The sequence below is a fragment of the Aeromonas sp. EU05-FHT14A05 genome (assembly GCF_058791175.1).
Map to the genome: position 1 here is coordinate 1 of NZ_JBYTDH010000017.1, position 56,367 is coordinate 56,367.

The window sequence follows — 56,367 nt, forward strand, 5'->3', positions numbered from 1 at the left end:
ATTCAAATTGTTAAAGAGCGTCACGCTTATCGCGTTGAGGAGGCGCATCTTACGCTCCTCACTTCGAAAGTCAAGCGATTGTTTTCGCTTTTCTTTCTGCGCCCACCTCGCAAGGAAGCTGGCTCATCAGTTTGGCGTGTTCCGCCGTGCTGGTAGGGGCGCATTATAGGGAGCCGCGCCGGGATGACAAGGGTAAAACAGCAAAAAATGGCACTTTTTGCTGTTTGGTGGTTCAAACGCCTATTTATCAAACAAAACGCCCCGCATAAGCGGGGCGTCAACGAGCAAGGGTTCGGATTTGCTACCTTTTTGACCAGAACTCCCGGGCAAAGGCGCGTACCTTTTCCCAGTCGGTGAATTCGATGTCCTGGCTGGTATCCGTACTGCCACCGGTGATCGTCATGATCAGCTGGATGATGCGGGTCTGCCACCAGTTGTAGCGGGAGTATCGCAGCGCACCGGCAAACACCCCCAGCGTTTTCGGCTTCCACGGCGAGAGACGCAGAAACTTCTTCATATAGGCATTGGTCTGTGGTGTCTGCTTCTCGGGCTTGCGCGCCGTCAGGTTGACACAGAAGAAGGCGGCGTTGGCCACTTCCAGCTGTTCATGGTGAGCATGAATAAAGCTGAGCAGACTGGGGTGGAAGTTGCCATAGCGGATGGAGGCACCGATCAATACCTTGGCATATTTGCTAAGGTTGCACATCGGCAGGGTGTGCAGATCCTGCATCACCACTTCACATCCTGATATCTCCTCCAGCATGACATCCACAATTTTCCGCGTTTGCCCGTCCCGGGAAGAATAAAGCACCAAAATCTTGTCCATACCAACCTCAACTACGCCAGAATGCAGGAGTAAACAGTACCAGAAGTGTGAATATTTCCAATCGGCCAAACAGCATGGCGACCACCAGGATCCACTGTGCCGTCGCCGAGATATTGCCAAAGTTGCTGGAGACCTCACCCAACCCGGGCCCCACGTTGGTGAAGGCGGCCGCCACAGCCGTAAACGCGGTCACCTCGTTCAACCCTGTCATCAGCAACAGCAGCATGAAGATGAAGAACAGGATGATGTAGGTGGCGAAGTAGCCCCACACCGCCTCGACGATCCGCTCCGGCACCGCGCGCCGCCCCAGCTTCAGGGTATAGATGGCCCGCGGGTGCACCAGCCGCTTGAGCTCGCGCATCCCCTGCAGGAAGAGGATCATGAAGCGCATCACCTTGATGCCCCCCCCCGTGCTGCCGGCACAGCAGCCAATAAAGGCCGAGAACATCAGCAACATCGGCAGGAAGGAGGGCCAGTCGGCATAGCTGGTCGTGCTGTAGCCCGTGGTCGTGCCAAGGGAGACCGCCTGGAACAGGCCGTGGTTGAGCGCCTCCTGCCAGGTGGCGTAGTGACCGTGGAACAGCAGGGAGACGAAACAGATCAGCACCAGCACACCCTGGATCCCCAGGAACACCTTCAATTCGGAGTCCCGAAGATAGCTGCTCAATCGCACTGGCTTGTGGGCGAACACCATGAAATGCAGGGCGAAGTTGACGCTGGCCAGCAGCAAGAACAGCACAGTGATCAGGTTGATGGCCGGGCTGTTGAAGAAACCTATGCTGGCATCGTGGGTCGAGAAGCCGCCCACCGACAGGGTGGAGAAGGAGTGGCAGATGGCATCGAACAGCGTCATTCCCGCCATCCAGTAAGCCAGGGCACAGAGGGTGGTCAGCAACAGGTAGATGAACCAGAGCGCCTTGGCCGTCTCGGCGATGCGTGGGGTCACCTTGTTGTCCTTGACCGGCCCCGGGATCTCGGCGCGATAGAGCTGCATTCCCCCGATGCCCAGCAAGGGCAGCACGGCCACCGCCAGCACTATGATCCCCATGCCCCCCAGCCATTGCAGCAGCTGGCGGTAGAACAAAAAGGCCTTGGGCAGGCTGTCCAGCCCGGTCAGCACTGTCGCCCCCGTGGTCGTCAGGCCGGAGAATGATTCGAAGAAGGCCTCGGAGACCGACATGTTCGGCACGTCGCTGATGATGAAGGGGACGGCCCCCACACTGCCCAGCACCACCCAGAACAGCACCACTATGAGGAAACCCTCCTTGGATCTGAGGTCTTTCTTATGATGGCGATTGGGGAACCAGAGCAGGGTGCCGAGCAGGAGGGCGATGAAGAAGGAGTTCACAAACTCGGCACCGCCCCCATCGCGATACCCAAAAGCAACCATCGCTGGCAGCAGCATGGTCGAGCTGAACAGCGCGACCAAGAGACCGACGATACGAATGATGCTCAGAATCTGCATTCCGGCTCCCCCTTCAGGCTAAAAGAGCGATGGATTCTAGCCATCTAAGGGGCGAAGAGATACCCGGCCATGGGTTCGGTCTGTCATTTCCTGATCCACCTGACTCCAGATGACCGCATCCCAGGCCACCTGCAGACGAACCTGCTGACCATAATCGGCGGCCAGCAACTGGCCCTGATGGGTCGAGATCAGGGCTTCCACCACCCCCATGTCGCCATAGTCGCAGCAGATAAGGGAAGGAGTTTGCTGGCGCTTGATGCGGGTCTCGAGCCGCTTGAGCGCCGCCCCTACCCCGCCGCCATAGGCCCTGACCAGGCCGCCGGTCCCGAGCAGGACGCCACCGTAGTAGCGCACCACCACGGCCACGACCTCGCCGATACCGGCCCCCATCAGCTGGGCCAGCATGGGCTTGCCGGCTGTGCCCGAGGGTTCGCCGTCATCGCTGAAGCCATAGACCTGGCTGTCTTGCGGCGCCCCGGCGACGAAGGCCCAGCAATGGTGCCGGGCCGTCGGGTGCTGCCGCTTCACCTCGGCGATCCAGGCCTTGGCGGCCTCGACCGTCGGCGCATGGGCAATCAGGGTGATGAAGCGACTCTTCTTGATCTCCTCGCAAAGCTCCAGCGGCGCAGCCGGTATGGCATAGTCTGCGGCCATCAGAGCCCTGCTTGCCTGGTGAGGTTCTCCACCCCGTCCCCATGCAGAACCACGTTGTCCTCGATCCGGATGCCACCGAAGGGGCGCAGCGCCTCGACCTTGTTCCAGTTGACCCGTTTGCCCTGCTCGCCGCGGCGTAGCGGCTCCAGCAGGCTGTCGATGAAGTAGAGGCCGGGTTCTATGGTGAACACCTGCCCCACCTCCATCACCCGGGTACAGCGCAGGTAGGGGAACTGCTCGGGCGCCGCCAGATGGGTACCCCGCTCGTCCTGCATGAAGCCACCGGCATCGTGCACCTGCAGGCCGAGGAAGTGGCCGAGGCCATGGGGGAAGAACACATTGGTCACCCCGGTGTGGATCATCTCGTCCACCGACATGTCCACCAGCTCGGTGGCCTGCAGCAAGCGCGCCAGTCTGTGGTGCATCTGCAGGTGCAGCTCGCTGTAACGGCGGCCGGGTTTGATCTCCGCGATGATCTCCTGCTGCTGCGCATCCAGCGCCGCGATGAGATCGGCAAACTCGCCCCGACGCCAGGCCCAGGTGCGGGTGATGTCGGAGGCATAGCCGTGATAATCCGCCCCGGCATCGATGAGGAAGGAGTGGCGCTCCGCATCCGGCACCCGCTGGGTCGACAGATGGGTGTAATGAAGGATGGCCGCGTTGCGGTTGATGGCGACTATGTTGCCGTAAGGCCCCTCATTGGCCCCCTGCCCGACCGCCTTCATGTAGGCGAGGTTGATCTCGAACTCGCTCGCCCCCGCCATGAAGGAGTCCTTGGCCGCGATGTGGCCACGCACCCCGAGTCGATTCGCCGCCCGCAGACACTCCAGCTCATAGGGCGTCTTGTAGGCACGGTGGTAGTGCAGGTAATTGAGCACAGCCTCCGGATTGGGCTGCCCCAATCCCACCAGCTGGGCCACCTCGAGATGACCACCCAGATAGGCCCACTCCTGCTTGTCGGCTGGCAAGTGCTCCGCCACCTGTTCCGGCCTGGTCAGGAAGCGGATGTCGAAGAAATCGACCCAGAAGGCATTGGGCAGATCCGCCACCTTGTGCCAGAAGTCCACCGGCCGGTAGAACAGCAGCACCGGCTTGCTCACCCCGTCCACCAGCAACCAGCAGTGGGGATTGTCCAGTACCGGCAACCAGGCCTTGAAGTGAGGATTGACCTTGAAGGGGTAATCCTGGTCGTCGAGGAAGATGCGGTGAGTCTGGCCTGAATGAATGGCCAGTCCGCTGAGCCCCTGCTGTTGCAGTATGTCGCGGGTGCGCTGCTGCAGGGTGTCGAGATGCTGGGCAAAAAGTTGACTGTAACTGCTCATGGCGTCCTGCTCCGGGCAAATGTGACTTCAGCATAACATCAAGCGAATCAGGGCTCGAGCCGTCAGGCTGCCGCTTCGTGAGGTAACGCATGGGTCAGGGGGTTTTTGTTATGAAACGAAAACCTGCGATTAACAAATAAAGAACAATTCAATACACTGCCGATAGACAGTAGATATCAGCAGTCAGGAACGATTCATGCAAAACCTTTGTCTGTGGACACCGGATCAGGACAGGATGCAGCACTCCAACCTCCACCAGTTCATGGCCGAGGTCAACCACTTCCACGGCCTGCAACTGCGCAGCTACGCCGACCTCTATCAATGGTCGGTGGAGAAGACCACCCGTTTCTGGCCACTGGTGTGGCAGCACTGCGGTGTCAAGGGAGAGCTGGGCGACATAGTGGCGGAGAACCGCCAGGATATGCAGCGCGCCCGCTGGTTCCCCGACAGCCGGCTCAACTTCGCCGAGAACCTGCTGCGCCGCCAGGACGAGAGCCCGGCCATCATCTCCCGCATCGAAGGTAGCCCAAGCCAGACCTTGAGCTGGCGCGAGCTGGCAGATCAGGTCGCCCGGCTGGCTCAGTGGCTGCGCGGCCAGGGCATAGGCCGGGGCGACGTGGTGGCGGCCTATCTGCCCAATATTCCGGAAACCGTCGTTGCCATGCTGGCCACCACCAGCCTGGGTGCTATCTGGACCTCCACCAGCCCCGACTTCGGCGAAGCCAGCGTGGTGGAGCGCTTCGGCCAGACCCGGCCCAGGGTGCTGTTTTCGGTGGACGGCTATCGCTATGGCGGCAAGGCCATCGACATTCAGACCAAGGTCGCCAGCGTGGTGAGCCAGTTAGACAGCATAGAGCAGACTGTGGTGATCCCCCTGCTGGGCAACCCGCTGCAACTCGGTCACGACTGGCATCAGGTGCTGGCCAGTCAGCCCGGGGCCCAGCTCGCCTTCGAGCCCATGGCCTTCAACGACCCGCTCTACATCCTCTATTCGTCCGGCACCACCGGCAAACCCAAGTGCATAGTCCACGGCATAGGCGGCACCCTGCTGCAGCACCTGAAAGAGCACCAGCTGCACTGCGACATCAAGCCAGGGGAGCGGATCTTCTACTTCACCACCTGCGGCTGGATGATGTGGAACTGGCTGGTGAGCGCCCTCGCCTCCGGCGCCACCCTGGTGCTCTACGACGGCTCGCCGTTTTACCCGGACGGCAACGTGCTCTGGGATCTCGCCCGTGACGAAGAGGTCAGCCTGTTCGGCACCTCCGCCAAGTATCTCGATGCCCTGCACAAGCAGGGTTATGCCCCCATCAACACCCACGACTTGCCACACTTGCGGCTGATCTGCAGCACGGGCTCCGTGCTGTCGCCGGAGGGGTTTGACTACGTCTATCAGCAGATCAAGACAGATGTACAGCTCAGCTCCATCTCAGGCGGCACCGACATCTGCTCCTGCTTCGTCATCGGCAACCCCTTGAGCCCCGTCTATCGCGGCGAGAGCCAGGGGCGCGGCCTTGGCCTCGCGGTGCAGGTGTTCAACGAGGCCGGCCAGCCGGTGCAGGGGGAGAAGGGCGAGCTGGTCTGCACCAAGCCCTTCCCGGCCCAGCCCATCTACTTCTGGGCCGACGAGAACGGCGACAAGTACCACGCCGCCTACTTCGAGCGCTTTGACAACATCTGGTGCCACGGCGACTGGATTGAGCTGACCCCGACCGGCGGCATCCTCTTCTATGGCCGCTCCGACGCCACCCTCAACCCGGGGGGGGTGCGCATCGGCACCAGCGAGATCTACCGCTACGTGGAGCAGCTCGACGAGGTGGAGGAGAGCATCGTCATCGGCCAGCAGTGGCAGCAGGACGAGCGGGTAGTGCTGTTCGTCAAGCTCAAGGCAGGCTGCAAGCTGGACGAGCCGCTGCGCGAGCGGATCCGCCAGCAGATCAAACGGCACTGCACCGCCCGCCACGTACCCGCCCGCATACTGCAGGTGGATGCCATTCCCCGTACCAAGTCCGGCAAGATAGTCGAGCTGGCGGTGCGGGAGGTGGTGCACAACAGGCCCGTCAACAACACCCATGCCCTCGCCGACCCCGAGGTGCTGAACCAGTATCGCGACAGGCCGGAGCTGGCCAGTTGATAAACGACTCATATCCAGAGCAGGCGCCGCAAGGCGCCTCTCTTTTGCCCGTTTTGTGATGAGGAGCTTTTACTCGAGATCTGTTAAACAAATGTTTTAAATAGGTGTTGAAAATGTCTCCTTTTGGATCAATAGTGAGCCTCGCCCCCTGCTGGGGAGAAAGGAGCAAAGCCCCCCACCGCGTGGGAACAAGGAGACACTCTCATGATCTACCAAGGCGAAACCCTGTCGGTCAGCTACCTCGAAGACGGCATTGCCGAGCTGAGGTTTGATGCCCCGGGTTCAGTCAACAAGCTGGATCGCGCTACCCTGCTCTCGCTGAGCGAAGCGATCGCCGCATTAAAGCAACAAGCCGATTTGAAGGGTCTGATCCTCACCTCCGGCAAAGACGCCTTTATCGTCGGCGCCGACATCACCGAATTCCTGGAACTGTTCAGCCTGCCGCAAGAAGATCTGCTCGGCTGGCTGAAAAAGGCCAACGACATCTTCAGCGCCATCGAAGATCTGCCGGTGCCGACCCTGTCCGCCATCAAGGGCCACGCCCTGGGCGGCGGCTGCGAGACCATACTCTCCACCGATTTCCGTCTGGCTGACACCAGCGCCAAGATAGGCCTGCCCGAGACCAAGCTCGGCATCATGCCGGGCTTTGGCGGCACAGTCCGTCTGCCGCGCCTCATCGGCGCCGACAACGCCCTGGAGTGGATCACCACAGGCAAGGATTACCGTGCCGATGACGCCCTCAAAGTGGGTGCCATCGACGCCGTGGTCGCCCCCGCAGCGCTGCAGAGCGCCGCCGTGCAGATGATGAGAGACGCCATCGCGGGCAAGCTGGACTGGCAGAGCCGTCGCGCCGCCAAGAAGGCACCGCTGCGCCTCTCCAAGCTGGAAGCCATGATGAGCTTCACCACAGCCGCCGGCATGGTTGCCGCCGTGGCCGGAAAACACTACCCGGCGCCCATGACCGCAGTCAAAACCGTCGAGGCCGCCGCCGGCATGAGCCGCGACGAGGCGCTCAACGTCGAGGCGCAAGGTTTCATCAAGCTGGCCAAGACCGACGTGGCCAAGGCGCTGGTCGGCATCTTCCTGAACGATCAGCACATCAAGGCGCTGGCCAAGAAAGCCGCCAAGCAGGCGAACAAGGCCACTGGCCACGCCGCAGTGCTGGGCGCCGGCATCATGGGTGGCGGCATCGCCTACCAGTCTGCCAGCAAGGGCATCCCGGCGGTGATGAAGGACATCAACGAGAAGGCGCTGGCGCTTGGCATGGGCGAGGCCACCAAGCTGCTCAACGGCCAGCTCGAGCGCGGTCGCATCGACGGCATCAAGATGGGCCAGGTGCTCTCCGCCATCACCCCGACCCTCAGCTATGACAACGTCAAGCATGTGGACGTGGTGGTCGAAGCCGTGGTCGAGAATCCCAAGGTGAAGGCCGCCGTACTGGGCGAAGTGGAAGGCATTATCGGTGACGACGCCGTGCTCGCCAGCAACACCTCCACCATCCCCATCTCCCTGCTGGCCAAGGGACTGAAGCGCCCCGAGAACTTCTGCGGCATGCACTTCTTCAACCCGGTGCACCGCATGCCCCTGGTAGAGATCATCCGCGGCGAGCAGACGTCGGACGACACCATCAACCGCGTGGTGGCCTACGCCGCCGCCATGGGCAAGTCCCCTGTGGTGGTCAACGACTGCCCGGGCTTCTTCGTCAACCGCGTGCTGTTCCCCTACTTCTTCGGCTTCAACAAGCTGGTCGCCGATGGCGCCGACTTCGCCGCCGTCGACAAGGTGATGGAGAAGGAGTTTGGCTGGCCCATGGGCCCCGCCTACCTGCTGGACGTGGTCGGCATCGACACAGGTCACCATGCCGGTGACGTCATGGCCCAAGGCTTCCCGGCGCGCATGAGCAAGGAAGGGCGCACCGCCATCGACGTGATGTATGAGGTGAGCCGTTTCGGTCAGAAGAATGGCAAGGGTTTCTACGCCTACGAGCAGGACAAGAAGGGCAAGCCGAAGAAGGTGGCCGACGCAGCTAGCTACGAGCTGCTGGCCCCCATCGCCAAGGCGAAGCAGGAGTTCGACAAGGACGCCATCATAGCTCGCATGATGATCCCCATGATCAACGAGGTGGTGCTCTGTCTGGAAGAGGGCATAGTTGCCACGCCAGCCGAAGCCGACATCGCGCTGGTCTACGGTCTGGGCTTCCCTCCCTTCCGCGGTGGCGTGTTCCGCTATCTGGACACCATAGGTCTGGATCGCTACGTGGCCATGGCCGACCAGTATGCCGATCTGGGCCCGCTCTACCGCGTCAGCGACAAGCTGCGCGAGATGGCCGCCCAGGGCAAAACCTTCTACTGATTGCGGAAAGGAGATCCATTCATGAAAGACGTAGTCATTGTCGACTGTATCCGGACCCCCATGGGCCGGTCCAAGGGCGGCGCCTTCCGCAACGTGCGTGCAGAAGATCTGTCCGCGCACCTGATGAGCTCCATCCTGCTGCGCAACCCCAACCTAGACCCGAACGAGATCGAGGATATCTACTGGGGCTGCGTGCAGCAGACCCTGGAGCAGGGCTTCAACATCGCCCGCAACGCCGCCTTGCTGGCCGGCATTCCGAAGCAGGTGGGGGCAGTCACCGTCAACCGCCTGTGCGGCTCCAGCATGCAGGCGCTGCACGATGCCTCCCGCGCCATCCAGGTGGGTGATGGGGACATCTTCATCATCGGTGGCGTCGAGCACATGGGTCACGTGCCCATGAGCCACGGGGTGGACTTCCACCCCGGCATGGCCAAATCGGTGGCCAAAGCCTCCGGCATGATGGGGCTGACCGCCGAGATGCTCGGCAAGCTGCATGGCATCAGTCGTCAGCAGCAGGACGAGTTTGCCGCCCGCTCCCATCGCCGCGCCCATGCCGCCACCGTGGAAGGGCGTTTTGCCAAGGAGATCGTCGGGCTGGAAGGGCATGACGCCAGCGGCGCCCGCTTCTTCTACGACTACGACGAGGTGATCCGCCCGGAGACCACGGTCGACACCCTGAGCCAGCTGCGCCCGGTGTTTGACCCGGTCAACGGCACCGTCACCGCCGGCACCTCCTCGGCCCTGTCCGACGGTGCCGCCGCCATGCTGGTGATGAGTGCGGATCGCGCCAAGGCGCTGGGACTCACCCCCCGCGCCAGGGTGCGCGCCATGGCCATCGCCGGCTGTGACGCCGCCATCATGGGTTACGGCCCGGTGCCGGCCACCCAGAAGGCGCTCAAGCGTGCCGGTCTGACCGTCGGCGACATCGACCTGTTCGAGCTGAACGAGGCCTTCGCCGCCCAGTCCCTGCCCTGCGTCAAGGATCTCGGTCTGCAGGATCTGGTGGACGAGAAGGTGAACCTGAACGGCGGCGCCATCGCCCTGGGTCACCCGCTCGGCTGCTCCGGCGCCCGCATCTCCACCACCCTGATCAACCTGATGGAGGAGAAGGATGCCACCCTGGGGGTCGCCACCATGTGCATCGGCCTGGGTCAGGGCATAGCCACAGTGTTCGAGCGGGTGTGATCCAGGGGGCTCACGCCAGGCGTGAGCCGCCATTGTCTTGTTGGGGTCGGCCCGTCCGGCCCGTTGTCGAGTCTGTGGAGCGCGCCACACGGGGTGCGCTCCTGCCGTCGGAATCTGCGTGTTGGCCGGCCCGTTTGGGTCGGCCTTTTTTATTCCGTTATCCCGATCAGGGCCAATTCGGGGGCTATATTGCCCATAACTTCACATTAGAGGGGGGCCTTGCTTGCTTTTTGCTCCCCCGACAGGTTCAATCTGCACAAAAAAATGGGTGGATGCACATACATATGTCAACGAGCAAACAACTGCTTATCGTCGACGACGATCAGGAGATCCGCGAGCTGCTCAACGAATACCTGACCCGGGCGGGTTTCCAGGTATTGACGGCGGCAGGAGGCGACGAGATGCGCCAGCAACTCGCCCAGCACAGCCCGGACCTCATCATTCTGGACATCATGATGCCCGGCGACGACGGCTTTACCCTCTGCCAGCAGATCCGTCGCGACTCCCAGGTCCCCATCATCATGCTGACCGCTGCCTCCGATGAGGCGGATCGGGTGATCGGCCTCGAACTCGGCGCCGACGACTACATCGCCAAGCCGTTCAGCCCGCGCGAGCTGCAGGCCCGCATCAAGGCGCTGCTGCGCCGTGCCGAATTCCGCCAGCCGGAGAAAGAGAAGGAGCCGAGCCGCCGCCTGCGCTTCGCCGACTGGACCCTGGACACCCTGAGCCACCAGCTGACCCACGACGACGGCAGCCTGCTGGATCTCTCCGGCAGCGACGCCCTGCTGCTCGGCATGTTCCTGCAGCAGCCCGGCGTGGTGCTGGACAGGGACACCATCTCCGATGCCACCCGGGGCCGCGAGAGCCTGCCCATGGAGCGCGGCATCGACGTGCAGATCAGCCGCCTGCGCCAGAAGCTGGGTGACAACGGCAAGAGTCCGCGCATCATCAAGACCATACGCGGCAGCGGCTACATGCTGATCGCGGAAGTACACGAGATCCCGTGAAAGGGGAGAGGCAAGCGGCACGGCTCAGAGGCAGGGCCAGATGCTGACTGACAAGAGGCACCCAATCCCATGAGAAGTCGGCGATTCTGGCAGGCACTGATCCCCCGCTCCCTGCTGTCACGGATGCTGCTGCTGTTGCTGCTCGCCATCCTGCTCTCCCAGACCATACTCACCGGCATCTGGATGCAGCAGATCCAGAAGCGGGAGCTGGAGGGCATGCTCAGCACCACCCGCAACCTGGCGCTCTCCGCCGCCTCCACAGTCAACTTCTTCAAGTCCCTGCCGCTGCAGTACCGTCACATCGCCCTGGACCAGCTGCGCAACATGGGGGGCAGCCGCTTCTTCGTCTCCCTGAACGAGGAAGAGATCCACATCAGCGCCATCCCGGACAGCGAGCGCAAGACGCTGGTGCTGAAGGAGGTGGAGGAGGTGCTGACCCGCAAGCTCTCCGACGCCATGGCCATCAAGGTGGACTTCTCGCGCCCGGAGGAGCTGCACGTCTTCAACAACGACACCCTGCTGGCGGATCTGCCCTCCTCCTGGGCCCGCTACACCCTGTCGCTGGAGCCCATCAACCCGCCGGTGCTGGTGACCCAGATCGAGATAGAACCGGGGGAGTGGCTCTATCTGGCGGCCCTGCTGCCCGCCCCCTACATGACGCTGGATGACACCGTCATGCCGAGCAACCAGGTGCGCTTCATCGCCCTGATGACCGTCTTCCTCTGCTTCTTCACCTTCATGCTGGTGCGCTGGCAGACCCGCCCCCTGCGCCGGCTGGCCAAGGCGGCGGTCAACCTCGGCAAGGACATCGACCAGCCCTCCCTCAAGGAGGAGGGTGCCTCCGAAATCGTGGCGGCGACCCGTGCCTTCAACATCATGCAGCAGCGCATCCGCCGTTTCATAGACGACAGGGAGCGGCTGTTCAGCTCCATCTCCCACGATCTCAAGACCCCCATCACCCGGCTGCGGCTGCGGGTCGAGCTGCTCGACGACGAGGCCCAGATAGCCAAGTTCAACAAGGATCTGGACGAGCTGGAGCTGATGGTGAAGGGGGCGCTGCAGACGGTGAAAGAGACCGACATTCACGAGAACCTCGAGCTCATCGACATCAATGCCCTGCTGGAGCAGATGGCGGAGGCCATGAACCTGCACGAGGATCTGCTCACCATAGAGGGGCACTGCAAGTGGCCCTATCGCGGCAAGCTGCTGGCCCTCAAGCGCTGCATCGGCAACCTGGTGGACAACGGCATCAAGTACGGCCATAGGGTGCGCGTCATCCTGATGGATGACGAGGAGATGCTGATCCTCTTCATCATGGACGAGGGCCCCGGCCTGCCGGAGGATCAGTTCGAGCGCATCTTCGAGCCCTACTACCGCCTCAGCACGGATTCTGCCGGAACCGGGCTGGGTCTTGGCATCGCCCGCAACATAGCCCACGCCCACGGCGGCGATCTGGTGCTAGAAAATCGCCCCCAGGGCGGCCTGCAGGCCACCCTCTCCCTACCAAGGCAGTAAAGCTTATGAAGTGGTTGTCGTTCTCTGTCATCGCCCTGTTGTCTCTGCCCGTCGGGATGTTGCACGGATGGCGTGCGGTCGGCACCGACCACTCTCCTTCCATCAAGGCAGTCACAGTATGAAGTTGCTCCCGTTTGCCATTGTCGCCCTGCTCTCCCTGCCCGTCGGCGCCTCCCAGGTGGAGGTGTTGCACTGGTGGACCTCCGGCGGCGAGGCCAAGGCGGTAGAGGTACTCAAGTCGGAATGGGCCGAGCAGGGCAACCAGTGGAACGACTTCGCGGTACAGGGCGGCGGCGGCAAGAGCGCCATGACGGTGCTGAAAAGCCGGGCGCTGGCGGCCAACCCACCGGAGGCGGCACACCTCAAGGGATATGAGCTGCACGAGTGGGCCAGCCTGGGTTTCCTGCGCGACCTCAGCCCCATGGCCGAGCACCTCGGCTGGTACCCGCAACTCTCCCCCATGGTCCGTGACACCCTCAGCCAGAACGGCGCCCTGATGGCGGTGCCCACCGGCATCCACAGGGTCAACTGGCTGTGGCTCAACCGCAAGCTGTTCGAGCGGCTGGGGCTGACACCCCCCACCGACTGGGTCCAGTTCGTGGTGGTGGCGGACAAGCTCAAGGCGCAGGGCGTCACCCCGCTGGCCATCGGCAACGAACCCTGGCAGCTCGCGGTGCTGTTCGAGACGGTGGCGCTAGGTGAAGGGGGCAAGGCCTTCTATCGCAAGGCCTTTCTGGAGCAGGACAGCGCCACCCTGACCGGCCCCGACATGGTGCGGGTGCTGACCCGATTCCAGCAGCTGCGCGCCTATGTACCGGAAAAATACGCCGGCCTGAAGTGGCACCAGGCCACTAACCTGCTGGAGAGCGGCGGCGCCGCCATGCAGATCATGGGGGACTGGGTGAAGGGGGAGCTGAGCGCCGGCAACTACAGACCCGGGGAGGACATCGACTGCCTGCCAAGCCCGGGGAGCCAAGGCCTCTTCAGCTACAACCTGGACTCCATCGCCATGTTCAAGCAGCGGGATCCGGCCCAGCTGCAGGCCCAGGGCGAGCTGGCCAGGTTGTTGATGACACCGCGCTTCCAGGAGGAGTTCAACCGGGTGAAGGGCTCCATCCCAGCCCTCACCAAACCGGACATGAGCAAGTTCGATCGCTGCGCCATCCGCTCCTATCAGGACTTCCTCCACGCCGAGCAGCAGGACAACCTGCTGCCCAGCATGGCAGAGGGGATGGCGGTTCCGACCAATATGCGTCAGGGGATCATGGATGTGCTGAGCAGCTTCTTCAACGACCCCAACGCCAACCCGGAGCAGACGGCGCAGCAGCTGGAGCGCGCCATGCGCTCGACCCGCTCGGGCGCGGAGCAGAAATGACAAAGGCGGACATCGTCCGCCTTTGTGGGTGAATCGTCATCCGATTCAGGATTGATCGTTCTCGTCCTCATCCTCGTCGTAGTAGTCGCTGAGCTCGATCCAGAGCCCCAGCCCTATCATCACCATGGACCCGAACCAGGTGCCGGTGTTTCCGATCGGGCTGCCCAGCACTATCATGGCGAACGACAGGAACCCCATGCCTGCGTAGGCTTGCAATCTGCCGTAGGAGACCTGCATATTCACACCTCCTTGTTGAATATGGTTCAATTTTTATATTACTCATCGGGCAAGGTCTGGATAGAGCCGGATCACACTTTGGTTACATATGCTGCTCGAACACCCTTAGGTTTGATTATTTTTTCGCCTTGAGTATCATTGGCAGCTGAATTGGTTGAAGGTTGATTATTGATGAGTGCTTTATTCTGCGATGCAACTCATGAGTTGGACGCAATCGGGCTTCGTTGCCCTGAACCCGTGACGATAGCGCGCAAGAAGGTGCGGCTGAAGGTTGATTATTGATGAGTACTTTATTCTGCGACGCGACTCATGAGTTGGACGCGATCGGGCTTCGTTGCCCCGAGCCAGTGATGATGGTTCGCAAGAAAGTGCGGTTGATGGCCGAAGGCGAGACCCTGCTGGTCAGTGCCGACGATCCTTCCACCACCCGCGACATCCCGAGTTTCTGCCGCTTCATGGATCACACCCTGATCGCCAGCGAGACAGAGCAGGCCCCCTATCGCTATCTGATCCGCAAGGGTCAATAAGCCCCCTCTCCCCAGGAGCGCACCATGACGATTACCCGAATCGGCACCACGGCCCGCTGGTCTGATGTTGTCATCCACAACGGCACCCTCTACGTGGTGGAAGTCCCCGCCACCGACGAGGCCGACATTCACCAGCAGACCCGCGAAGTGCTGACCAGCCTGCAACGCCTGCTGGAGGCCAACGGTTCCGGGGTCGACAAGATCCTGATGGCCAACATCTATCTCAAGGACATTGGCGACATCGCCGCCTTCAACGCCCAGTGGGACGCCTGGATACCGGCTGGCACCGCACCCGTTCGCGCCTGCGTACAGGCCTGTCTGGCCCACGAAGGCTACAAGGTGGAAGTGCAGCTGACTGCCGCCGTCTAAACAAAGCAGGATGCCTGCCCCCTCATCCCCGGCCCTTCTCCCGCGAGGGGAGAAGGGAGAAAAGAGCGCCGATACCATCGGCCAAGGCATCCATAGCAAAAGGCCCCGCCATCGCTGGCGGGGCCTTTTCGTTACCGGCAACCGGGCGACTCAGGCAGTCGGGGTCAGGGTAATGGTCACCCGACGGTTCTGGGCCTTGCCGGCGGCGGTGCTGTTGGTGGCAACCGGCTGATCCGGGCCCACACCGCTGGTGGAGATGCGGCTGCCGGTCACGCCCTGACCGATCAGCTGGGCGGCGACGGCGTCGGCACGCTGGGCGGAGAGCTTCATGTTCAGCTCGCGGGAGCCGGTGCTGTCGGTGTGACCGACCACGTTCAGGCGAGTCTTGTCGAACTCGGCCACCACCATGGCCACGCCGGACAGGGTGTTGGCACCGGCGGCTTTGAGCTGGGCGCTGGAGCTGTCGAAGGTGACGTTGTTCGGCATGTTGAGGATCAGCTGATCACCGTTGCGGGTCACGCTGACGCCGGTACCCTGCAGCTTCTCGCGCAGCTTGGCTTCCTGCACATCCATGTAGTAACCGATACCGCCACCCAGGGCGGCGCCAGCGGCCACGCCGGTCAGGATCCCCTTCTTGCGATCACCCTTGCTGGAGGAGAGCGCACCCACGGCAGCGCCGGTGGCGGCACCGGCCAGTGCGCCCCAGGCCCCCTTGGAGGTCTGGGATTCACCGGTATAGGGATTGGTGGTGCAGCCTGTCATGGCGATGGTCAGGGCAAGCGCAGGAACCAGTTTCTTGAAATGCATGAAAAAACCTCTGAAAAAGAACGACTCTAGCCGATGGCCGCGCATTCTACCCCAGAGAGGCGCCAGAGTGTGACGCGCGCATTGCGGATATGAACAAGGGGGCCAAAGCCCCCCTGTGTCATGCCGTGAACGGCAGCTGCCTGCCCGGGCAGGCCGGACATCAATATTTGATGTCGCGCGCCTCGTCACGCCCTTCCTGCTTGTTGTCGCGATGCTCCTGACGGCAATCGGCATTGCCCACCAGGCCTTCGCGGCACTCCTGCTTGGCGTCGCGGGATTCCTGACGGGTATCCTGACGCACATCGCGCGCTTCGCGACGCTCCTGGGCCTGTTTGGTTGCCTGTGCAGGCAGGGCAGCCAACAAGGCGGTGGCTGCAAGCAGCGCGAATACGGTCTTCTTCATGGTGGCTCCTTGGCTAAATGAAATACACCGGTTTGGGATGTCTAAATTATACATTGGGCTCAAGATAACCGCCGGACGGGCGCCAGCAGGGCGACCCGACAGGGAGGCGGCTTGTCGGGATCAGTATTTGACGTCGCGGGCCTCGTCGCGGTTCTCTTGCTTGTTGTCGCGGTTGTCCTGACGGCAATCGGCATTGCCGACCAGGCCCTCACGGCACTCCTGCTTGGCGTCACGGGATTCCTGACGACCGTCCTGGCGGATGTCGCGGGCGTCCTGGCGCTGCTCACCCTGATTAGTGGCTTGAGCCGGCACGGCGGCGAACAGGGTGCAGGCGGTCAGCAGGGCGGCGCTCAGGCGGGATACGGAAATAGTCATAAGGACTCCAATGTAAGTTAATACGGCAGCCTGATTCGGCTGCCGTCATGGAAGATGGGTTCGGCGAGCCCCTGCTCTCGAATCAATATTTGATATCGCGAGCCACGTCGCGTGCCTCTTGCTTGTTGTGGCGGTGTTCCTGGCGACAGTCGGCGTTCCCCAGGAACTCCTCCTGGCGGCAATCCCGCTTCTGTTCGCGGGATTCCTGACGGACATCCTGGCGTAGATCCCGAGCCTGTCGGCGCTGTTGGGCTTGTTCGGTTGCCTGGGCCGGCAGGGCCACCGACAGGGTACAGCCGACCAGCAAGGCTGACAGCAAGGCGCTGCGAGCCGGGTGAGGAGTTGAAATGTTCATGACGAGGCTCCCTGGTTGATCGGGCTGAGGTCTGTGGTGCGGGATCAGTATTTGACGTCGCGGGACTTCTCGCGCACGTCCTGTTTCACTTCACGCTTGTCCTGACGGCACTCGTAGTTGTCCTTATTGTTGGCCTGACGACAATCTACCTTGGCCTCATGGATCTCGGGACGGACTTCCTGGCGCACGTCGCGGGCATCCTGACGATCGGCCGCCTGGGCGGGCAGGGTCGCCAGCAGGGAGCAACCCGCCAGGATCAGGGTGCCGAGGGTGCGGTGGCGAAATGAATTCAGTGACATGGGACTGCCTCGTTGATGGGGACTTCGATTTGGATACAGCAATCTTGAACAGGAATGACTGTATCCCGGCTGTACCGGGCGCCGAAAAGCGGTCCCCTGGCCCCGCTGGCAGGGGGCCTGTCGAAGGCTGGTGACGAGAGGATCCTTTACCAGGCCCAGCGCCCGCATGGCGGCGCGGCAGAGGAGGCTGCCGACCGAGGTAAAATCGAGCCGCGTGAACGCCCTCACCATGGCGTCAGATCCTGGCAAGCTGGCCTCTAATCCCAAGGCCAGAAAGGAAGAAGGGAGGCTGTTGGCCTCCCTGCTTGTTCCGCTCCCGATTTAGCCTTGCTGGCACTCGGCGTGGCAGGGGCAGGTCACCAGATGATCGTTCACCATGCCCACCGCCTGCATGAAGGCGTAACAGATGGTGCTGCCGACGAAGGTGAAGCCGCGTTTCTTGAGGGCCTTGGACATGGCATCCGACTCCGGCGAGGTCGCCGGAATGTCGCCGTTGCCCTGGCGCTGGTTGACGATGGGGGCGCCGCCCACGAAGCCCCACAGATACTCCACGAAGTCGATGCCTTCCGCCTCCAGCGCCAGATAGGCGCGGGCGTTTTTGATGATCGACTGCACCTTGAGCCGGTTGCGGATGATGCCACTGTCTTGCATCAATCTCTCCACATCCTGCTCGTCGAACTGCACGATGCGCAGCGGATCGAAGTCGGCATAGGCGCGATGGTAGCTCTCGGTGCGCTTCAGAATGGTGATCCACGACAGCCCCGCCTGCTGGCCATCGAGGCAGAGCTTGGCAAACAGCTCCCGCGGGTCACGGACCGGCCTGCCCCACTGCTTGTCATGGTATTCGATGTATTCCGGGTCTCTGGTCACCCAGGCGCAACGCAGTTCCATTTCCTCTCCCTTGTCATTTCATCGGCCATCAACAGGCCGCTTCCGTCGGCGACATCATAGGGCAAGCGGCGGCATAGCCCCACTAATCCTCTGTAATTTCGCCTATTATCCGACCATGCCAGACGGTATACTCCCTCGGTTCACATTCAGCAAATCTTGCTCTGATTTCATTTCGCGCGAAAAACACTATGCAAAAATTCGATGTCAAAACCTTTCAGGGCCTGATCCTGCAGTTGCAGGACTATTGGTCCCGCCAGGGCTGTACCATCATTCAGCCGCTGGATATGGAAGTGGGTGCCGGTACCTCCCACCCCATGACCTGCCTGCGCGCCCTGGGCCCGGAGCCCATCGCCTGCGCCTACGTACAACCGTCCCGCCGTCCCACTGACGGCCGCTACGGCGAGAACCCGAACCGCCTGCAGCACTACTACCAGTTCCAGGTGATCATCAAGCCTTCCCCCGACAACATTCAGGAACTCTATCTGGGCTCCCTGAAAGAGCTGGGCATGGATCCCGAGATCCACGACATCCGCTTCGTGGAAGACAACTGGGAAAACCCGACCCTGGGTGCCTGGGGTCTGGGTTGGGAAGTGTGGCTGAACGGCATGGAAGTGACCCAGTTCACCTACTTCCAGCAGGTTGGCGGCCTGGAGTGCAAGCCGGTCACCGGCGAGATCACCTACGGTCTCGAGCGTCTGGCCATGTACATCCAGGGCGTAGACAGCGTCTACGATCTGGTCTGGTCTGACGGCCCGCTGGGCAAGACCACCTACGGCGATGTCTTCCACCAGAACGAAGTGGAGCAATCCACCTACAACTTCGAGCACGCCGATGTGGAGTTCCTGTTCCACTGCTTCGAGCAATACGAGAAGGAAGCCCAGCACCTGCTGGCACTGGAAAAACCGCTGCCGCTGCCTGCCTACGAGCGCATCCTCAAGGCCGCTCACTCCTTCAACCTGCTGGATGCCCGCAAGGCCATCTCGGTCACCGAGCGTCAGCGCTACATCCTGCGCATTCGCACCCTGACCAAGGCCGTGGCAGAGGCCTACTACGCCTCCCGCGAAGCGCTGGGCTTCCCTATGTGTCAGCGCACAGAGAACAAGCAAGGTTAAGGAACGGACATGGCACAACATACATTTCTGGTAGAGATCGGCACTGCTGAGCTGCCGCCCAAAGCCCTGCGCTCCCTGGCCGAAGCCTTTGCCGACAACCTCAAGAGCGAACTGACCAAGGCCGATCTGGCCTTCGGCGACGTCGAGTGGTTTGCCTCCCCGCGCCGTCTGGCCCTCAAGGTGAGCGAGCTGGCTGGCGAACAGCCGAGCAAGAGCGTCGAGAAGCGCGGCCCGGCCGTCTCTCAAGCGTTCGATGCCGACGGCAAGCCGACCAAGGCTGCCGAAGGCTGGGCCCGTGGCAACGGCATCACCGTTGAACAGGCCGAGCGTCTGGTCACCGACAAGGGTGAGTGGCTGGTTCACACCGCCAAGGTCGAAGGCCGTCCGGCCAAAGATCTGCTGGGCGAGCTGGTTAGCCAAGCGCTGGCCAAGCTGCCGATCCCGAAAATGATGCGCTGGGGCGACAAGACCATCCAGTTCGTGCGTCCGGTGTTCACCGTGACCCTGCTGCTGGATGGGGATCTGGTTCCCGCCCACATTCTGGGTATCGACTCTGCCCGCACCCTTCGCGGTCACCGCTTCATGGGCGAGAGCGAATTCACCATCGACAACGCCAGCCAGTACCCGCAGATCCTGCAGGAGCGCGGCATGGTGATTGCCGACTTCATGGCGCGCAAGGCCAAGATCAAGGCTGACGCCGAAGCGGCCGCTGCCGCCTTCGGTGGCGTGGCCGATCTGGACGACGCCCTGCTGGAAGAAGTGACCGCACTGGTCGAGTGGCCTGTGGTGCTGACCGCCAACTTCGAAGAGAAGTTCCTGGCCGTTCCCGCTGAAGCGCTGGTTCACACCATGAAGGGTGACCAGAAGTACTTCCCGGTCTACGACAAGAACGGCAAGCTGCTGCCGAAGTTCATCTTCGTCACCAACATAGAGTCCAAAGACCCGAGCCAGATCATCAGCGGCAACGAGAAGGTGGTTCGTCCCCGTCTCTCTGACGCCGAGTTCTTCTTCAAGACCGACCTCAAGCAGACGCTGGCCTCCCGCCTGCCGCGCCTCGAGACCGTACTGTTCCAGCAACAGCTGGGCACCGTGCGTGCCAAGGTCGAGCGCATCGAGACCGTCGCCGGCTTTATCGCCGAGCGCATCGGCGCCAACGTGGCTCAGGCCAAGCGTGCCGGTCTGCTCTCCAAGTGTGATCTGATGACCAACATGGTCGGCGAGTTCGCCAGCACCCAGGGTGTCATGGGGATGCACTACGCCCGTCACGACGGCGAAGACGAAGTGGTGGCCGTGGCCCTGAACGAGCAGTACATGCCGCGCTTCGCCGGTGATGCCCTGCCGTCCGCTCTGGAAGCCTGCGCCGTGGCGCTGGCCGACAAGCTCGACACCCTGGCCGGTATCTTCGGCATCGGCATGCTGCCGAAGGGTGACAAGGATCCGTTCGCCCTGCGTCGCGCCGCCATCGGTGCCCTGCGCATCATGACCGAGAAGCAGCTGGATCTGGATCTGGTTGAACTGGTTGAAGAAGCGGTACGCGTCTACGGCGACAAGCTTACCAATAAGAATGTCGTTACCGACGTGGTCGACTTTATGCTGGGCCGCTTCCGTGCCGCCTATCAGGACGAAGGCATAGGTGCCGACGTGGTGCTGGCCGTACTGGCCCGCCGCCCGACCCGTCCGCTCGACTTCGATCGTCGCGTCAAGGCCGTCAGCCACTTCCGCACTCTGGATGCCGCCCTGGCACTGGCTGCCGCCAACAAGCGCGTGAGCAACATTCTGGCCAAGGTCGAAGGCGAACTGCCGACTGCCGTCAAACCGGAACTGCTGGTCGATGCCGCCGAGAAGGCGCTGGCCACCCAGGTTGCTGAACTGCAAGGCGAACTGGCCCCGCTGTTCGCTGCCGGTGACTACCAGGCTGCCCTCACCCGTCTGGCCGCCCTGCGCGAGCCGGTCGACACCTTCTTCAACGAGGTGATGGTGATGGCCGACGACGAGGCCCTCAAGGCCAACCGTCTGGCGCTGCTGAACAACCTGCGCAACCTGTTCCTGCAAGTCGCGGATATCTCGCTGCTGCAGTGATCTTGGCAGGGTTGAGTGATATTAAAAACGGCGCCGTAAAGGCGCCGTTTTTATTGAGTCCTTACAAATATATTTAACATTCACTAATAAAAAAAGCGGTTTAATGGTGAAGAAATAATTAATAGATCTACCTAATTGGTCCTCCAATGTGATGTAGATTGCCAGTTAGTTGGTCTGAGTTGGTGTCTCCATGACAACTTCCATTGACTGGCTTTTCATCACTCTTAGGGGAATGAAATTCATAACGAATCGTTTGAAACATCCAAGGTCAATATAATCTCTAAGGGCTTTTGTAAACTCTTGTATCTCAGAAAACTTATTTTTAAGGTGCCTATCATATTCGAGCCTTAGCCCTGTTAATTCCCACTCCTGCTCACCTTGGGAGGCTTTTCTAATCTCTATATCTAGCCTGGCTCTTTGTTCTAGCATTGACGCAAGTTGCGCATGATGCGAGTTCAATGCAGTGGTTTGCATTCGGATTAAAAAAAGCTCTGTAGGTCTAAATTTTGCTGGTGTATAAAGTAACGTATTTTCGTAGTCTTGAAGCAAAGCAAGACCATTCAATGTGAATTTCCCCCGAGAAGATAACCCATCAATTTCATTATTTAGAACACCTATATTAACTTGACATCGCATTATATTAGATTCGGTTAGATGATGGATTTGCATTCTAGTCGATTTGTTATAGCTTAATTTATTAAAAAATCCCGAGAGAAGCGATACAAATATCGTAAGTATTGCTCCGACCAACGCACCTAATAAAGCAGCAAAGATCGTGAGGTATAAGTTTGATGTTTTTAATTGCTCTGATAACTCAACAAAGTACAAAAGCTGGGACACCCACCTCATCCCAGCAGATGATGGATTCTCCCGCCATAATGGCCAGCCGAATTTCCCCCTCCGGCTGACCAACCCTGACTCGCGGCAATAGCCGGGACAAATGCACCTCGATCGTCCGATTACGCTGCGCTAATCGAACCTACGATTCCTTTGCCAATGCGGCGAAAAAACTGGGACACCCACCCAATCCCAGCAGATGATGGATTCTCCCGCCATAAAGGCCAGCCGAATTTCCCCCTCCGGCTGGCCAACCCTGACTCGCGGCAATAACCTGCTCCACGCTCTGGGTGACCGACAGGGTGGCGCTATCCAGTACCAGACGCTCACTGTCCCAGGGCTGATAGTCGCGGTCGATCACCGCCTGCCAATCCGGCAATGCCAGCCCCTCGATATCCACCGTACGGTTTTCGACCCGCTCGCGATGCAGCTTCTGGTTGGAGCAGACCACCTCAACATCGAGACAGGGCACCCCGACCGAAAGGGCGATGTCGTGGTAAGCATCCCGGGTGAGCGGTATGGGATTAACGGAATCCGTGATGACGGTCGAGCCGAGTGTCAGGTTCTCTCTGGCCAGCTCATAGGCGACAAAATAACCGGCGGGCCCCATCTCGTGATCCGCCTGTTCAGCGGCACGAATGGCCTGCTCTATGGTATCAATGCGCAGATAGAGGGCACCCAGTCGCTGGGCCAGGACTCGCGCTATGGTGCTTTTTCCGCTGCGCGGCGCCCCACCGAGTGACCCCCTGCCGTGTTCGGGTATGGGCATGGGAAGCTGCCGCTGTTAGGGTATGACCATCAATTAATCGACGACCGAGGCGTTATGCAACGCAAGACTATGGCTCTGTTGCTGGCCACCCATCTGATGGTGGGAGCGGCCGGCTTTGCCGCCGGCATCTATACCCTGCCGATCCTGATAGCGCCTGCCGCACCGAGCAGTGAACAGGTGACAGCCAGTCAGCAACAGGCGACCTTTAATGGCGCCTTTCGCCGGGATCTGAAAGACAGCGATCGGCTGCACTGGGGGGAAGGCAAGGTGAGCATAGGGCCGGACGCCATCAGCCTGATGGGCAGGCTGGCGCCGGGCCCCGACTACCAGCTCTATCTGTCGCCCGCCTTCGTCGAGACCGAGACGGACTTCGCCCGCCTGAAGCCGCAGATGGTGCATGTCGGGCCGGTGAAGACCTTCGACAACTTTATCGTGCCGCTCCCCGCCGGAGTCGACCCGGCCCGTTACGACACCGTGATTGTCTGGTGTGAAACCTTCGGACAGTTCATCACCTCGGCCCGTTATCGGGAATGAGAGCCCGCCACCAAGCGCGTCTCACGGGCATACCGCCAGCGAGCCCAATACAGAAGGCGCCCGACGGGCGCCTTCTGATGATCGGCAGCGACGCCGCCGACCTGCTGCACACAATGTCTTACTCCACTGGCGCCATCAGGTGCTGATAAGGGGTGCCAGACCACATGATGTAGGGGGCCGAGGTATCCGGATCTGCACCCTTCGGATACATGTCGTAGAAGGCATCATCCGCCCCGACGATCATCACGTGGGGCCCGGTCTGCAGCCAGTTGTTGCTGGTGGTGGGCTGGGTCGCGTAGGGGTCGGTGTTGCTGGCATCGGTGCCGCCCTTGAGCATGTACATGAAGCCGATCTTGCCCTTGGGCGGCATCTCGTGGCTGATCCAGGCATGGGCCCAGGCCATCGCCGCCGCGTCCATGCACATGGGATCCGGCCCCGGCGTGGCCGGGTTGTCTGGCATGCAGGTGAAGCCATTGCCGCCCTCGCGCAGGGTGCGCATCTTGCCGTCCGCCCCCATGGCCACTATGGTGGCGCCGGCTCCGACCTTGACGGGGGCCGCCGCCATGGCACTGGCGATCATTGCCTCGTCTGTCATGGCTGGCATACCGGCCTTCTCTTCGGCCTGGACCGGCGTGGTCATGGTGATGGCCGTGAGCACGCCCAGGGCCAATAGGTGTTTGCACATAACATCTCTCTCCCAATTGGGTGAATACGATGCAAAACAGGATCACGCACGGCCTGACTACCATGGCGGCCGTGCTGCCGGGCGCAGCTGTCTGGTGGATGGACGGGGTGATCGAAAGCTGGCAGCCCGCAGACAGTGACTCGCGGGCGCCATCTGTCTGACTATAGCCCCTCCAGGTCCGTGAGCCGGGCGGCACAAAAAACAAGGCGCCACCCGGGCGCCTTGTCGATAGAGAGTCGGAAGCCTCAAAAACCTGCAAAACAAAAGCTGGGACAAAAGCTGGGACACCGGACAAAAGCTGGGACACCCACCTTTTTGACAACGACATAGCTGGCTGCTTGGCTTGATGCATCACTGCCGAGTGAGGTTTCCATGACCATCCCCCGTTCACGCCAGATCAGCCTCGCCGATACGCCCTATTACCACGTGGTCAGCCGCTGTGTCCGGCGTGCCTTTCTCTGCGGCCAGGATGATCAATCAGGCCAAAGTTACGAGCACAGGCGCCAATGGGTTGCCGACAAGCTGGGCCAGCTGTCGCAGGTCTTTGCCATAGGCATCTGCGCCTATGCCGTGATGAGCAATCACTATCACCTGGTACTCAAGGTGCAAGCCAACCTGGTCCATGAATGGAGTGAACATGAGGTGGCTGAACGCTGGTCCCGCCTGTTTCAGTGGCCCTTGCTGGTGCGGCGATGGTATCAGGGGGAGGAACTGATAGCACCCGAGCTGGATGTCGTGCACCAGCTGATCGCCCAGTGGCGTGAGCGTCTCCATTCCATCAGCTGGCTGGTGCGTTTGCTGAACGAGTCGCTGGCCCGCCAGGCCAATCAGGAAGATGGCTGCAAGGGCCACTTCTGGGAGGGGCGTTTCAAAAGCCAGGCCCTGCTCACCGAGTCGGCACTGCTGGCCTGCATGACCTATGTCGACCTCAATCCCATTCGGGCTGGCATCGCAACCACACCGGAGGGGAGCGACTTCACCAGCGTCCAGCAACGTATCGAGCAAACCGCTGATCTAGCCACAAAGCTCCCCTTGCTGCTGCCCTTTGCAAGAGAAGGTAAGCCAGAGGCGCTCCCCTGCTATTTTGCCGATTATCTGGCGCTGGTGGATTGGACAGGACGAGCCATTCGCCTCGATAAGCATGGCCATATCCCGCATCATCTCGCACCTGTACTCCAGCGCCTGGGCATAGAAGAGGGACAATGGTTGGGTCAAGTCACCCTGTTTCGGCGTCACGGTATCCGGGCGATTGGTGACAAGCTTTGCTGCCAGCGCTACGCGGTCCATTGTGGCCAGACGCGATGTTACCAACCCAACCCTTGATATCTTAAAAACTCGCGACTTCACTACCAATCCATCGATGACAGCGGCCCTCGTTGACGTTGCACGGGCACTGATTGCCCACTGGCAGCCACTGACGCTCGTTCAAGCTCACAGCTAGCACTACCACCACCGTTTCATACCTTCGAATCAGCCTGCACATGAGCGGGGCTTTCAAGTCATCAGCCATTTCCCCTTAGATGGATGTCCCAGTTCATCCGTTCAGTCAGGTGGGTGTCCCAATTCAGGGATGAGCAGATGCCGATCTGCCGGTGTCTTTCGGTGAGGTTCTGCCTTGGAGGTGAGGGATTTGATGGCAAGGGAATATGGCTTTCTGCGTCTTCATTCAGCCCCGGTTAATATCCGCAGGCCAGGGGTCTATATAATGGTGAAATATCTACCATTGGATTGGCCGGAATAGCTGCCAGGCAATTGACAGATCAATATATTGGCTGCATTTCAATATGCATCACTGCAAAGGGTATTTTCATGAAACGTCGCCTTATCCTTCCTGGCGCCATTATGGTGCTGAGCGCTTGCTCTTCCACTCCCAGCAGTGAATATACGAAAGCGGGTGCCTCTGAAGCCCAGAGAACAGATGCCTTATCCGAGTGCCAATATCAGGTCAAACTCAACAAGATCGAGGACGAAGAGCAGGCCGAGCTGATCAACCTGTGCATGCAAGGCAAAGGCTTCCGTCTGACCCCGGTGGAATAACCCACCATGACCGCCTGAAGCAATATCTGTCCAAAATCAAAAGCCCCGCATGATGACCATGCCTGGGGCTTTCTATCCTGCGGCGGCAATGAAAAATCCGTTATCAATCAAGCTACAGCCGAGATCCCGACTCTCACCTCGCCGTTGCCTCCCCGGCAAGGCCATGACTCCTCACAGCACGACGCCGAGCTGCCGTTGCAACTGCCGTTGCCCCTTGAGGGTCAGGGTCAGCTCACGGCTATCCGGCTCACGCACCAGCCACCCCTTGTCCAGCATATGATTGAGCAGGCGGGCACCCAGCTGGCCGCCAAGATGCATGCGTCGCTCGCTCCAGTCGAGACAGTGGCAGGCGAAGGGGCGCTTGCCGGTCGCCACGCAGTCGATGCCAAGCTGAGCCAGATGCTGCTCCCCCTGCGGGGTCAGTCCATAGCCTTCCACTTCCAGCCAGCCTTGGCTCATCAGGCCGTCATGGAGTCTCACCCCCAGCTCCCCCGCCAGATGGTCATAACAGCTACGGGCAAAGCGCAGCCGCTCCGGGGTCTTGCTCCTGAGCGCCCCCGTGCCCATGTCCACCAGCCCCATCAGTTGCTCCACCACCAGCGCCACGTCATGGCTCGCGATGCGGTAGTAGCGATGCTTGCCCTGCCTGACACAGGCCGTCAGCCCCTGCTGCTGGAGCCGGGCCAGGTGACTGCTGGCGGTTGACGCCGACACCTCGGCCACCAGACTCAGCTCGGTGGCCGTCCAGGCGCGCCCATCCATCAGGGCGCACAGCATGCGGGCGCGGCTGCCATCGGCGATGGCGGCCGCCACCTGTGCCAACCCTTGTTCAAGGCTCTCCTGCTTGCTCATCTCGCTACTCTCTGCTTGCCCCTGTCACTGCCACTCTGCCGTGACCCTGCGGGCCTTGTCGATGTCGTCGGTGACCAGGATCAGCTGGTTGGCATGGTCGCTGTACAGGGTAATGATGTTGACCGAGGCCTCCCCCAGGGCGCTGCAGATGGCCCCCAGCTGCCCCGGCACCTCCTGCTTGAGGCGGCGCACCAGCACCTCGCGCACCGCCACCACCTCCAGCCCCCCTTGTTCGGCGGCCCGGGCCGCAGCGGCACCATCCTCCACCAGAAAGTGGGCATGGCCTGCGCCCCCCAGGGTGAACATGCCGCCCCCTTCCAGACTGACACCGGCCCGCCCCATCAAGCTCCCGAACAGCCCCAGTGTGCCCGGGTTATCGGGTAGCATCACGTGAATATCGTACATCCCTGACTCTCCTTGGTGACAAGAGACTCCAGAGTAATGACATAGCCCGGGCAATGCTTCGATGGCGGGCGAAGTGTCGGCCCTCAGCTGCCCATGCTGACCACGGCAAAACGGCGCCCGAAGGCGCCGCTTTTTCTACATAGGATCGCAAGGAGTGCCGATCAGCCGGTATAGACAGGCAGCAGCCCCGCCATGTTGAGCAGATGGAAGGCGGCGGTCAGCACCCCGAACAGGATTACCAGCCCTATCATCAGGATACCGCCGGGGGCGCGAAAGCCCGCGCTGCCATCGGGCGCCGCCTTGCGCACCTTCCAGGCCAGCAGCGGCGGTATGATACAGGTCCACAGGGTGGCCACGGCGCCCGCATAGCCGATGGCCACCAGGAAGCCGAACGGGAACAAGAGCGACAGCACCAGAGGCGGCAGGAAGGTAACGCCCCAGGATTTGGCACGACCGGCACGGCTGTTGTCGAACTTGAACAGATCCGCCAGATAGTCGAACACCCCCAGCCCCACCCCGATGAAGGAGGAGAGAATGGCCGCCATGGAGAAGGCGTTGAGGGCATTGGCCACCGCCCTGGATTCGATCACCGAACCGAGTGCCTTGAGCAGGGCATCCACGTTGCCCCCTTGTTCGATCACCGGGCCGAACTCGCTGCGGGGCAGGTTGCCGAACACGCTCACCAGCCAGATGAGGTAGAAGGTCAGCGCGATGACGGTACCCCCCATGATGGCGCGGCTGGCGCGGCGCTCCTCGCCGTAGTAGGCCCGCATGGACGACACCGAGTGGTGATAGCCGAAGGAGGTGAGCGCCACCGGCAGCATCACCAGGGCATAGGGGGCGTAGTGGGTCTCGCTGCCGACCCGGTCGAGCAACAGATCGAGGCGAACGTTCATCGACAGGCCAGAGATGCCGAAGGCGAAGCTCAGCCCCATCAGGATCACCAGCAGCACCGAGATGCGGTCCACCGCCCGGGTGGAGTGCCACACCAGCAGGGAGAAGGCCAGGGTGAAGAGGATGGAGGAGAGCTGGCTGCCCATCCCCGTCATGCCGTCTATGATAAGGCCGGCCGAGGTGATGTAGGCGTAGAGCAGGATGCCGCCGACGAAATAGACGCTGAGGTTGTTGAGGGCGTTCACCTTCTCCCCCAGCAGATCCCGGGTCACGGTATCGAAGGAGACGCGCAGGGGGTAGCCACGATAGGATTCGAGCAGCATCCAGCCGGAGACCGTCATCACCACCATGGTCAGCGCCACCGCGAGCATGGACCAGAGGCTCCAGGCACCCGCGCCCGCACTCGGCAGTCCCAGCATGCCGGCTCCCACACAGACGCCGGCAATGATGCATGCCCCGCCCACCAACGATGGTTTCTGTTCCATTACTCCCCCAAACGGATTGTTGACTGGTCACGGCGCGCCGCCGTGCTTCTCCTGCGTTCGCCAGTGCTGGCGCCGGGGGACTTTACCCTGCATGCCTTCGGGTATCAAATCCGGAGGGAAAATGGGGGGAAACAGGGGGGATATCCGGCCGTTGCCATCTGTTCGGGGCAGTTCAGACGCCAGACACCACACGGGGCGCCCGCAGGCGCCTCGTGTCGGCTTGCCGGAAGGTTGAGGTCATCCGGTATAGATGGGCAGCATGCCCGCCATAGCCATCAGGTGGAAGACGGCCGTCAGCACCCCGAAGACGATGACGGCCACCACCATGGGCTGACCGCCGGGGGCCTTGAAGCCGCCCCCCTGTGGCGCCAGCTCCCGGGACTTCTTCGCCAGCAGGGCGGGGATGATGCAGGCCCAGACGGTCGCCGCCGCCCCGGCATAGCCGATGGCCACCACGAAGCCGAACGGGAACAGCAAGGAGAGCAGCAGGGGCGGCAGGAAGGTGACGCCCCAGGACTTGGCGCGGCCCTGGCGGCTGTTGTCGAACTTGAACAGATCCGCCAGATAGTCGAACACCCCCAGGCCCACCCCGATGAAGGAGGAGAGGATGGCCGCCATGGAGAAGAGGTTGATGGCGTTGGATACCCGCTTCGACTCGATCACCGAGGCCAGCGCACCGAGCAGCACATCGACGTCGCCCCCCTTGGCGATGATGGGGCCGAAGGCATTGCGAGGCAGGTTGCCGAAGATGCTGAGCAGCCACAGCAGGTAGAGCGCCAGGGCGATCAGGGTGCCCCCCAGGATCGCCTGCTTCGCCTTCTGCTCCTCGCCATAATAGGCCCGCATCGACGCCACCGAATGGTGGTAGCCGAAGGAGGTGAGCGCCACCGGCAGCATGGCCAGGGCATAGGGGGCCTGACCCAGCTCCTCGCTGAGGGAGTGGAACAGCATGGTCGCGTCTATGTTGGCGGCAAGGCCCGACACCCCGAACACGAAGCTCAGCACCATAAAGGCGATCAGCACCACAGAGATGCGATCCACCGCCCGGGTCGAATGCCAGACGAAGCAGGAGAAGACCAGCACGAACAGCACGGAGGCCAGCTGGCTGTTGATGCCGAGCAGGCCGCTCAGGATCAGACCGGAGGAGGTGATATAGGCATAGAGCAGGATGCCGCCGACGAAATAGACGGTCAGGTTGTTGAAGACATTGATCTTGTGACCGAGCAGATCCTTGGTCACCGAATTGAAGGAGGCGGTCAATTCATAGGGTTTGAAGGCTTCCAGCAACATCCAGCCGGAGACCGTCATGACGATCATGGTGAGAATAATGGCGAGCGAGGACCAGCTGGTCCAGGCGCCCGCCCCCGCACTCGGCAACCCCAGCATGCCGGCGCCGACACAGACGCTGGCAATGATGCAGGCCCCTCCCGTCACGGATGGTTTCGATGTCATGTGTTGTCACTCCCGAAATTTCACAGAGCTGTGAAAAAAATGGGGCACCTGATTAAGTGCCCCTGACTCGTTATGCTTCTATTAATTTTTCACTCTTCTTGCTGACCACCTGGCCCTGAGGCTCGACCTCCTTCAACCTGGCGGTGAAGTGGCGCAGCACGGCCGGCTCATAGATGAAGTCCAGACCCTTCACGTTCCTGGCATTCTTCTTCACCTCGCCGAAAGCCTCGATGACAAAGTCCATGTGGGTCTGGGTATAGGTGGCGCGCGGTATGGTGAGGCGCAGCAGCTCCGCCGGGCAGGGGTGCTGCTTGCCGGTGGCGGGATCCCGCCCCAGCAGCAATGAGCCTATCTCCACCGCGCGGATGCCCGCCACCTTGTAGAGCTCGCACGCCAGGGCGTGGGCCGGGAACTGATCCCCCGGGATGTGGGGCAGCAGCTTGCCCGCGTCCACGAAGGCCGCATGGCCCCCCGCCTGCTGGCACACCACGCCGATGGCCTCGAGACCGTCCACCAGGTACTGCACCTGACCGATGCGATAGGCCAGCCAGTCCTGGCGCATGCCGTCCCGCAGGCCCACCGCGAGCCGCTCCATGGCGCCCCCTTCCAGACCGCCATAGGTCGGGAAGCCCTCCTGCACCACGCACAGGGTGCGGCACTCGGTGTAGACGTCCAGCATGCTGTCGTCCTTGAAGCAGAGCAGGCCCCCCATCTGCACCATGGCATCCTTCTTCGCCGACATGGCGAGGCCGTCCGCGTACTTGTAGGACTCCTTGGTGATCTCTTCTATGGACCAGTTCGCGTAGCCGGGCTCTCGTTGCTGAATGAAGTAGGCGTTCTCCGCGAAGCGGGCGGAATCCATGATGACGGGGATGTCGTACTTTTTGGCGATCTCGTACACCGCCTTCAGGTTGGCAATGGAGACCGGCTGCCCCCCGGCGGAGTTGCAGGTGATGGTGCTGACGATGTAGGGCACGTTGGCGGGGCCCGCCTCCAGGATGGCCTCCTCCAGCTTCACCAGATCGAAGTTGCCCTTGAAGTCGGCGGTGACCGAGGTATCGAACGCCTCCCTGGTGTAGACGTTCTTCGCCACGCAGCAGTTGATCTGGGTGTGGCCCTGGGTGGTGTCGAAGAAGTAGTTGGAGAGTGCCACCATCTTCTTGCGATCCAGCCCCTTCTCCTGCTCCCGCTTCTTGATGAGCACAGGGATGTAGATCTGCTCGGCGCCGCGCCCCTGGTGGGTGGGGATGGTGAGTGAATAGCCGAAGATCTCCTGCACCGCCTGCTGCAGGGCATAGTAGCTGCGGCTGCCGCTGTAGGCCTCGTCACCGCGCAGCATGGCGGCCTGCATGTCCTGGGTGATGGCACCGGTGCCGCTGTCGGTCAGCAGATCGATGAAGACGTCCTCGCTGTCCAGCAGGAAGGGGTTCATGCCGGCGCGGACGATGGCCTCTTCCCGGTAGGCGCGGGTGGTGCGCTTGACCGGCTCTATGACACGAATACGGAAGGGTTCGGGCAGATGCTTGAAGTTTTCCATAATATAAACACCCCAGATTTAAATATTCAGAATGTGTCTCTTCCCCCACCGAAAATAGAATATCCGGCAGGTGGGAAATATTGAGAATGGGTGCACGACATCGCCTCGTCGGAATAAACAGGCGAAGACGGGTGCAGCTATTTCAATTCAGGAATGGAGGCGGGCTAGTGACATGGCAGACATGCCGCGCCGCCGCGGGGAATTACAGCGGGAAGAAGAACGCGATTTTATGGTCCAGGGTAAACCACTTGGGATAGCTGACCTTGATATTCATGTTGTTGCTCATCTGGTTGGAATTAACAACGCCAATTAACAGGGTCCATTATGGTGGGCCCTTGCATATGATCAATTCCAATATGAGCAAAGTGGGATGGCGCTAACAATTTGCCGGGGGAAATGTATACAGGTCGCCGTCGCAACGGGGTGGACACTTTCCCGCCCCGACGCACACGGCGACTCAATGGCTCAACCAGGGCAGCCGTCGCAGCAACTCGTAGCGATCCGCCAGTGGCGTCTGGCTGACCCAAACCTCCAGCAGGCCGTAGGAGAGCAGCGGCAATATCAACAACAGCAGGCAGAGCAGCCCCAGCAACTGACGGGGGGCAAGCCGGCGCCCCTGCGTGCCCAGGTGCAATGCATCTGCCCGCTTGGGGCAGGCAGCCACGCAGCTCAGGCAGCTGGTGCACTCGAGACTGCGCACCGCGATGAGCTGGTGTACCTGGATGCGGGACGGGCAGGCCCGGCTGCACTTGTCGCAGTCGTGGCCCGCACTGCGCAAGCAACGGGCCGGGTCACGGCGAATGCGCCATGGGGTCAGCAGGCCGAGCAGGGCCAGCCAGGCGCCATAGGGGCAGAGGTAGCGGCAGAACCCCTGCCGGAAGCTGGCGGTGAGCAGCAGCACCCAGCCAAGACAGAGGCCCGAGATCAGGGTCAGGTTGAAGAAGAAGGCCCCCATCTTCATGTCCGCCGCCTGATGGTAGGGGCTGGCGAGGTAGCCGGGCAGGGCGGCGCTTGACACCGCCAGCAGGATGATGAAGAGCAAGAAGCCGAGCACCACAAACTTCTGGGCCCGCAGCAACCAATCCAGCCAGCGGGGCGGGGTCCACTCCCCCACCATCCATCGGCTGCGCAGGCCGTGCAGCCACTCCCCCACCAGCCCGAGCGGGCAGAACCAGGCGCAGAACGCCCGCCCCAGCAGCAGGGCTGACAGGGAGAGCACCAGTACCGTGACGGTGGCCGCCGGATGGTGCGGATCCACCAGCCCCTGCCCGAGCCAGGCCCGCAGCCCGAGCCCGCCTGCGATGGGCAGAAAGCCGTCCACCACATCAGGCCGTACCAGCCAGGGGGGTATCCCCTGCCCCAGCTGCCAGATGTGCAGGCCGTACTGCACAGTCACCAGCCCCCAGCAGAGCAGCAGCAAGTGCCGCGTGCGGGCCCGCAGCCACTGACCGTCGAGCGCCTCGAGGGCGGGCAGCGGCCACCGCTGGTGCCAGAGGGCAAGCGCGCCGGCCACCAGCCCCACGCCGAGCCAGAGCAGACTGTCCGCCGCCAGCAACCAGAGCATGAGCAACAGACCGAGGGCGAGGCGCCACTGCCAACCCGATCGCGCCTGCCATGCCAGCAGCACCAGATAGGCCAGGCCGGCGGCCATGGTCATCGCTTCAATCAGGCTCATGCATCTCCCTCATAGCACTCATGCGGATAAGGGGGCAGGATAACGAACATCTGAGTTGATTATTTTGATCTGCATGGGCAGAGGGGGACATTGGCGCCCAATGCCCCTCCCCATGGTTGAACCTTATGCCTTGCGGCTGTTGAACAGCGGCTGGTCGGATTCGGCCTGCTCGGCCCAGAAGTGGATGTTGAAGCGGGCATCCTCCGACAGCTCGACCCTGTGCCAGTACTGGGGCGGGCTGGTGGCAAACTCCCCGGCCCGGATCACCAGGCTCAGCTCAGGCTCCTCGGCCTGCTCGTCGGCGAAGCCGTGATAGGTGACGGAGCCCTCCATCACGCAGAGCTGGCCGAACACCCCGGCCGCCGTGTTGTGGTGGCTGAGCAGGGCTGCGGGCACGTTGGCGCGAGTAAAGAAGGGGGTGGAGCGGCGCACTACCCAGTGGGCAGGAATAAGGTGCAGTGACATAGACATTCTCCTCAGATGGCAGGGTCGGCCCGGCCTCAATCGATAAAGTGGATCAACGGGGCAGCTGACGCAGCAGCGGGAAGGCGGCGCTCATCTGGTCGCCCCCCACCACGAAGCCGCACAGCTTGCCATCTTCGCCGTGCGCCTCGGCCACCATGCCGTGGCTGTTCCAGCGGCACTGCCAGGCGAGATCCTCGCCCTTGGTACGGCCCGCCAGTTGCAGCGGGTAGCGCGGCGTCTTCACCTTCACCAGCATGGGCGGCAGGGTCAGCGGGGTCGGTGTGCCAAGCAGAGTGCGCGCCAGCGCATTGGCCCCCAGCACGATGGGTTGCAGGAAGGGGAGCAGCTGGCCCCGCCACTGCACGCAATCACCCAGTGCGAAGATATGGGGATCGCTGGTCTGCAAGTTGTCGTCGACCAGGATGCCGCGCTCCACTGCCAGCCCGGCCCCACGGGCCAGGGCCAGATTCGGCCGCAGGCCGATCGCGGCGATCACCAGATCCTGCTCGCTGACGCGCCCGTCACTCAGGGTGACGCGCCAGCCATCGCCCGGCTGGGCATCTATCCTGGCGAGACCTGTCCCGAACTGCAGGCTGACCCCCTGGCTGCGCAGGGCCTGTTGCAGCGGCTGGGTCAGGGTGGCGGGCAGCAGGGCGCTGAGGGGGCTGTCGGCCAGATCCAGCAGGGTGACCTCGCGACCATCGCTCGCCATGTCCATCGCCAGCTCGCAGCCGATGAGGCCGGCCCCCAGCACCAGGATGCGGCGAGCCTGCTGGATTGCCCCCTCGGCGGCGGCATACTCCTGCTGGCTGTTGAGGGTCACCAGATGCTCGCTTCCCGGTATCTTTGGGCGCGCCGCGCTGGCGCCGGTGGCCAGCACCAGCTGGCCATAGGGGAAGCTGCCCTGCTCGGTCAGCACCAGCCGCCGGACGGGATCTATGCCAAGCACGGGGCAATGGGGCAGCAGCGCGATGCGCTGCTGCTCGGCAAAGTCGCTGCCGCTAAGGCGGGTCATGGCCGCCGCGGCGCAGCCCCGGCTCACCACGTGGCTCAAGTCGGGCTTGTTGTACTCGTCGCCGCTGTCGGCCGTGATGAGGCGGATGGGCTGCTCGGCGTCCAGCTTGCGCAGACTCTTGACCAGCTGCTGGGCGGCGAAGCCGCTGCCGATCACCACTATCTCCCGGCTGATGCCGGCCTCATTCAGGGTTGCTGCGTTCATACACAGGCCTCCACGGCGCAGGGTTCGAATACCTCCTTGCCGATGCCGCAGCCCGGGCAGAGGAAGCTGTCTGACACCTGGGCCCAGGGGGTGCCAGGCGCCACCCCCTGATCCGGCTCGCCCTGAGCCGGGTCATAGATCCACTGGCAGACGGTGCAGAGCATGGCCTGGTCATCATCCCATTCGGCGGCAGCCGGAGTGGCTTGCGGTTCCTTGGCAATCACGGGGACAGGCGTCTCCGCCGTCTGGGTTGTGGTGATCGGGCGGAGGACCTCCAGCGGATGCAGCGCCCACTGGCGGGCGAGCTGGCGGCCGTGCTCGCGGCACTGTGCCAGCGCCGAGCCATCCGGGCGCCACTTGGCCTTGAGGGAGAGGCTGATGTCGAAGCCCGCGTCCATCAGCCGGGTCTGGATCCGGTCCACCGCACCACCGGTCCAGCCATAGCTGCCGAAGGCCGAGGCACGCTTGTTGCGAAAACGCAGGCCGGTGATCTCTTCAAGCATGCCCGCCACCTTGGGCATCATGACGTTGTTCATGGTGGAGGAGCCCACCAGTATCCCCTTGGAGCGGAACACCTGGGTCAGGATCTCGTTCTTGTCGTGGCGGGCCACGTTGTAGATCTTCACCGCCACGCCGGGGTCCACCTCGTGGATACCCTGAGCGATGGCATCGGCCATCATGCGGGTGTTGTTGGACATGGAGTCGTAGAACAAGGTGATGCGGTCTTCCTGATAGTGGTCGGCCCACTCCAGGTATTTCAGGATGATCTGGGTGGGGTCCTCGCGCCAGACGATGCCGTGGGAGGTGGCCACCATGCTCACCGGCAGGTTGAAGCCGAGCACTTCCTTGATCTTGGCGGTCACCAGCGGGCTGAAGGGGGTGAGGATGTTGGCGTAGTAGCGCTGGCACTGCTCCATCAGCTCGGTCTGGTCCACCTCGTCGTTGAACAGGTGCTCGTCGCAGTAGTGCTGGCCGAAGGCGTCGTTGGAGAAGAGCACCGCATCCTCGGTCATGTAGGTCATCATGCTGTCGGGCCAGTGCAGCATGGGGGTCTCGATAAACACCAGCTGCTTGCCGTTGCCGATATCCAGGCTGTCACCGGTCTTCACCGGCTGGAAGTTCCACTCCGGGTGGTGGTGGTGGCCTGTGATGGAGTCGATGGCGTTGTGGGTGCAGTAGATGGGGGTGCCCGGGATGCGGGCCATCAGCTCGGTCAGGGCGCCGGCGTGATCCTCCTCGGCGTGGTTGATCACCACATAGTCGATGGCGGCGAGATCGATCTCGGCCGCCAGGTTCTGCACGAACTCGCGGCTGAACTTGTGATCGACGGTATCGATCAGCACGTTCTTCCCTTCGCGGATGAGGTAGCTGTTGTAGCTGGTGCCCTTGTGGGTCTTGTACTCGGTACCGTGGAAGTCGCGTACCTCCCAGTCCCGTTGGCCGACCCAGTGGATGTTGTTTTTGACGTGAATGCTCATGCGGTGGTTCCTCAGAATGCCATAGCGAATGTTCGACTGAACGGGCTATTGCAGTTGACGTGCCAACTCATAACTTATTGTTTTTATAGAAAATACATTTCAACCATTGTCATTTAGACACTTGTCATTCATAGTCAAAAACACAAACACACTGTCATTTGGACAATCATCGTGATCTCGACCGACAGCCTGGCGCGCATCGCCCTCGCTCTGCAACTCGGCATCTCCCATCAGGACCGCTTTCACCGCCTGATCCAGAGCGTGCGCAGCCTGCTGAACTCGGACGCCTCGGCCCTGCTGCGCTACGAGGGGGGCCAGTTCATCCCGCTCGCCATCGACGGCCTGATGCAGGACGTGCTGGGCCGCCGCTTCGCCTTGCGGGATCACCCGCGCATGGAGGCCATAGCCCGGGCCGGTGACGTGGTGCGCTTCCCTGCCGACAGCGCCCTGCCCGACCCCTATGACGGCCTGATCCCGGATCAGGACGACTTCAAGGTGCACGCCTGCGTCGGCCTGCCGCTCTTCTCGGATCAGACCCTGATCGGCGCCCTGACCATAGACGGCATGAACCCGACCCAGTTCGACGGCATCAGCGACGAGGAGCTGCGGCTGGTGGGCGCCCTGGCCGCCGCCGCCCTCAGCAATGCCCTTCTGCTGGAGCGGCTCGCCCGCCAGAGCAGCGAGCCGCTCGCCTCAGTCCCCCATGCCGAGGGCCAGCCGGAGATGATAGGCCGCTCCCCCGCCATGGCCCGCCTGCGCCACGAGATAGAAGTGGTCGCCAGCTCGGAGCTGAACGTGCTGATCCTGGGGGAGACGGGGGTGGGCAAGGAGCTGATCGCCAAGGCGGTGCATCGCGGTTCCCAGCGTGCCAAGGCCCCGCTGGTCTACCTCAACTGCGCCGCCCTGCCGGAGTCGGTGGCCGAAAGCGAGCTGTTCGGCCACGTGAAGGGGGCCTTTACCGGTGCCATCCACAACCGGGCGGGCAAGTTCGAGCTGGCGGATCAGGGCACCCTGTTCCTCGACGAGATTGGCGAGCTGTCGCTGCCGCTGCAGGCCAAGCTGTTGCGGGTGCTGCAATACGGCGATCTGCAGCGCATCGGTGACGACACCCCGCTCAAGGTGAACGTACGCATCCTGGCGGCCACCAACCGGGATCTGAAGCAGGCTGTGGTCGAGGGGCAGTTCCGGGCCGACCTCTACCACCGCTTGAGCGTCTTCCCGATCCAGGCCCCGGCGCTGCGGGAACGTCCCGGGGACATTCCCCTGCTGGCCGGTTATTTTTGCGAACGCTGCCGGGTCAGCCTGGGGCTGGAGCGGCTGCGCATCCTGCCCGGGGCACTGGCACTGCTCGAGGGTCACGACTGGCCGGGCAACGTGCGGGAACTCGAGCACGCCATCCACAGAGCCGCCGTGCTGGCGCGGGCCGAGCAGGGCAGCCAGTCCCCGGCCCTGGATGCCCATCACTTCAATCTGGGGGCGGCGGTCTCGCCGCAGCCTGCCGCCAGCACGCCCCCCCCTGCCCCGCCCGTCGCCGTCGGTCTCGGCCTGCGCGCCGCCACCGACGCCTTCCAGCTTCAGCTGATAGAGCAGACCCTGGCCGCCCATGACGGCAACTGGGCCGCCACCGCCCGGGCGCTTGAGCTGGACGGCGGCAACCTGCACCGGCTCGCCAGACGGCTCGGCCTCAAGGCCTGAGACCCCAGAAACAAAAACCCCCTCGCGAGGGAGGGGGTTTTTCGTGGTGCCCGAGGCCAGGCGATCAGCGCAGGGACTTGACCGAGCGACGGACGATCAGCTCGGGCTGGACCGTCATGGACTCGACTTCCAGCTCCTTGTTGCGGATCCGGCTCACCAGCTGCTGCACCGCCAGCAGGCCCAGCTCGGCCTTGGGGTGGCGGATGGTGGTGAGCGGCGGGCTGGAGAAGCGCGCCATCTCGATGTCGTCATAGCCGATCATGGAGATATCGTCCGGCACCTTGACCCCGGCTTCCCAGGCGGCGCAGATGGCGCCGATCGCCATGGGATCGTCGAAGGCGAAGACAGCGGTCGGCCGCGGCGTCAGGGCCAGGATCCGCTGCATGGCGTCGTAGCCGCTCTGGCTCTCGTAATCCCCTTCGAAGATCTGCTCGTCCTTCAGGGTCAGGCCATGCTCGCCCAGGGCGTCACGCACCCCGTCCAGCCGCTGCTGGGTGGTCGGCTTGTCGATCTGGCCCGTGATGCAGACGATCTCGGTGTGACCCTGCTCCAGCAGATGACGCACGGCCAGGCGCGCACCTATGCGGGCGTTGTCGTTGATCACGTTGGCAAAGTCGCACTCGGTTCCCCAGTCCAGTACCACCTGAGGCACGTTCTTGTGGATCCGCAGCATGTCCCGCAGCGGGGTGTCGATGTCGGTCCCCAGCACCAGCAAGCCGTCGACCCGCTTCTCCATCAGCATGCGCAGATAGTGCTGCTGACGGGGGGGCTGGTTCTCGGTGTTGCACAGGATCAGGCTGTAACCCTGTTCGAAGCAGTAGGCTTCCACCCCTTGCACCACTTCCGCGAAGAAGGGGTTGGCACTGGTGGTGACCAGCATGCCGATGGTCTTGGTCGAGTTGATCTTGAGGCTGCGCGCTACCGAATTGGGCGCGTAGTTGAGTTCTGCCACCGCCTCAAGCACTTTCTGGGTTGCATCTTCGCTGACCCGACGGGTGTGATTGAGTACATGTGAGACGGTGGAGATGGATACGCCTGCCCTGGAGGCGACATCCTTGATAGTGGCCATCTCTGTCTCCTGAATAACAAAGGCGGAACAGTAGCAGATTTCCCGAATAAAGGCTTGGTTTTAACGAGAGCTGCCAGCGAATTGTCAATCTTGGCTAATCTAGGCGGTCATTTCTTTTTGCGCAAACGGAATTTGGTCAAAATGAGAGCGGACGCAGAATGAAATATCGTCAGTTTTTTACTCTGAAAATTGTCACCGTGACAATTTGTTGTCAGTATGTTAATCGACATCCGCGATATTAAACTCCAAAATATGAATTCAAGCAGGGCATTTGTTTCATAAAAGCCCTACCCAACCCGTTCCGGTTAGTATCTTTAACATCTTGTTATTGCACGGTGAGGAATGATAGAACCTTATCTATTGCCGGGCTGGCGGGACACAGGCTCGGAATGACACACGGAAAATGAAACAATCCACTGATTAAGGGACGAATCAATGAATAACTTGAGCAAAATGGCAGTCAGGGCAGCGGTTTCTTTGGCTCTGTTTGGATCAGTCTCCATGGCCAATGCGGCCGATACCATCAAGATCGGCATCGCCGGCCCCCTGACCGGCCCGGTCGCCCAGTACGGTGACATGCAGTTCACCGGCGGCAAGATGGCGGTCGAACAGATCAACAAGGCCGGCGGCATCAAGGGCAAGCAGATCGAAGCCGTCATCTATGACGACGCCTGCGATCCCAAGCAGGCCGTGGCCATCGCCAACAAGGTGATCAACGACGGCGTCAAGTTCGTGGTCGGCCACCTCTGCTCAGACAACACCCTGCCCGCCTCCGACATCTATGAAGATGAAGGGGTACTGATGGTGACCCCGGCCTCCACCAACCCCAAGATCACCGAGCGTGGCTACCAGCTGACCATGCGTACCATAGGCCTGGACAGCGACCAGGGCCCGACCGCCGCCAAGTACATCATCGAGCAGGTCAAACCCCAGCGCGTGGCCGTCATCCACGACAAGAAGCAGTACGGGGAAGGCATCGCCTCCAGCGTCAAGGCAGCCCTGGACAAGGCGGGCGTCAAGGTAGTGGCCTTTGAAGGCATCACCGCCGGGGACAAGGACTTCTCCGCCCTGATCGCCAAGCTGCAGAAAGAGAACGTGGACTTCGTCTACTACGGCGGCTACCACCCGGAGCTAGGCCTGATCCTGCGCCAGGCTGGCGAGAAGGGCCTGAAAGCCAAGTTCATGGGTCCGGAAGGTGTGGGTAACAAGGACATCTCCGCCATCGGCGGCCCGGCCTCCGAAGGCCTGCTGGTCACCCTGCCGAACAAGTACGATCTGCTGCCTGCCAACGCCTCCATCGTGGAAGCGTTCAAGGCCAAGGGTCAGGACTCCTCCGGTCCCTTCGTCTGGACCACCTACGCGGCCATGCAGGCTCTGGCGGCCGGTATCGCCAAGGCGGGCGAGGATGATCCCGCTGCCGTGGCTGCCGCCATGAAGGCCGCACCGATCGACACCGTCATGGGCCCCCTGAGCTGGGCACCGAACGGTGACCTCAAAGGCTTCGAGTTCGGTGTCTTCCAGTGGCACGCCGACGGTACCTCCAGCCAAGTCAAATAATCTGCCGGTCGGGGGTGACAAGCGTCACCCCCTCCTTTCTTTGCGGGCAAGTACAGGGAACGCAGTATGTCCGAACACCTTCTTTATCTGGTTCAGCAGTTGCTGAACGGATTGACCATAGGCAGCACCTATGCGTTGATCGCCATCGGCTACACCATGGTCTACGGCATCATAGGCATGATCAACTTCGCCCACGGCGAGGTCTACATGATCGGCTCCTATGTCGCCTTCATGGTGATGGCGGGGCTCATGATGATGGGCATCGACAGCACAGTGCTGCTGCTGGGCGGCGCCTTTCTGATCAGTATCCTCATCACCGGCAGCTATGGCTGGACCATAGAGCGGGTCGCCTATCGCCCGCTGCGGGGCGGCAATCGCCTCATCCCCCTCATCTCCGCCATCGGCATGTCGATCTTCTTGCAGAACATGATGCGGATGGCACAGGGCTCGCGCGACATCGCCATGCCCACCCTGATCTCCGGGGGTTGGACCCTGGGCGGTGAGGACGGCTTCCAGGCCAGCCTCTCCTACATGCAGCTCATCATCTTCGTGGTGACCTTCATCACCATGCTGGCGCTGACCCAGTTCATCAACCGCTCCCGCATGGGCCGCGCCTGTCGCGCCTGTTCGGAAGACATCAAGATGGCCAACCTGCTGGGCATAGACACCCACGTGGTCATCTCCATCACCTTCGTGCTGGGGGCCACCCTGGCCGCCGTCGCGGGCGTGCTGCTCGGCATGTATTACGGCGTCATCAACCCCTACCTCGGCTTTATGGCCGGTCTCAAGGCGTTTACGGCAGCGGTATTGGGCGGCATCGGCAGCATTCCTGGCGCCGTGATCGGCGGCCTGCTGCTCGGCGTGGTCGAGGCGCTCACCGCCGGTTACCTCAGCACCGAGTACAAGGATGTGATGGCCTTCGCCCTGCTCATCTTCGTGTTGCTCTTTATGCCCACCGGCATCCTGGGTCGTCCGGAGGTCGAGAAGGTATGAAAAAACAATTTATCCATGCCTGCATCGCCAGCCTGATGCTGCTGGTGCTCTCCTTCTGGCTGCTCGGCTTCAAGCTGGAGACCGATGGCTCCAGCCTGCTGGTGGTGAGTCGGCTCGATGTCTCCCTGGCCTGGCTGCTGGGGGGCGCCACCATCGTCTTCTGGTTCCAGATGCTGCGCGGCCAGATCAGTCGCCTGTTCCAGGCCTCCATCAGCGGCTTCTCCGTCGGCTTCACCAAGCTGGTGCTGCCGAGCCCGGAGGAGGCGCCCAAGCTCTATAACCTCACCGCCATCCTGGTGCTGCTGTTTGCGGTCAGCTGGCCCTTCATGGCCTCGCGCGGTGCCATCGATCTCGCCACCCTGGCGCTGATCTACATCATGCTGGGGCTGGGGCTGAACGTGGTGGTGGGCCTCGCCGGCCTGCTGGATCTCGGTTACGTCGGCTTCTACGCGGTCGGCGCCTACAGCTACGCCCTGCTCAACACCTACTTCGGTCTGAGCTTCTGGGAGTGCCTGCCCATCGCCGGCCTGATGGCGGCCACCTTCGGCTTCCTGCTCGGCTTCCCTGTGTTGCGGCTGCGGGGGGACTATCTGGCCATCGTCACCCTGGGCTTTGGCGAGATCATCCGCATCCTGCTCAACAACATGACCACGCTGACCGGCGGCCCGAACGGGATCTCCGGCATTCCCAAGCCGACCCTGGGCGGCCTGGAGTTCAACCGCACCGTCAAGGACGGGGGCTTTGGCACCTTCCACGACTTCTTCGGCATCGCCTACAACGCCAACCACAAGGTGATCTTCCTCTACCTGATGGCCCTGGTGCTGGTGGTGGCGACCCTGTTCGTCATCAACCGCCTGCTGCGGATGCCGCTGGGCCGTGCCTGGGAGGCGCTGCGAGAAGACGAGATCGCCTGCAAATCCCTGGGGCTCAACCCCACCATCATCAAGCTGACCGCCTTCACCATAGGCGCCTGCTTCGCGGGCTTCGCCGGCAGCTTCTTCGCCTCGCGCCAGGGCTTCATCAGTCCGGAGTCCTTCGTCTTCATCGAGTCGGCCATCGTCCTCGCCATCGTGGTGCTGGGCGGCATGGGCTCCCAGATAGGGGTGGTGCTGGCAGCCATCGTGATGACGGTGCTGCCGGAGCTGGCCCGTGAGTTCAACGAGTACCGCATGCTGATGTTCGGCCTCTTGATGGTGTTCATGATGATCTGGCGGCCGCAGGGACTGCTGCCCATGAGCCGACCCCATATGGAGCTGCGCAAATGAGCAAGCTGAACGATACCAACACCAAATTGCTCGATGTCTCCGATCTGTCGATGCGCTTCGGCGGCTTGCTGGCGGTCAACGGCGTCAAGCTGGATGTGGACAAGGGCGAGGTGATCTCCATCATAGGCCCCAACGGGGCGGGCAAGACCACCATCTTCAACTGCCTGACCGGTTTCTACCGCCCGACCGGCGGCACCATCCGCTACCGTGGCGAGGAGATCCAGGGGCTGCCCGGCCACCTCATCGCCCGCAAGGGGATAGTGCGCACCTTCCAGCACGTGCGCCTGTTCAAGGAGATGACGGCGGTGGAGAACCTGCTGGTGGCCCAGCACAGACACCTGAACACCGGCTTCATCGCCGGCCTGTTCAAGACCCCGGCCTTCCGCCGTGCCGAGAAGGAGGGGCTGGAGCAGTCCGCCTTCTGGCTGGAGAAGGTGGGCCTCAAGGATCTCGCCAACCGCCCCGCCGGCAACCTGGCCTATGGCCAGCAGCGTCGCCTCGAAATCGCCCGCTGCATGGCGACCCGGCCCGAGCTGCTGATGCTGGATGAGCCTGCCGCCGGCCTCAACCCGCACGAGACCGACGAGCTCAACGACCTCATCTCCAACCTGAGGGACGAGTTTGGGGTCTCGGTGCTGCTCATCGAGCACGACATGAAGCTGGTGATGGAGATCTCTAACCGCATCTTCGTGGTGAACCAGGGTACCCCGCTGGCCCACGGCAAGCCGGATGAGATCCGCAGCAATCCGGCCGTGATCAAGGCCTATCTGGGCGAGTCGTAAGGAAATCAAGATGTTAGAACTTCGCAACGTATCGACCCACTACGGCAAGATCCAGGCGCTGCACGACGTCAGCGTCGAGATAAAAGAGGGGGAAATCGTCACCCTGATCGGCGCCAACGGCGCCGGCAAGACCACATTGCTGATGACGCTGTGCGGCGAACCCAAGCCCAGCAGCGGCAGCATCTGGTTCGAGGGGGAGCAGATAGACTCCCTCAGCACGGCCCGCATCATGCGCAAGGACATTGCAGTGGTGCCTGAGGGGCGCCGCATCTTCGCCCGCCTGACGGTGCAGGAGAACCTGCTGATGGGGGCCTTCTTCGTCGACAAGGCCGAGCAACCTGCCCTGCTGGATCAGGTGTTCACCCTGTTCCCCCGGCTGCACGAGCGGCTGGAGCAGAGGGCGGGCACCATGTCCGGCGGCGAACAGCAGATGCTGGCCATAGGCCGGGCCCTGATGAGCAAGCCGCGCCTGCTGCTGCTGGACGAACCCTCCCTGGGGCTGGCCCCCATCATCATCCAGCAGATCTTCGACACCATAGAGCAGCTGCGCCAGAAGGGGATGACCATCTTCCTGGTGGAGCAGAACGCGAACCAGGCGCTCAAGCTGGCGGATCGGGGCTATGTGCTGGAGAACGGCCGGGTGGTGCTGCAGGACACGGGGGCGGCCCTGCTCGCCAATCCGGCAGTGCGCCAGGCCTATCTCGGCGGCTGATCATGAGCAGGGCAGAGGCAGGGCCGGACAGACACAGCTTCTGGCACGATCCTGCCCTGCCCTTCATCGAGGCGCGGGCGGTGCAGGATGGCCGCCACGTCTGCTACGACAAGCACAGCCACCCCCACTTCTCCATCGGCGCCATCACCGGCGGCCACAGTCACTACCTCAACCAGCGCAGCCTGCAAGAGGTCGGCCCGGGTTCCCTGGTGCTGATGAACCCGGAAGAGGTGCACGCCTGCAACCCCATCGCGGATCAGCCCTGGTCCTATCTGATGTTCTACCTCGATACCGACTGGCTGCGCGGCCAGCAGGAGGAGGCGGGCCTCGGCAGCGAGTTCAGGCCCTTCGACATGACGGCGAGCCGGGATCCCCTACTCTACCGGGGCTTGCAGCACCTCCATCACCAGCTGGTAGAAGCGCCGGATCCCCTAGCCCGCGAGGTGGCCTGCCACCTGTTCAGTCGCCAGTTGCTGGCCAGGCTCACCCCGGCCAGGTGGGACGATCGCCCGCCCCAGCACCTGCAACGGGCCGCCGAGCTGATGCAGGACGACAGCGCCAACCCCCTCAGCCTGTCACAGCTGAGCGCCGTGGCCGGGCTCACCCCCTCCCACTTCGTGCGCGCCTTCAGCCACCACTACGGCATGACCCCCCACGCCTATCTGCTGGATAGACGGATCCGCCACGCCCGCACCCTGCTCAGGCAGGGGCAGCCCCTGGCCGAGGTCGCCCTGGCCAGCGGCTTCGCGGATCAGGCCCACTTCCAGCGCCAGTTCAAGCGCCGGGTCGCCGCCACCCCGGGCCAGTACAGGACCCAGCTCGCCCGTCAGGCTGAACGCACCAGATAGGCGGCGCTGAGCAGCAACAAGAGCGCCATGGCCCGGTTGAACCAGCGCAGCCGGCGAGGCACGAGCAGCAACCCCTGCATGCAACTGCCGGCATAGGCCCAGCAGGCGATGGAGCCGAGGCAGATCACCAGATAGATGCCGGTAAACAGGGCCACCTGCCCCACCCCGCCCGCGACACCATAGGCTCCCATTCCCATGCTGGCGGCGAGCCAGGCCTTGGGATTGAGCCACTGCATCAGGGCCCCGTACCAGAAGGCCGGGGGCGCCCCCTCGACCCGCTCCAGCTGCCCCCTGTCCACCAGCAGTTGCCAGGCCATGTAACAGAGAAAGAGCATGCCGCCCCAGTGGATGGCGCCCGCCGCCACCGGCCAGCGGGACAGGGCACCGCCGAGGCCCAGCCCCATCAGCAGGAGCAGCAGGATGAAGCCCAGGGTCGCCCCCACCACGTGGCGCAGGCTGGCCGGAAAGCCATAACGAGCGCCGGTGCCGAGGGCGACCAGGTTGACCGGACCGGGGGAGATGGACATGGCCAGGGCAAATCCGGACATGGACAGCAACAGACTGATTTCCATGGATGATGCTCACGCAAAGGATTGAGCCACCAGCCTATCCGGCCCGCCCACGCCGATATTGAAGGAAATTGCGATCCTGCGGCACATGGCAAGGCACATTGCGGACTTAGCGCAAGCCACGGCTTGCGGTAAACTGGCCCTCAATCCTCCATTTTCAGGACATCTCAATGGACCAGTTTGCCCATATCAGCGCCCATGATGCCCACCAGAAGCTGAGCGCAGGCGAAGCCCGTCTCGTGGACATTCGCGATCCCCAATCCTTCGAGACGGCCCACGCGGTCGGCGCCTTCCACCTCACCAACGGTTCCCTGGTTCGCTTCATGAACGAGGTGGACTTCGACACCCCGGTCATAGTGATGTGCTATCACGGCAACAGCAGCCAGGGAGCGGCCCAGTATCTGCTGCAACAGGGCTATGACGAGGTCTACAGCCTGGACGGCGGCTTCGAGGCCTGGCGCAGGGAGTTCCCGATCCAGGCGGGGGACGCATGACAGGGGCGGGGCACTCCTCCCCGGCCGGCATGATCCAGCTGCTGGTGCTGGGGGACGCCCGCATGGCCCAGGCGCTGGTGGATTACCTCGCCACTCTGGGCATCTCGTGCGAGCTGACCCAGTCCGAGCTCGGCGTCTCCGTCTGGCTGGCGGACGAGCAGCGCCTCGCCCAGGCCCAGCAGGAGGTGAAGCGCTTCCTCGCCGAGCCCAATCACCCCCGCTACATGGAGGCCTCCTGGCAATCCGGCCGGGCGGATGCCCGCATCGACTACAGCAAGGGGATGACGGACCCGGTCACCGACTTCCTCCATCAGGCGGGTCCCCTGACCCTGGTGGTCATCATCGCCTGCCTGGCCATCTATGCCCTGGATGCCATAGGCCTGCCCATCTTCGACGAGCTGGCGTTCCACCCCACCCTGGCCCAGTTCACCGACTGGCAGGCCTGGCGCTACGTCACCCCGGCCTTTATCCACTTCTCGGTGCTGCACCTGGTGTTCAACCTGCTGTGGTGGTGGTATCTCGGCGGCCAGATCGAGCAGCGGCTCGGCAGCGGCAAGCTGTTTATCCTGCTCATCGTCGGAGCTGCATTGCCCAATATCGCCGAGTTCTTCGTGAGCGGCCCGCGCTTTGGCGGCCTCTCCGGGGTGGTCTATGCCCTGCTTGGCTACAGCTGGCTGCGTGCCAGACTGCAGCCCGCCTGCGGCCTCACCATGCCACCGGCCCTGATGGGCTTCATGCTGATCTGGCTGGTGCTCGGCTTCTTCGACATGCTAGGCACCCCCACCGCCAACATGGCCCATCTGGTGGGTCTGCTGGTCGGCCTGGCGCAAGGCTGGCTGGACAGGCACCACAGGCCCGCCTGAGTTGTTGTAGTCATCGAGGCAGCAGCAATCTGCTCGGCAGCCAGAGCGACCGCCAAAATGGCCCATCTGGTGGGTCTGCTGGTCGGTCTGCTGCAAGGCTGGCTGGACAGACACCACAGGCCCGCCTGAGTTGTTGTAGTCATCGAGGCAGCAGCAATCTGCTCGGCAGCCAGATGGCCGGCCCGACCCGAGTCGCAGAAATGAAAACGCCGCCCCCAGGGGCGGCGTTTTTATTGATCGGCTGGCTTACTGCTTGAGCAGGCTGGCGTCGGTCACCTTGACCGCGGTGCCACCGCTCGCGAAGAAGCTGCCGAACTGGGTCTGCATCTCTGTGGTGACGGCGCCGGTCGGATCGAAGTTCTCGTCCGGTGCCAGCAGCGAGCTGTGACCACCGGCCACGAAGCGGGTGGCGTGGTGGTTGGCCGCGCCGGTCGCGCTCAGGGGTTGCAGGGCCAGTACCTTGAACAGCGGCTCGGTGCCACCCAGAGGGGCGGTGGCAATGCTGTTCGGGATCACCCGATCCGACAGGCTCAGGGCGCCGTCGCCGACGACTTCAGTGGCAAACAGCGGGAAGTCCGCCGCTATGCCGCGACCCAGGTTGATCGGATCAGCCGAGTCCAGCACCGACTGGGCTGCGAAGCTGTAGCTCTGCAGGGTACCGGCCGCGGTGGCCTGGGTGGCGGCGTCCTGGCTCGGCAGGAACTCGTTGACGAAGCAGGTCGGCACCGCCGTCTTGCAGTTCGGCGCATAGGCGGTGAAGGCCGCCTTCAGGGCCGCACTGCCAGCGGTCAGCACGCTCATCTGGATGGTCGGGCCAAAGGTCGGCGAGTTCAGCAGCAGCGGCGCTATGCCGCCACCCGGCATGGCCAGGCCGCCGGTGGTGAACTGGAACAGGGCATCGGCCTGGGGATTGCCAACGGACTGGTTGGCCACCGCCAGCAAGTTGGCTCCCGCGATGGCCCCCAGGGAGTGACCCAGGAAATGCACCTTGAGACCGGCACCTCCTAATTTGGAAGGCTGGCCATTGGAGGAAAAGCCCTTGGCATTGGCCAGACCGACCGCCAGACGCAGGCCCAGCAGATCCGCCACGCTCTGTTTCAGGTTGTCACGGGCCACCGTCAGGTAGCTCAGGTTCAGGTAGGGGGTCGGGTTCTTATCCGTGGTGACCGAGTCCATGCTGCCGGTCAGGGCGAAGCCGCGCTCACCGTGCAGCGGATGGTCGATCACCACCACGGCCACGTTCTTGCTCGCCTGGGCGCCGGCACCGATCTGGCCAAGGGCCAGGGCATAGGCGTTCTCCTTCACCGAGGTGACGCCGTGCTGATAGATGATCACGTCGGTGATGGCTGTCAGCGGCGCGGCGGCGAAGATCCGCATCGGCACGGACTGCACCTCTTCCAGCGCTGGCAGCGGGTTGAAGCGGCCTATGTTCATCTCGGGATCCAGCGGCTGGCCGCCGGAGGTGAGGGTCACCCCGATCAGCTTGCTCGCCTCCGCCAGCAGCTCGGCCTGACGGCTCGGGTCGGCGATGAGCTCACCCAGCAGGGCCGGATCCACACCGGCGCCCACCAGGCCGCCGATCACCTCGGCATCCTGGGCCTTCAGGGCATTGGCGATGGCGTAGAGGCTGGGGATGGCGCCGTGCCAGGACTGGGTCCTGGCCTTGTCCCAGGAGCCGGCGGTGGCCGGAGAGGAGAGGAAGTAGGGCAACTTGACGGTGCCGCTATAAACCTTGGCTGCCTGCGCCAGGCCGTTGAGCGGGGTGCCTGGGCCAAAGGCGGCAGCAATGGCATCCTTCTGCTCCTGAGGCAGGAACTGCTCGGCTTCCAGCTGGGTCAGGAAGGCGGCGTTTGCCGTCACCCCCAGGGTGTAGGTGCCGGGCAGGCTGGTGTTGCCCAGGGCATCCTGCTTCCACAGGGCGGCAGCGTCCAGGGTCGGGCTCTTGAGTACGGAAGCGGCCGCACCCTTCACCGCCACCAGCACGTCGGCCCCGGACTGGGTACCGAACCAGTCGGAGAAGATCACGTGGTCGCTGGTGATGCCGGTGGCAGCCTTGAACAGCCCTTCCTGCAGCGCGATCAGGCCGCTGATGGTCTGCTCCTGGGCGTTGCTGCCGGTGCTGGTCTTGTAGTTGCTGTAGTCGCTACCCGGTCGCAGGGGGTTGCCGCTGCTGTCCTTGAGCGAATCGGTCGCCACTATCATGTAGTAGGAAGCCGGATTGAGCGGCTTGAGCGGCACCAGGTTCAGCTTGCCCGCCGACTCGGCGACCACGAAGTCCACCCCGTAGGTCAGCACCTTCTTTACGCCACTCGGGCGCAGGGCGGCGCTGTCGAACTCCAGCTCCAGCAGGTAGAGCGGAGCCACCGAGGCACCGAATTCGGCGGCGGACGGCGCCTTGACCGTGATGCCTGAGGCCGTCACGGGCACTATCTGGATCGCCTGGGTAGTGGACCAGCCATCCAGGGTGGAGAGGGCGGAGACTGGATTGGAGAGATCGGCCGTTTCGGTCGAGAACTTCAGGGTGCCGTCACTGGCACGGGCGGCCAGGGCGCTGGGGCGCGCCGCATTGGTGCCGCTCAGCAGATAATCGAGATAGCTTGAGGTATCGCCTTTGTTGTCGTCACTGCCACCACAACCGCTCAGCAGCGCACTGACGACGGCCGCGTAAATTAGCTTCTTTTTCATATCCTTATCTCTTTTATGTTGTTATCCATGATGAGCCTGACGGGGTAGGGTCCAAACCCGACCGAATCATATTAACAGCAACGCAACAATTAATAAGCCTCTGGTCGGTCATCTGATCTGATTTTTTTGTGTACAACATCAAGGAATTGGAATTGATCCCCGGCGAAAGAGGGTAGCAGCCTTCCCCTTATCACCAGACCCGACCAGAGCCTTTCAGCGCCAGTGGCGCAAAAAGCCACCCCGATCTCGGCAAAGGAGGGGATTTGTCGGTAGAATGGCGCCATTGCTTAAGGAGAACCCCATGATCGACCCGAAAAAACTGGAAGAGATCGCCAAACAGATACACAACGCCCTGCCGCCCGGCATTCGCAGCATGGGTGAAGAGGTGGAGAAGAAGACCCGTCAGGTGCTGCAGGCCCAGCTGAACAAGCTGGATCTGGTGAGCCGCGAAGAGTTTGACGTGCAGACCAAGGTGCTGCTGCGCACCCGGGAGAAGCTGACCGCCCTCGAGGCCAAGCTGGCCCAGCTGGAACAGCAGCTCGGCGCCAAGGGCGAGTAATCCGGCGCGACGTCCCGTCGGCACATAAGACAAACCCCAGCCAGGCTGGGGTTTGTTGTTTCTGATGCCCGAGGGGGATGGGCCGATGCGGGCTGGCGAACCAAGTTGCTCACCCCCTCATCCCCCCTTCTCTCGCGAGGGGAGCAGGGAGCGGATCGGCGTTCCTCGGGAAGACGGTGATCAGATAAATTCGTAGGCGTCACCGAAGATGCGCTCGGGCTCGGCACCCAGCACCTTGAACTCCTCGCGGGCGGCACCCGCCATCTCGAAGCGACCGGCCACATAGATGTCGTAGTCATGCAGGCTGACGAAGTCATCCATGATGGCCTTGTGCACCAGGCCGGTCTTGCCGGTCCAGTCCGCTTGTGGCTCCTGCACCACGGGGATGAAGGTGAGCGGCGCATAGTCGCGCTCCCACTGCTGCATCTGCCCCTGCTCATAGAGCCAGTGCGCCTGGCGCACGCCCCAGTAGAGGAACACCGGGCGCTTGCTGCCGGTATCGATCAGATACTCCAGGATGGCGCGGGCGTAGGAGAAGCCGGTACCGCCTGCCATCAGGATCAGGGGGCGCGGCGATTCGTCGCGCAGGAAGGCCTTGCCCGCCGCCAGCTCGATCTCGATCTCCCCCTGCTCGCGCATGCGGGCCAGCACCTGACCGGCGTAGGCGTTTTCCGGGGTGGCACCGATCTGCAGCTCCAGCACACCGGAGCGGGTCGGCGAGTTGGCGATGGAGAAGGGGCGCTTGTCCGAATCGCTCATCACCACCAGCAGATACTGGCCAGGCTTGAAGCTCACCGCTTGCTGCGGCGTCAGGGCCACGTGCCAGATGGTGTCGACATATTCGCGCAGTTCCTCTACGCGGCACTTGATACGTTGCATTCTTGTCCTTGTGAGGGGCCTGCCCGGCCCGCTTCGCTCATGGTTTCACTGTTTTTATGGCGACCAGTTGGTGGTCAAGTCAGTCGAGCATACCCAATTCGGCACGGCAATACCGCACTTTTGCGTCGGTATGGCCGCCAGCCCGGGTGGGTCGCTCAGTCGAGGATCTTCAACTCGTCCCAGACCCCGTCGATCTTCTGCTTCACCGCCTCGTCCTGGACTATGGGCTGACCCCACTCCCGGTTGCTCTCCCCCGGCCACTTGTTGGTGGCATCCAGCCCCATCTTGGAGCCGAGCCCCGAGACCGGCGAGGCGAAGTCGAGGTAGTCGATGGGGGTGTGTTCGATCAGAGTGGTGTCCCGCGCCGGGTCCATCCGGGTGGTGATGGCCCAGATCACGTCCTTCCAGTCCCGGGCGTTGATGTCGTCGTCGCAGACGATCACGAACTTGGTGTACATGAACTGGCGCAGGAAGGACCAGACCCCCAGCATCACCCGCTTGGCATGGCCGGGATAACGCTTCTTGATGGTCACCACCGCCATCCGGTAGGAGCAGCCTTCCGGCGGCAGGTAGAAGTCCACGATTTCGGGGAACTGCTTCTGCAGCAGCGGCACGAACACCTCGTTCAATGCCACTCCGAGCACGGCCGGCTCATCGGGCGGACGGCCGGTGTAGGTGCTGTGATAGATGGCATCGCGGCGCATGGTCATGTGGGTGATGGTGAACACCGGGAACTCGTCCACCTCGTTGTAGTAGCCGGTGTGATCCCCATAGGGGCCCTCGGGTGCCATCTCCCCCGGCTCCAGATAGCCTTCCAGCACGATTTCGGCGCTGGCGGGCACCTCCAGCTCGCAGCTCAGGGCCTTCACCACCTCGGTGCGGCTGCCCCGCAGCAGGCCGGCGAAGGCGTACTCGGAGAGACTGTCCGGCACCGGCGTCACGGCGCCGAGTATGGTCGCAGGATCGGCGCCGAGCGCCACAGCCACCGGGAAACGCTCACCCGGGTGGGCCTCCTGCCACTCGCGAAAATCGATGGCGCCGCCGCGGTGATCCAGCCAGCGCATGATGAGCTTGTTCTTGCCGATCTTCTGCTGGCGGTAGATGCCGAGGTTCTGGCGCTTCTTGTAGGGGCCACGGGTGATGGTCAGCCCCCAGGTCACCAGGGGCGCCACATCGCCGGGCCAGCAGTGCTGGATGGGGATCTGGTCCAGATCTACCGCATCCCCCTCCAGCACCACCTGCTGGCAGGGGGCGGAGGAGAGCCGCTTGGTCGGCATGTTGAGCACCTGCTTGAAGATGGGCAGCTTCTCCATCAGTTCCTTGAGGCCGCGGGGCGGCTCTGGCTCTTTCAGGTAGGAGAGCCAGACCCCGACCTGGCGCAGGGCACCGACATTGGGCTGGCCCATGCCCATGGCGACCCGATCCGGGGTGCCGAACAGGTTGGTCAGCACCGGCATGGCATAGCCTTTGGGATTCTCGAACAGCAGGGCCGGGCCGCCCGCACGCAGGGTGCGGTCGCTGATCTCGGTCATCTCCAGATAGGGGTCTATCTCGCGGCTGATGCGCTTGAGCTGTCCGGTTTGTTCCAGCTGCGCGATGAAATCACGCAAGTCCTTGTATTTCATGCAGGTACCCTAGCGGGGTCAGGAGGTTCCGCATTATAACCCTGGCCGCGCATCCGGTGTACCCGTATCGGGCAGCATGATGGACGAGGCGTGACGCCGCTCCTGCCGGGTGAGCCTGTCCGCCAGCTGGCCCAGCAGTCTGGGCTCGTCCATCTGCAGCAAGAGACCGGCCACCAGGCCGCCATACTGGTGCTTGCCGAGCTCCGCCAGCAGATACTGCTGGGCACCGTCCGGCAGCGGCGAGAGTTGGCTGAGCTGCTGCAGGGCGGGGATCATCAACCGCCCGTTGCGGCTGGCGGCGATCAGCAGATCGCTCGCCTCCTGGCCGGTATGGAAGCGGGAAATGGAGTGCAGGGCAGTCAGGCTGTCGTGATCCACAGGCTGGCGCCACAGCTTCAGGTAGAGCGCGGTGTCGCCCGTCCGTTCGATGAGGTGCAGCAGCAACTGGTTGTCAGGCAGGAAGAGATTGAGGGAGGCGAGCCGGTCGGCCTCGCGTCGCAGCACTGGAGCGGGCTGGTCATCGAGCACCGTCAGCAGCGCCTGTTGCTGCCGGGCCAGCTCAGGGTTGCGGCTGTAGTAGAGCTGCTTGTAGTCGAAGCTGTTCTGCTCCAGCAGTTGGCGGTAGTTGTCCTGCCAGGCCAGTTGCTGCCAGTGGTTGAGCACCAGCCGGGCCTCGGCGGCAAAATCATAGGCGGGCAGCTGCACCAGGAAACCGTCCACCTCCCCCTCCACCAGCCATTGCGGCGCCTTGGCGGCCTGCTCCCGTACCCACGCCAGCAGGGCGGGGCTGGGGGCGTCCGATGACTTGAGCCCGCTCAGCAGCTGATGCAGCAAATACTCCCGCTGCCCCACCGACAGGGTCTCGAGCAGGGAATCCATGGCATCAAACTGCCCCAATGCCATGCGGCTATCCAGGTACGCCCGGTGCCCCTCCAATCCCTCGTCCGCCACCAGAGGTGCCTGCAGCTGCGGCGGGGTATCGGCATGCACAGGGGCAGCCAGCATCCAGCAGAGTCCGATGAGAAATACCAGCTTCATGACGTCCCTTTCCTTGTGACATCGAGGCTACATACTACTAAGCCAGCCGTGAAATAGATAAACAAAAACCGCGACCTGGGCCGCGGTTCTGTCATTCCAAGATGCAGTTATTTCTGCTGACGCTTCATGGAGTCGAAGAATTCGTCGTTGGTCTTGGTGGCTGCCAGCTTGTCGATGAGGAACTCGATGCTGTCGATCTCGCCCATGGGGTGAATGATCTTGCGCAGTATCCACATCTTCTGCAGCTCGTCCGGCGCGGTCAGCAGCTCTTCCTTGCGGGTGCCGGAGCGGGTGATGTCGATGGCCGGGTAGACGCGCTTCTCGGCAATCTTGCGCGAGAGGTGCAGTTCCATGTTGCCGGTACCCTTGAACTCTTCGTAGATGACTTCATCCATCTTGGAGCCGGTATCGATCAGCGCGGTGGCGATGATGGTCAGGCTGCCGCCTTCCTCGACGTTACGGGCCGCACCGAAGAAGCGCTTCGGGCGATGCAGGGCGTTGGCGTCCACACCACCGGTCAGCACCTTGCCGGATGACGGGATGACGGTGTTGTAGGCGCGCGCCAGACGGGTGATGGAGTCCAGCAGGATCACCACGTCCTTTTTGTGCTCGACCAGGCGCTTGGCCTTCTCGATCACCATCTCGGCAACCTGGACGTGACGGGAGGCAGGCTCGTCGAAGGTGGAAGCGATCACTTCACCCTTCACCATGCGCTGCATCTCGGTCACTTCTTCCGGGCGCTCGTCGATCAGCAGAACGATCAGTTCGCAGTCCGGGTGGTTGTAGGCGATGCTCTGGGCGATGTTCTGCAGCAGCATGGTCTTACCGGCCTTGGGCGGTGCGACGATGAGGCCACGCTGACCTTTACCGATGGGGGACGCCAGATCCAGCACGCGGGCGGTGATGTCTTCGGTAGAGCCGTTGCCACGCTCCATGCGCAGACGCTCGTTGGCGTGCAGGGGGGTCAGGTTTTCGAACAGGATCTTGTTGCGGGAGTTTTCCGGACGGTCGTAGTTGACGTCGTTGACCTTGAGCAGGGCGAAGTAGCGTTCACCCTCTTTCGGCGGCCGGATCTTGCCGGAGATGGTATCGCCGGTACGCAGGTTGAAGCGGCGGATCTGGCTCGGGGAGACATAGATGTCATCCGGGCCTGCCAGATAGGAGCCGTCTGCGCTGCGCAGGAAGCCAAAGCCGTCGGTCAGGATTTCCAGCACACCGTCGCCAAAGATATCCTCGCCACCCTTGGCGTGCGCCTTGAGGATCGCGAAGATGATGTCTTTCTTGTGCGCCCGAGCCAGATTTTCCAACCCCATGGATTCGCCAAGCTGTACCAGCTCGGACACAGGAGTGTTCTTTAATTCAGTCAGATTCATAGTGGTGAAAGTCTGTAAGCAAGGATTGAAATGAGGAGACAGTCTGCTGGATTGATGCTGATCGGATTTGACTTGCCAGGCTGCTGTTAAGCAAAGAGTCAGGCAAAAAGGTTAGCAAACGAGCGATAAACTAGCACCAATCGGGATGAGCGTCTAGGTGATAAAACACAAGGAGCGCATTATTGCAATGCGCTCCTTCTTGATTATTACAGGTTACCGTCCAGGAACTCTTTCAGCTGAGTCTTGGACAGGGCGCCGACCTTGGTCGCTGCCACTTCGCCATTCTTGAACAGCAAGAGGGTCGGGATACCGCGAATGCCATACTTGGGCGGAGTGTCGGCGTTATGATCGATGTTCAATTTCGCCACTGTCACGCGACCGGCATATTCTTGGGCGACTTCGTTCAGGATCGGGGCAATCATCTTGCACGGACCGCACCATTCAGCCCAGAAATCGACCAGAACGGGGCTGTCGGCTTTGATTACATCGGCCTCGAAGCTGGCATCGCTCAGCTGAACAATCTTGTCACTCATCTCCAACTCCAGTCAGTAATTAAGGCTTTATTGATGGTTCAACAAAGGCAATAGTTGCCCTATTTGAAATGATCCTGTTTATTATTGCAAGCCTAACCTGATAACCTACCGCCATGAGCAAAACACATCTAACGACCGAAAAATTCGCCCAAATGGGCCTCGAACCCGAAGTTCTGGCTGGTCTGGAATCAAAGGGATTTCACTATTGTACGCCC

55 protein-coding genes and 1 pseudogene (1 of these 56 only partly in view) are annotated in these 56,367 nt (G+C 62.2%); 24 read left to right on the forward strand and 32 right to left on the reverse strand.

What is annotated here, in order from left to right:
• Positions 1-301 precede the first annotated feature (301 nt).
• From hemG to pepQ, 4 genes are read right to left on the reverse strand one after another with little or no spacing between them, the layout of a single operon-like run.
• Positions 302-826 (reverse strand): menaquinone-dependent protoporphyrinogen IX dehydrogenase, encoded by a 525-nt coding sequence (gene hemG / locus AC3WR3_RS18755; RefSeq protein ID WP_161507752.1) that lies wholly within the window; start codon positions 824-826, stop codon positions 302-304.
• Positions 827-833: 7 nt separating this feature from the next.
• Complete coding sequence (locus tag AC3WR3_RS18760) at positions 834-2,291, reverse strand: TrkH family potassium uptake protein (protein WP_139438646.1); 1,458 nt, start codon at positions 2,289-2,291, stop codon at positions 834-836.
• Positions 2,292-2,327: 36 nt separating this feature from the next.
• The gene (locus AC3WR3_RS18765; RefSeq protein WP_492292877.1) at positions 2,328-2,945 is read right to left on the reverse strand and encodes a YigZ family protein; all 618 of its coding nucleotides are present in this window, start codon (positions 2,943-2,945) and stop codon (positions 2,328-2,330) included.
• On the reverse strand, positions 2,945-4,267 hold the full coding sequence (gene pepQ, locus AC3WR3_RS18770; protein ID WP_492292879.1) for a Xaa-Pro dipeptidase: 1,323 nt from the start codon (positions 4,265-4,267) through the stop codon (positions 2,945-2,947). The genes AC3WR3_RS18765 and pepQ overlap by 1 nt, the downstream gene beginning before the upstream one ends.
• Positions 4,268-4,463: 196 nt before the next feature.
• Between pepQ and AC3WR3_RS18775 the strand changes: the two genes are divergently transcribed.
• The 6 genes from AC3WR3_RS18775 (at position 4,464) to AC3WR3_RS18800 (ending at position 13,835) form a co-directional block, all read left to right on the forward strand.
• Complete coding sequence (locus AC3WR3_RS18775; protein WP_492292881.1) at positions 4,464-6,401, forward strand: acetoacetate--CoA ligase; 1,938 nt, start codon at positions 4,464-4,466, stop codon at positions 6,399-6,401.
• A gap of 204 nt (positions 6,402-6,605) precedes the next feature.
• Complete coding sequence (gene fadB, locus AC3WR3_RS18780; protein WP_492292883.1) at positions 6,606-8,753, forward strand: fatty acid oxidation complex subunit alpha FadB; 2,148 nt, start codon at positions 6,606-6,608, stop codon at positions 8,751-8,753.
• A 21-nt stretch (positions 8,754-8,774) separates the two neighbouring features.
• Positions 8,775-9,938: an acetyl-CoA C-acyltransferase FadA gene (fadA, locus tag AC3WR3_RS18785; RefSeq protein WP_492292885.1), complete on the forward strand. Its 1,164-nt coding sequence runs from the start codon at positions 8,775-8,777 to the stop codon at positions 9,936-9,938.
• 284 nt (positions 9,939-10,222) lie between these two features.
• Entirely contained in the window at positions 10,223-10,945 is a 723-nt protein-coding gene (locus AC3WR3_RS18790) for a response regulator (RefSeq protein WP_162519278.1), read from the forward strand.
• 69 nt (positions 10,946-11,014) lie between these two features.
• Positions 11,015-12,460 (forward strand): ATP-binding protein, encoded by a 1,446-nt coding sequence (locus AC3WR3_RS18795; RefSeq protein WP_247627758.1) that lies wholly within the window; start codon positions 11,015-11,017, stop codon positions 12,458-12,460.
• A 118-nt stretch (positions 12,461-12,578) separates the two neighbouring features.
• Positions 12,579-13,835, forward strand: a complete 1,257-nt coding sequence (locus tag AC3WR3_RS18800) for an ABC transporter substrate-binding protein (protein ID WP_492292887.1) — start codon at positions 12,579-12,581, stop codon at positions 13,833-13,835.
• A gap of 45 nt (positions 13,836-13,880) precedes the next feature.
• Here the strand turns inward: AC3WR3_RS18800 and AC3WR3_RS18805 are convergent, their stop codons facing one another.
• On the reverse strand, positions 13,881-14,072 hold the full coding sequence (locus AC3WR3_RS18805) for a hypothetical protein (RefSeq protein WP_025328793.1): 192 nt from the start codon (positions 14,070-14,072) through the stop codon (positions 13,881-13,883).
• Positions 14,073-14,353: 281 nt separating this feature from the next.
• On the opposite strand from AC3WR3_RS18805, the gene tusA reads away from it, so the two are divergent.
• Complete coding sequence (gene tusA / locus AC3WR3_RS18810; RefSeq protein ID WP_043128975.1) at positions 14,354-14,599, forward strand: sulfurtransferase TusA; 246 nt, start codon at positions 14,354-14,356, stop codon at positions 14,597-14,599.
• Positions 14,600-14,623: 24 nt separating this feature from the next.
• A complete protein-coding gene (locus tag AC3WR3_RS18815) occupies positions 14,624-14,968 on the forward strand; it encodes a RidA family protein (RefSeq protein WP_492292890.1) in 345 nt (114 codons plus the stop codon).
• A gap of 150 nt (positions 14,969-15,118) precedes the next feature.
• Here AC3WR3_RS18815 and AC3WR3_RS18820 read toward each other — a convergent pair whose 3' ends face one another.
• From AC3WR3_RS18820 to AC3WR3_RS18845, 6 genes are all read right to left on the reverse strand, one after another.
• Complete coding sequence (locus AC3WR3_RS18820) at positions 15,119-15,775, reverse strand: OmpA family lipoprotein (RefSeq protein WP_247627755.1); 657 nt, start codon at positions 15,773-15,775, stop codon at positions 15,119-15,121.
• A gap of 160 nt (positions 15,776-15,935) precedes the next feature.
• A complete protein-coding gene (locus AC3WR3_RS18825; RefSeq protein ID WP_005323913.1) occupies positions 15,936-16,178 on the reverse strand; it encodes a hypothetical protein in 243 nt (80 codons plus the stop codon).
• A 120-nt stretch (positions 16,179-16,298) separates the two neighbouring features.
• Entirely contained in the window at positions 16,299-16,553 is a 255-nt protein-coding gene (locus tag AC3WR3_RS18830; RefSeq protein ID WP_005323912.1) for a hypothetical protein, read from the reverse strand.
• 82 nt (positions 16,554-16,635) lie between these two features.
• On the reverse strand, positions 16,636-16,908 hold the full coding sequence (locus tag AC3WR3_RS18835) for a hypothetical protein (RefSeq protein WP_342059774.1): 273 nt from the start codon (positions 16,906-16,908) through the stop codon (positions 16,636-16,638).
• 44 nt (positions 16,909-16,952) lie between these two features.
• Positions 16,953-17,207, reverse strand: a complete 255-nt coding sequence (locus tag AC3WR3_RS18840) for a hypothetical protein (RefSeq protein WP_202048031.1) — start codon at positions 17,205-17,207, stop codon at positions 16,953-16,955.
• Between the two features lie 321 nt (positions 17,208-17,528).
• Complete coding sequence (locus tag AC3WR3_RS18845; protein WP_492292893.1) at positions 17,529-18,098, reverse strand: DNA-3-methyladenine glycosylase I; 570 nt, start codon at positions 18,096-18,098, stop codon at positions 17,529-17,531.
• A 188-nt stretch (positions 18,099-18,286) separates the two neighbouring features.
• Between AC3WR3_RS18845 and glyQ the strand changes: the two genes are divergently transcribed.
• Together glyQ and glyS are read left to right on the forward strand one after the other, a co-directional pair.
• Complete coding sequence (gene glyQ / locus AC3WR3_RS18850; RefSeq protein WP_139438622.1) at positions 18,287-19,210, forward strand: glycine--tRNA ligase subunit alpha; 924 nt, start codon at positions 18,287-18,289, stop codon at positions 19,208-19,210.
• A gap of 9 nt (positions 19,211-19,219) precedes the next feature.
• Positions 19,220-21,289 (forward strand): glycine--tRNA ligase subunit beta, encoded by a 2,070-nt coding sequence (gene glyS / locus AC3WR3_RS18855; RefSeq protein WP_492292895.1) that lies wholly within the window; start codon positions 19,220-19,222, stop codon positions 21,287-21,289.
• A 165-nt stretch (positions 21,290-21,454) separates the two neighbouring features.
• Here glyS and AC3WR3_RS18860 read toward each other — a convergent pair whose 3' ends face one another.
• Positions 21,455-22,129, reverse strand: coding sequence for a hypothetical protein (locus AC3WR3_RS18860; protein ID WP_492292897.1), 675 nt, complete (start codon positions 22,127-22,129; stop codon positions 21,455-21,457).
• Between the two features lie 259 nt (positions 22,130-22,388).
• Positions 22,389-22,895 (reverse strand): annotated as a pseudogene (locus AC3WR3_RS18865) (P-loop nucleotide/nucleoside kinase family protein); the annotation flags it as partial.
• A gap of 54 nt (positions 22,896-22,949) precedes the next feature.
• On the opposite strand from AC3WR3_RS18865, the gene AC3WR3_RS18870 reads away from it, so the two are divergent.
• Complete coding sequence (locus tag AC3WR3_RS18870; RefSeq protein WP_492292899.1) at positions 22,950-23,429, forward strand: DM13 domain-containing protein; 480 nt, start codon at positions 22,950-22,952, stop codon at positions 23,427-23,429.
• A gap of 118 nt (positions 23,430-23,547) precedes the next feature.
• Here the strand turns inward: AC3WR3_RS18870 and AC3WR3_RS18875 are convergent, their stop codons facing one another.
• Entirely contained in the window at positions 23,548-24,114 is a 567-nt protein-coding gene (locus tag AC3WR3_RS18875; protein ID WP_492292901.1) for a hypothetical protein, read from the reverse strand.
• A gap of 372 nt (positions 24,115-24,486) precedes the next feature.
• Between AC3WR3_RS18875 and AC3WR3_RS18880 the strand changes: the two genes are divergently transcribed.
• A complete protein-coding gene (locus tag AC3WR3_RS18880) occupies positions 24,487-25,437 on the forward strand; it encodes a transposase (protein ID WP_492292903.1) in 951 nt (316 codons plus the stop codon).
• 486 nt (positions 25,438-25,923) lie between these two features.
• Complete coding sequence (locus tag AC3WR3_RS18885; RefSeq protein WP_492292905.1) at positions 25,924-26,151, forward strand: hypothetical protein; 228 nt, start codon at positions 25,924-25,926, stop codon at positions 26,149-26,151.
• Between the two features lie 171 nt (positions 26,152-26,322).
• Here AC3WR3_RS18885 and AC3WR3_RS18890 read toward each other — a convergent pair whose 3' ends face one another.
• The 10 genes from AC3WR3_RS18890 to norV form a co-directional block, all read right to left on the reverse strand.
• Positions 26,323-27,003, reverse strand: a complete 681-nt coding sequence (locus AC3WR3_RS18890) for an ArsR/SmtB family transcription factor (RefSeq protein WP_492292907.1) — start codon at positions 27,001-27,003, stop codon at positions 26,323-26,325.
• Between the two features lie 24 nt (positions 27,004-27,027).
• Entirely contained in the window at positions 27,028-27,408 is a 381-nt protein-coding gene (locus AC3WR3_RS18895) for an amino acid-binding protein (protein ID WP_268435818.1), read from the reverse strand.
• 161 nt (positions 27,409-27,569) lie between these two features.
• The gene (locus tag AC3WR3_RS18900; protein WP_492292909.1) at positions 27,570-28,787 is read right to left on the reverse strand and encodes an aromatic amino acid transporter; all 1,218 of its coding nucleotides are present in this window, start codon (positions 28,785-28,787) and stop codon (positions 27,570-27,572) included.
• A gap of 237 nt (positions 28,788-29,024) precedes the next feature.
• The gene (locus AC3WR3_RS18905; RefSeq protein WP_342059766.1) at positions 29,025-30,239 is read right to left on the reverse strand and encodes an aromatic amino acid transporter; all 1,215 of its coding nucleotides are present in this window, start codon (positions 30,237-30,239) and stop codon (positions 29,025-29,027) included.
• A 70-nt stretch (positions 30,240-30,309) separates the two neighbouring features.
• A complete protein-coding gene (gene tnaA / locus AC3WR3_RS18910) occupies positions 30,310-31,776 on the reverse strand; it encodes a tryptophanase (protein WP_492292911.1) in 1,467 nt (488 codons plus the stop codon).
• Between the two features lie 202 nt (positions 31,777-31,978).
• Entirely contained in the window at positions 31,979-32,062 is an 84-nt protein-coding gene (gene tnaC / locus AC3WR3_RS18915) for a tryptophanase leader peptide (RefSeq protein ID WP_069652909.1), read from the reverse strand.
• A 171-nt stretch (positions 32,063-32,233) separates the two neighbouring features.
• Positions 32,234-33,451 carry a 4Fe-4S binding protein gene (locus AC3WR3_RS18920; RefSeq protein ID WP_492292913.1) on the reverse strand — a complete coding sequence of 406 codons (1,218 nt, stop codon included), beginning with the start codon at positions 33,449-33,451 and terminating at the stop codon, positions 32,234-32,236.
• Positions 33,452-33,574: 123 nt separating this feature from the next.
• Complete coding sequence (locus AC3WR3_RS18925) at positions 33,575-33,916, reverse strand: TehB family protein (RefSeq protein WP_492292915.1); 342 nt, start codon at positions 33,914-33,916, stop codon at positions 33,575-33,577.
• Positions 33,917-33,968: 52 nt separating this feature from the next.
• Complete coding sequence (norW, locus tag AC3WR3_RS18930; RefSeq protein ID WP_492292917.1) at positions 33,969-35,135, reverse strand: NADH:flavorubredoxin reductase NorW; 1,167 nt, start codon at positions 35,133-35,135, stop codon at positions 33,969-33,971.
• A complete protein-coding gene (gene norV / locus AC3WR3_RS18935; RefSeq protein ID WP_492292919.1) occupies positions 35,132-36,613 on the reverse strand; it encodes an anaerobic nitric oxide reductase flavorubredoxin in 1,482 nt (493 codons plus the stop codon). Before norV ends, norW begins: the two co-directional genes overlap by 4 nt.
• Positions 36,614-36,784: 171 nt before the next feature.
• Here norV and norR point away from each other — a divergent pair, with 171 nt between their 5' ends.
• On the forward strand, positions 36,785-38,308 hold the full coding sequence (norR, locus tag AC3WR3_RS18940) for a nitric oxide reductase transcriptional regulator NorR (RefSeq protein WP_492292921.1): 1,524 nt from the start codon (positions 36,785-36,787) through the stop codon (positions 38,306-38,308).
• A 64-nt stretch (positions 38,309-38,372) separates the two neighbouring features.
• On the opposite strand, the gene AC3WR3_RS18945 is transcribed toward norR, so the two are convergent.
• Positions 38,373-39,377: a substrate-binding domain-containing protein gene (locus AC3WR3_RS18945; protein ID WP_025328814.1), complete on the reverse strand. Its 1,005-nt coding sequence runs from the start codon at positions 39,375-39,377 to the stop codon at positions 38,373-38,375.
• A 435-nt stretch (positions 39,378-39,812) separates the two neighbouring features.
• On the opposite strand from AC3WR3_RS18945, the gene AC3WR3_RS18950 reads away from it, so the two are divergent.
• From AC3WR3_RS18950 to AC3WR3_RS18975, 6 genes are all read left to right on the forward strand, one after another.
• A complete protein-coding gene (locus AC3WR3_RS18950) occupies positions 39,813-40,934 on the forward strand; it encodes a branched-chain amino acid ABC transporter substrate-binding protein (RefSeq protein WP_162519276.1) in 1,122 nt (373 codons plus the stop codon).
• 66 nt (positions 40,935-41,000) lie between these two features.
• Positions 41,001-41,927: a high-affinity branched-chain amino acid ABC transporter permease LivH gene (gene livH / locus AC3WR3_RS18955; protein ID WP_139438553.1), complete on the forward strand. Its 927-nt coding sequence runs from the start codon at positions 41,001-41,003 to the stop codon at positions 41,925-41,927.
• A complete protein-coding gene (locus tag AC3WR3_RS18960; RefSeq protein ID WP_139438550.1) occupies positions 41,924-43,192 on the forward strand; it encodes a high-affinity branched-chain amino acid ABC transporter permease LivM in 1,269 nt (422 codons plus the stop codon). The genes livH and AC3WR3_RS18960 overlap by 4 nt, the downstream gene beginning before the upstream one ends.
• Positions 43,189-43,974, forward strand: a complete 786-nt coding sequence (gene livG / locus AC3WR3_RS18965) for a high-affinity branched-chain amino acid ABC transporter ATP-binding protein LivG (protein ID WP_265435855.1) — start codon at positions 43,189-43,191, stop codon at positions 43,972-43,974. Before AC3WR3_RS18960 ends, livG begins: the two co-directional genes overlap by 4 nt.
• 10 nt (positions 43,975-43,984) lie before the next feature.
• Positions 43,985-44,686, forward strand: a complete 702-nt coding sequence (locus AC3WR3_RS18970; protein WP_025328819.1) for an ABC transporter ATP-binding protein — start codon at positions 43,985-43,987, stop codon at positions 44,684-44,686.
• Between the two features lie 2 nt (positions 44,687-44,688).
• Positions 44,689-45,534 carry an AraC family transcriptional regulator gene (locus AC3WR3_RS18975; RefSeq protein WP_492292925.1) on the forward strand — a complete coding sequence of 282 codons (846 nt, stop codon included), beginning with the start codon at positions 44,689-44,691 and terminating at the stop codon, positions 45,532-45,534.
• Here the strand turns inward: AC3WR3_RS18975 and AC3WR3_RS18980 are convergent.
• Complete coding sequence (locus AC3WR3_RS18980; protein ID WP_492292927.1) at positions 45,513-46,106, reverse strand: LysE family translocator; 594 nt, start codon at positions 46,104-46,106, stop codon at positions 45,513-45,515. The genes AC3WR3_RS18975 and AC3WR3_RS18980 overlap by 22 nt on opposite strands.
• 167 nt (positions 46,107-46,273) lie before the next feature.
• On the opposite strand from AC3WR3_RS18980, the gene glpE reads away from it, so the two are divergent.
• Together glpE and glpG are read left to right on the forward strand one after the other, a co-directional pair.
• The gene (glpE, locus tag AC3WR3_RS18985) at positions 46,274-46,597 is read left to right on the forward strand and encodes a thiosulfate sulfurtransferase GlpE (RefSeq protein ID WP_043763931.1); all 324 of its coding nucleotides are present in this window, start codon (positions 46,274-46,276) and stop codon (positions 46,595-46,597) included.
• A 29-nt stretch (positions 46,598-46,626) separates the two neighbouring features.
• On the forward strand, positions 46,627-47,460 hold the full coding sequence (glpG, locus tag AC3WR3_RS18990) for a rhomboid family intramembrane serine protease GlpG (RefSeq protein ID WP_404838568.1): 834 nt from the start codon (positions 46,627-46,629) through the stop codon (positions 47,458-47,460).
• 246 nt (positions 47,461-47,706) lie between these two features.
• Here the strand turns inward: glpG and AC3WR3_RS18995 are convergent, their stop codons facing one another.
• Positions 47,707-50,145 (reverse strand): VolA/Pla-1 family phospholipase, encoded by a 2,439-nt coding sequence (locus tag AC3WR3_RS18995; protein WP_492292929.1) that lies wholly within the window; start codon positions 50,143-50,145, stop codon positions 47,707-47,709.
• 301 nt (positions 50,146-50,446) lie between these two features.
• Between AC3WR3_RS18995 and ubiK the strand changes: the two genes are divergently transcribed.
• Positions 50,447-50,704: a ubiquinone biosynthesis accessory factor UbiK gene (gene ubiK, locus AC3WR3_RS19000; protein WP_025328825.1), complete on the forward strand. Its 258-nt coding sequence runs from the start codon at positions 50,447-50,449 to the stop codon at positions 50,702-50,704.
• Between the two features lie 180 nt (positions 50,705-50,884).
• On the opposite strand, the gene fre is transcribed toward ubiK, so the two are convergent.
• From fre to trxA, 5 genes are all read right to left on the reverse strand, one after another.
• Positions 50,885-51,583: an NAD(P)H-flavin reductase gene (fre, locus tag AC3WR3_RS19005; protein ID WP_042648685.1), complete on the reverse strand. Its 699-nt coding sequence runs from the start codon at positions 51,581-51,583 to the stop codon at positions 50,885-50,887.
• A 155-nt stretch (positions 51,584-51,738) separates the two neighbouring features.
• Positions 51,739-53,208, reverse strand: a complete 1,470-nt coding sequence (gene ubiD / locus AC3WR3_RS19010; RefSeq protein ID WP_492292932.1) for a 4-hydroxy-3-polyprenylbenzoate decarboxylase — start codon at positions 53,206-53,208, stop codon at positions 51,739-51,741.
• A 33-nt stretch (positions 53,209-53,241) separates the two neighbouring features.
• The gene (locus AC3WR3_RS19015; RefSeq protein ID WP_492292934.1) at positions 53,242-54,246 is read right to left on the reverse strand and encodes a hypothetical protein; all 1,005 of its coding nucleotides are present in this window, start codon (positions 54,244-54,246) and stop codon (positions 53,242-53,244) included.
• Positions 54,247-54,353: 107 nt separating this feature from the next.
• Positions 54,354-55,619, reverse strand: a complete 1,266-nt coding sequence (gene rho, locus AC3WR3_RS19020; protein WP_010672370.1) for a transcription termination factor Rho — start codon at positions 55,617-55,619, stop codon at positions 54,354-54,356.
• A gap of 206 nt (positions 55,620-55,825) precedes the next feature.
• Positions 55,826-56,152, reverse strand: coding sequence for a thioredoxin TrxA (gene trxA / locus AC3WR3_RS19025; RefSeq protein WP_025328829.1), 327 nt, complete (start codon positions 56,150-56,152; stop codon positions 55,826-55,828).
• A 113-nt stretch (positions 56,153-56,265) separates the two neighbouring features.
• Between trxA and rhlB the strand changes: the two genes are divergently transcribed.
• Positions 56,266-56,367, forward strand: the start of a protein-coding gene (gene rhlB, locus AC3WR3_RS19030) for an ATP-dependent RNA helicase RhlB (protein ID WP_025328830.1). It continues 1,188 nt past the right edge of the window; only the first 102 of its 1,290 coding nucleotides appear in the window; the start codon lies at positions 56,266-56,268; the stop codon falls past the right edge of the window.

Coding starts and splice junctions, on each gene's coding strand:
- hemG (WP_161507752.1), bottom strand. CDS start 826: ATGGACAAGATTTTGGTGCTTTATTCTTCCCGGGACGGGCAAACGCGG.
- AC3WR3_RS18760 (WP_139438646.1), bottom strand. CDS start 2,291: ATGCAGATTCTGAGCATCATTCGTATCGTCGGTCTCTTGGTCGCGCTG.
- AC3WR3_RS18765 (WP_492292877.1), bottom strand. CDS start 2,945: ATGGCCGCAGACTATGCCATACCGGCTGCGCCGCTGGAGCTTTGCGAG.
- pepQ (WP_492292879.1), bottom strand. CDS start 4,267: ATGAGCAGTTACAGTCAACTTTTTGCCCAGCATCTCGACACCCTGCAG.
- AC3WR3_RS18775 (WP_492292881.1), top strand. CDS start 4,464: ATGCAAAACCTTTGTCTGTGGACACCGGATCAGGACAGGATGCAGCAC.
- fadB (WP_492292883.1), top strand. CDS start 6,606: ATGATCTACCAAGGCGAAACCCTGTCGGTCAGCTACCTCGAAGACGGC.
- fadA (WP_492292885.1), top strand. CDS start 8,775: ATGAAAGACGTAGTCATTGTCGACTGTATCCGGACCCCCATGGGCCGG.
- AC3WR3_RS18790 (WP_162519278.1), top strand. CDS start 10,223: ATGTCAACGAGCAAACAACTGCTTATCGTCGACGACGATCAGGAGATC.
- AC3WR3_RS18795 (WP_247627758.1), top strand. CDS start 11,015: ATGAGAAGTCGGCGATTCTGGCAGGCACTGATCCCCCGCTCCCTGCTG.
- AC3WR3_RS18800 (WP_492292887.1), top strand. CDS start 12,579: ATGAAGTTGCTCCCGTTTGCCATTGTCGCCCTGCTCTCCCTGCCCGTC.
- AC3WR3_RS18805 (WP_025328793.1), bottom strand. CDS start 14,072: ATGCAGGTCTCCTACGGCAGATTGCAAGCCTACGCAGGCATGGGGTTC.
- tusA (WP_043128975.1), top strand. CDS start 14,354: ATGAGTACTTTATTCTGCGACGCGACTCATGAGTTGGACGCGATCGGG.
- AC3WR3_RS18815 (WP_492292890.1), top strand. CDS start 14,624: ATGACGATTACCCGAATCGGCACCACGGCCCGCTGGTCTGATGTTGTC.
- AC3WR3_RS18820 (WP_247627755.1), bottom strand. CDS start 15,775: ATGCATTTCAAGAAACTGGTTCCTGCGCTTGCCCTGACCATCGCCATG.
- AC3WR3_RS18825 (WP_005323913.1), bottom strand. CDS start 16,178: ATGAAGAAGACCGTATTCGCGCTGCTTGCAGCCACCGCCTTGTTGGCT.
- AC3WR3_RS18830 (WP_005323912.1), bottom strand. CDS start 16,553: ATGACTATTTCCGTATCCCGCCTGAGCGCCGCCCTGCTGACCGCCTGC.
- AC3WR3_RS18835 (WP_342059774.1), bottom strand. CDS start 16,908: ATGAACATTTCAACTCCTCACCCGGCTCGCAGCGCCTTGCTGTCAGCC.
- AC3WR3_RS18840 (WP_202048031.1), bottom strand. CDS start 17,207: ATGTCACTGAATTCATTTCGCCACCGCACCCTCGGCACCCTGATCCTG.
- AC3WR3_RS18845 (WP_492292893.1), bottom strand. CDS start 18,098: ATGGAACTGCGTTGCGCCTGGGTGACCAGAGACCCGGAATACATCGAA.
- glyQ (WP_139438622.1), top strand. CDS start 18,287: ATGCAAAAATTCGATGTCAAAACCTTTCAGGGCCTGATCCTGCAGTTG.
- glyS (WP_492292895.1), top strand. CDS start 19,220: ATGGCACAACATACATTTCTGGTAGAGATCGGCACTGCTGAGCTGCCG.
- AC3WR3_RS18870 (WP_492292899.1), top strand. CDS start 22,950: ATGCAACGCAAGACTATGGCTCTGTTGCTGGCCACCCATCTGATGGTG.
- AC3WR3_RS18875 (WP_492292901.1), bottom strand. CDS start 24,114: ATGTGCAAACACCTATTGGCCCTGGGCGTGCTCACGGCCATCACCATG.
- AC3WR3_RS18880 (WP_492292903.1), top strand. CDS start 24,487: ATGACCATCCCCCGTTCACGCCAGATCAGCCTCGCCGATACGCCCTAT.
- AC3WR3_RS18885 (WP_492292905.1), top strand. CDS start 25,924: ATGAAACGTCGCCTTATCCTTCCTGGCGCCATTATGGTGCTGAGCGCT.
- AC3WR3_RS18890 (WP_492292907.1), bottom strand. CDS start 27,003: ATGAGCAAGCAGGAGAGCCTTGAACAAGGGTTGGCACAGGTGGCGGCC.
- AC3WR3_RS18895 (WP_268435818.1), bottom strand. CDS start 27,408: ATGTACGATATTCACGTGATGCTACCCGATAACCCGGGCACACTGGGG.
- AC3WR3_RS18900 (WP_492292909.1), bottom strand. CDS start 28,787: ATGGAACAGAAACCATCGTTGGTGGGCGGGGCATGCATCATTGCCGGC.
- AC3WR3_RS18905 (WP_342059766.1), bottom strand. CDS start 30,239: ATGACATCGAAACCATCCGTGACGGGAGGGGCCTGCATCATTGCCAGC.
- tnaA (WP_492292911.1), bottom strand. CDS start 31,776: ATGGAAAACTTCAAGCATCTGCCCGAACCCTTCCGTATTCGTGTCATA.
- tnaC (WP_069652909.1), bottom strand. CDS start 32,062: ATGAGCAACAACATGAATATCAAGGTCAGCTATCCCAAGTGGTTTACC.
- AC3WR3_RS18920 (WP_492292913.1), bottom strand. CDS start 33,451: ATGAGCCTGATTGAAGCGATGACCATGGCCGCCGGCCTGGCCTATCTG.
- AC3WR3_RS18925 (WP_492292915.1), bottom strand. CDS start 33,916: ATGTCACTGCACCTTATTCCTGCCCACTGGGTAGTGCGCCGCTCCACC.
- norW (WP_492292917.1), bottom strand. CDS start 35,135: ATGAACGCAGCAACCCTGAATGAGGCCGGCATCAGCCGGGAGATAGTG.
- norV (WP_492292919.1), bottom strand. CDS start 36,613: ATGAGCATTCACGTCAAAAACAACATCCACTGGGTCGGCCAACGGGAC.
- AC3WR3_RS18945 (WP_025328814.1), bottom strand. CDS start 39,377: ATGGCCACTATCAAGGATGTCGCCTCCAGGGCAGGCGTATCCATCTCC.
- AC3WR3_RS18950 (WP_162519276.1), top strand. CDS start 39,813: ATGAATAACTTGAGCAAAATGGCAGTCAGGGCAGCGGTTTCTTTGGCT.
- livH (WP_139438553.1), top strand. CDS start 41,001: ATGTCCGAACACCTTCTTTATCTGGTTCAGCAGTTGCTGAACGGATTG.
- AC3WR3_RS18960 (WP_139438550.1), top strand. CDS start 41,924: ATGAAAAAACAATTTATCCATGCCTGCATCGCCAGCCTGATGCTGCTG.
- livG (WP_265435855.1), top strand. CDS start 43,189: ATGAGCAAGCTGAACGATACCAACACCAAATTGCTCGATGTCTCCGAT.
- AC3WR3_RS18970 (WP_025328819.1), top strand. CDS start 43,985: ATGTTAGAACTTCGCAACGTATCGACCCACTACGGCAAGATCCAGGCG.
- AC3WR3_RS18975 (WP_492292925.1), top strand. CDS start 44,689: ATGAGCAGGGCAGAGGCAGGGCCGGACAGACACAGCTTCTGGCACGAT.
- AC3WR3_RS18980 (WP_492292927.1), bottom strand. CDS start 46,106: ATGGAAATCAGTCTGTTGCTGTCCATGTCCGGATTTGCCCTGGCCATG.
- glpE (WP_043763931.1), top strand. CDS start 46,274: ATGGACCAGTTTGCCCATATCAGCGCCCATGATGCCCACCAGAAGCTG.
- glpG (WP_404838568.1), top strand. CDS start 46,627: ATGATCCAGCTGCTGGTGCTGGGGGACGCCCGCATGGCCCAGGCGCTG.
- AC3WR3_RS18995 (WP_492292929.1), bottom strand. CDS start 50,145: ATGAAAAAGAAGCTAATTTACGCGGCCGTCGTCAGTGCGCTGCTGAGC.
- ubiK (WP_025328825.1), top strand. CDS start 50,447: ATGATCGACCCGAAAAAACTGGAAGAGATCGCCAAACAGATACACAAC.
- fre (WP_042648685.1), bottom strand. CDS start 51,583: ATGCAACGTATCAAGTGCCGCGTAGAGGAACTGCGCGAATATGTCGAC.
- ubiD (WP_492292932.1), bottom strand. CDS start 53,208: ATGAAATACAAGGACTTGCGTGATTTCATCGCGCAGCTGGAACAAACC.
- AC3WR3_RS19015 (WP_492292934.1), bottom strand. CDS start 54,246: ATGAAGCTGGTATTTCTCATCGGACTCTGCTGGATGCTGGCTGCCCCT.
- rho (WP_010672370.1), bottom strand. CDS start 55,619: ATGAATCTGACTGAATTAAAGAACACTCCTGTGTCCGAGCTGGTACAG.
- trxA (WP_025328829.1), bottom strand. CDS start 56,152: ATGAGTGACAAGATTGTTCAGCTGAGCGATGCCAGCTTCGAGGCCGAT.